Here is a 56,673-nt window from a genome sequence, read left to right as displayed (position 1 = left end):
GTAGGCGCTGCGCCCGACCTGGTCGTAGACCAGCGGGCCGTGGCGGATGACAGTGGGGCCGCCGCCGGCGCCGCGCCGGGTCAGCGCCCGCACCCGCGCTTCGAGTTCCGATAAGGCGAACGGTTTGGCCATGTAGTCGTCGGCGCCCAGGTCGAGGCCTTCGACGCGCTGCTCGACCGAATCGGCCGCGGTGAGGATCAGCACCGGCAGCAGGGAAGAGCGCGCGCGCAGGCGGCGCAGCACTTCCAGGCCCGACATCTTGGGCAGGCCCAGGTCGAGGATCAACAGGTCGAACTCCTGCGTCGAGAGGGCGGTATCGGCGTCCTGGCCGTTGCGCACGTCGTCGATCGCATAGCCGGACTGGCGCAGCGACCGCGTCAGTCCGTCGGCGAGTACGCTATCATCTTCGGCAAGCAAAATTCGCATAAGATCACCCCGTTATCGATTAGATATTCCCTCTACTCGCATTGTGTTTGATTTGGCGCAACAATGCGAGTCTTCTGCAACGTTCGGGCAAAATCGCGCTTGCCAAAACCACTGGATTTTTATACAGTAGTGACCTTGAAAAGCGTGAGGGTACCCACACCTTGGTACCTCCAAGACTGAGAGAAAATTATGGACGACAAAAAAGTAGCAGTAAACGCCTCCGAAAAAGGCAAGGCACTGGCCGCCGCCCTCGCGCAGATTGAGAAGCAGTTCGGCAAGGGTTCGGTCATGCGCATGGACGCCAACATGCCGGTAGAGGAAGTGCAGACCGTCTCGACCGGTTCGCTCGGTCTGGACATCGCCCTCGGCGTCGGCGGCTTGCCGCGCGGCCGTATCGTGGAAATCTACGGTCCGGAATCCTCGGGTAAAACCACGCTGACCCTGCAGACCATCGCACAGATGCAGAAGCTGGGCGGCACCTGCGCCTTCATCGATGCCGAGCACGCGCTCGACGTCACCTATGCGCAAAAGCTGGGCATCAAGCTCGACGAGCTGCTGATCTCGCAGCCGGACACCGGCGAACAGGCGCTCGAAATCACCGACGCCCTGGTGCGTTCGGGTTCGGTCGACCTGGTGGTCATCGACTCGGTGGCGGCACTGACCCCGCGCGCCGAAATCGAAGGCGACATGGGTGACTCGCTGCCAGGTCTGCAGGCACGTCTGATGTCGCAGGCATTGCGCAAGCTGACCGCGTCGATCAACCGTACGAACACCCTGGTCATCTTCATTAACCAAATCCGTATGAAGATCGGCGTCATGTTCGGCAGCCCGGAAACCACCACCGGCGGTAACGCGCTGAAGTTCTACGCCTCCGTGCGTATGGACATCCGCCGTACCGGTTCGATCAAGTCGGGTGACGAGGTGATCGGTAACGAAACCAAGGTCAAGGTCGTCAAGAACAAGATCGCGCCACCGTTCCGCGAAGCGCACTTCGACATCCTGTATGGAGAAGGCACCTCGCGCGAAGGCGAAATCCTCGATCTGGGCGCTGACAACAAGATCGTGGAGAAGTCCGGTTCCTGGTACAGCTATAACGGCGAACGTATCGGCCAGGGCAAGGACAACGCCCGCCTGTTCCTGAAAGACCGCCCGGCACTGGCGCGCGAAATCGAGAACAAGGTCCGTGCCGCCCTCGGCGTGCGCGAACTGCCGCCAGTGGCTGCCGATGCCGGCGTCGCTGCCGGTGACGACAAGCCGAAGTTGAAGGCTGTTTCGGAGTAATCGGGTTGGGATCGGGTGTCAGTTCGATGCTCGATCCCATCCGATGTGCTGTACCGCCATGCGTCAACCAGTCTTGAGTCTGAAAGCACGGGCCCTGCGCTTCCTCTCCATGAGGGAGCACAGCCGGCTCGAGCTCAAGCGCAAGCTGGCGCGCCATGCGGAGGAGGGCGACGACATCGAAGCCCTCCTCGATTTCTTAGAGAAGAACAACTGGCTGTCGCAGGAACGCTTTGCCGAATCGCTGATTCATCGAAAAGCTTCCCGCTACGGCAACAGCCGGGTCATGGCCGAGCTGCAAAGCCATGGTGTCAATGGCGAACAGTTGGCTGAACTGAAATCCAATCTTGCCGAGAGCGAGACCGCGCGCGCGGTCGAGGTCTGGCAACGTAAATTCGGCACCGTCGCGCAAGACGCGGCCGAGCGCAGCAAGCAGATGCGTTTTTTGATGGCACGCGGTTTTTCCAGCAGTGCCGTGCGTGCCGCCTTAAAAGGCGCACCCGAAGACGACGAGTTTTAAACGGTCGCCGCTGTCCAGTAGCCGTCTCCTACCGTATTACCCATCTATTCCCAGGCGCCAGCGTGGAGCGCCATCCGGCGATATGCGCCCGCATATTCCTCAACCCCGGATGACGCTGCACGCTGGTTTTTGTTTGCCCAGAAAGTTGTCAACATGAAAACGCCTTGTCTCCTCGTTTCCTTGGCTCTCCTTGCCGCCTGCAACCGGCAGCCGGCCGAGCCGATCGGCATCTACCGGCTCGGCACGGCGGAAAAGACGATGGTGCTCGAGGTGCGGGCCAGCGGCGATTACGTGCTCCAGATCGACGGACCCGACAGCATGACGGACGAAATCCGCGGCCGCTGGGAAGACGTACGCAAGGAAGAGGTCGATGCCACTTTTCACGGCCTCGTCTGGCGCGGTGAGCAGCCGGAGCCGGCGCGCGCCCTGTGGCCGGTGAAATTCGGCAGTGACGGCGGCATCTGCCTCGACGGCGCGGGATCGCTCTGCTTTACCAAGGACACCGAGGCCTGAACGCGGGCATCAATCCGTAAGCAACTACCCGATATCAATATTGGCAAGCTTGCCACCTTTCCCGCCAGTGCTCCCCCGCGCACGCTTTCCGACCCCATGTTGCAGTGCAACCCGCCCCGGCCTGTGCTAAACTTTCACGGTTTAAGCAGCGCCGCATGAGCGGTTGTCTCCGCAGAAGCTGTGGTGACGTGCAGGTTGCACACCGGCTGCATACATTTATTTGCCGCTCCGTCGGCACGGTTTTTATGCCTTTGTCCTCTCCCGCTCCGCGCTCCCTGCGGCATACACGCGCCATTACGGTCGAAGCGTACGCGCGCGACGATGGTCTGTGGGATCTTGACGCGCGCATCCGCGACATCAAGGCACGCGACATCGAATTGGCTTCCGGCACCCGTCCTGCGGGCTCCGCCGTGCACGACCTCAGCCTGCGCATCACCATCAACACGGATCTCGAGATCGTCGACGCCGAAGCCGCGTCCGACTCGGTGCCCTATCCGGGCTACTGCGACACCATCGGCCCGGCGTATAAAAAGCTGGTCGGCCTGTCGCTCGCCAAACACTTTCGGTTGCACCTGAAAGACCGCCTCTCGGGCGTGCTCGGCTGCACCCACCTGACCGAACTGGCGCAGGTTTTGCCCACCGCGGCAATCCAGGCCTTCGCCGATGACGCATTCGAGACACGCAGCGCCACGCCACCGGGCGAAGCTGTGCGTCCGTATGAAATCGACCGCTGCCACGCGCTGCGCGCCGACGGCCCCGCTGTGGCAAAGTATTACCCGCGCTGGGTAATCAAGGCCGTACAGGGTTGAGACCGATGTCGAAGTACTTCAATTAACCTATCTAAATCAGTAACAGAAGAAGGGAAGCCAGCATGAAAATCCATGAGTATCAGGGCAAAGAAATCCTCCGAAAGTTCGGAGTGACGGTTCCGCGCGGCATTCCGTGCATGTCGGTCGACGAGGCCGTCAAGGCAGCTGAAGAGCTGGGCGGTCCGGTCTGGGTGGTCAAGGCCCAGATCCATGCTGGCGGCCGTGGCAAAGGCGGCGGCGTGAAGGTTGCCAAGTCGATCGAGCAAGTGCGCGAATACGCGAACCAGATCATGGGCATGCAGCTCGTGACCCACCAGACCGGCCCGGAAGGCCAGAAGGTGCGCCGCCTGCTGATCGAAGAAGGCGCCGACATCAAGAAGGAACTGTACGTCTCGATGGTCACCGACCGCGTGACCCAGAAGGTCGTCCTGATGGCCTCGTCGGAAGGCGGCATGGACATCGAGGAAGTTGCACACAGCAACCCTGAGAAAATCCACTCGATCGCGATCGACCCATCGGTCGGCCTGACCGACGCCGAAGCGGACGACATCGCCACCAAGATCGGCATTCCTGCCGAATCGCTGGCCGAAGCCCGCCAGAACCTGAAGGGCCTGTACCAGGCTTACTGGGAAACCGATTCGTCGCTGGCCGAAATCAACCCGCTGATCCTGACCGGCAACGGTAAAGTCATCGCCCTCGACGCGAAGTTCAACTTCGACGCCAACGCCCTGTTCCGCCAGCCGGAAATCATGGCTTACCGCGACCTGGACGAAGAAGATCCAGCCGAAGTCGAAGCATCGAAGTTCGACCTGGCCTACATTTCGCTCGACGGCAACATCGGCTGCCTCGTGAACGGCGCCGGCCTGGCCATGGCGACCATGGACACCATCAAGCTGTTCGGCGGCGAGCCGGCCAACTTCCTGGACGTGGGCGGCGGTGCGACGGCTGAGAAAGTCACCGAAGCATTCAAGATCATGCTGAAGAACCCAGGCCTGAAAGCCATCCTGGTCAACATCTTCGGCGGCATCATGCGTTGCGATGTCATCGCCGAAGGCGTGATCACCGCATCGAAGGCCGTCTCGCTGAAAGTGCCGCTGGTCGTGCGCATGAAGGGCACCAACGAAGACCTGGGCAAGAAGATGCTGGCCGACTCCGGCCTGCCGATCATCGCCGCCGATACGATGGAAGATGCAGCCAAGGCCGTCGTCGCCGCTGCCGCTGGTAACGCCTAATTCGAAGGAATAAACAAATGTCGATCCTGATCAACAAAGATACAAAAGTCATCACCCAGGGTATCACCGGCAAGACCGGTCAGTTCCATACCCGTATGTGCCGCGACTACGCGAACGGCAAGGCTGCCTTCGTCGCAGGCGTGAACCCGAAGAAGGCCGGCGAAGACTTCGAAGGCATTCCAATCTACGCCAACGTCACCGAAGCGAAAGCCGCCACCGGCGCAACCGTGTCGGTCATCTACGTGCCGCCGGCAGGCGCAGCCGCCGCAATCTGGGAAGCCGTCGAAGCTGACCTGGACCTGGCAATCTGCATCACCGAAGGCATCCCTGTCCGTGACATGATGGCCCTGAAGGACCGCATGGCCAAGGCCGGCTCGAAGACCCTGCTGCTGGGCCCGAACTGCCCAGGCCTGATCACCCCGGACGAAATCAAGATCGGCATCATGCCAGGTCACATCCACCGCAAGGGCCGCATCGGCGTCGTTTCGCGCTCGGGCACCCTGACCTATGAAGCAGTCGGCCAGCTGACCGCACTGGGCCTGGGCCAATCGTCGGCAGTCGGCATCGGCGGCGACCCGATCAACGGCCTGAAGCACATCGACGTGATGAAGATGTTCAACGACGATCCTGATACCGACGCGGTCATCATGATCGGCGAAATCGGCGGTCCTGACGAAGCCAACGCAGCACGTTGGGTCAAGGACAACATGAAGAAGCCGGTCGTCGGCTTCATCGCCGGTGTCACCGCTCCTCCGGGCAAGCGCATGGGCCACGCCGGCGCGCTGATCTCGGGCGGCGCCGACACCGCGCAAGCCAAGCTGGACATCATGGAAGAGTGCGGCATCAAGGCCACCAAGAACCCATCGGAAATGGCACGCCTGCTGAAGGCCATGCTGTAATACCGGACTTTCTTGTGCTGAAGAGGGAAGCCTGCGGGCTTCCCTTTTTTATTGGTGCATAGAACAGCACAACAATTTTCGTCAGTCAAATTGTTGTCAGACAGAAATTGCACACTTAATGACAAAATTTGTCATACCAACTAGCTGTAATGACATCTTTTGTCGCTTTTATTGCCAATAAATTATCGATTCCGTGGGGAAATGGGCTGGCACGGCGCTTGCAATATACAAAACGTGGCACGAAGCACTACCAAAACAGACAACCCAAACCCTACCCGGAGAACCAACATGAAATCGATGAAAATTGTTAAGAAGACCCAAGCCGGCTTCACCCTGATCGAACTGATGATCGTTGTTGCCATCATCGGCATCCTGGCTGCTGTCGCCATCCCTGCCTACCAGGACTACACCGCCAAGTCGAAGTTCGGCGCCGCCCTGGCTGAAGTGTCGGCCGGTAAAGTTGGCTTCGATGCCCGCCTGAACGATGGCGACGCCATGGAAGCCGACAAGCCAGAGCTGGCCGGCCTGGCCAAGAAAGATGCCCCAACCGCCAACTGCGCTTTCGGTTCGAGCGCCACGACCCTGACCTGCAAAATCGTCGCCGGCCCTGCCAGCGTGAAAGACCAGGTCATCACCCTGACCCGCGACGCCACCACCGGCGCATGGAGCTGCGGTGCGGCGACTATTCCACAGAAGCTCATCGGCGCGACCGGTGTCTGCACCGGCAAGACCGCTGGCTAATAGCTGAACTGGCATCACCAAAACCCCGCTGCGGCGGGGTTTTTTGCTTTCCGGGCCAGGCAGACCGCTCGCACTTGGCCATGCAAAAATGCTCACCCATCTGGCATAAATTGGCAGCCACCGACAAAACTTGTCACCTGCTCAGTCGTCCAGCGACGGCTTTTGTCACTTTTATTGTTGGGTAATTATTGAACAGGGGGGAAATCGGGCTGGCACGCGGTTTGCAATAGAGAAAGCGTGGCACCAAACAATGCAACAGACCCCCTCTCTCTACCTGACCGGAGTAACACCATGAAGTCGATGAAAATTGTTAAGAAGACCCAAGCGGGTTTCACCCTGATCGAACTGATGATCGTCGTCGCGATCATCGGCATCCTGGCCGCCGTCGCCATTCCTGCTTACCAGGATTACACCGCCAAGTCGAAGTTCGGCGCGGCCCTGGCTGAAGTGTCGGCCGGTAAAGTCGGTTTCGATGCCAAGCTGAACGACGGCGAAACCATCGCCAAGCCGGAAGACGCAGGCCTGGCCGCTGCTGACAAGCCGACCGCGAACTGCACCTTCGGCGCCAGCGCCACCACCCTGACTTGCAAGATCGTCGCCGGTCCTGCCAGCGTGAAAGAAAAGACCATCACCCTGACCCGTGACGCCACCACCGGTGCATGGACCTGCGGCGCGGATGTCGCCCAGAAACTGATTGGCCCGGAAGGCGTCTGCAAAGCTTCGTAATTTCGGCCTTGCCTGACTCAAGAACCCCGCTTCGGCGGGGTTTTTGTTTTTGGCTGCGCCGCCTCAATCGTGCTCCGGCAGCCACGGTTATCGTTTCGGACTCTTCAACTTACCGGAGGATCACCGTGACAAGCACGCGCATTGTAAGGAAGAAAGAAGCAGGCTTTACCCTGGTCGAACTGATGATCGTCGTCGCCATCATCGGCATCCTGGTGACGATCGCCATCCCGGCCTACCAGGACTACATGGCGAAAGCGAAGTTCGGCGTGGCCCTGGCGGAAGTCGCGGCCGGCAAGGTCGGCATCGATACCCGCCTCAACGATGGCGAGACTGTCACCCAGCCGCAGGATATCGGCCTGGCCGCCGCCGACAAGCCGACCGCCAACTGCAAGTTCGGCGCGAGCGCGGACGCCGACGCCGCCAGCCTGAGCTGCCAGATCGTGGCCGGTCCCGTGAGCGTCAAGGACCAGACCATCACGCTCACCCGCGACAAGGACAGCGGCGCCTGGAGCTGCAGCGCGCCCACGGTTCCGCAAAAGCAGATCGGCCCGGAAGCCGTCTGCAAGGGTAAGGCCGGCTGATTGTCCAAAAAGAAAACCCCGCCGCAGCGGGGTCCTTCATATGGAATAAGGCGTGTCTCAGACGATCTTCTGCCGGTCCGCCAGCAGCGCCTCGTAGGTCATGTTCTGCAGCAGCGTGTAGTGGCCCGGGTCGAGGTCGATGAACTGCAAGCCATAGGTGTACAGGTCGGTATCGGCGGCCGTCTTGGCGACGTTGACGTTACGGATTGCCGCCCGCGTCGACACCTTGACTTCCTGGTCGTCGGGCGGCGCCTTCAGCGAGAACTGCAGCGCGATCTGCTCTTCGTCGGCCGGCAGGCGATAGGGAGACACCACCAGGGCGCCGCTTACCGACAGGTTCAGGATCGTGCAGGCCAGCGGCCTGTTATGGGTGCCGCTGCCCTGGATCTGGGCCGGCAGGTCGACCTTGACCCGCATCGCCGTGCGCAGGCTGGTGCCTTGCACCGAGGTCGGGAAGGAAACATGGACGTAGAACAGGGGCCGCGCAAACACGCGCTCGACCGTGCAGGCGAAGGAGCAGACCTTGATGCCCGAAAACACGCGGATCGTCAGGCGCTCGCCCTCGGCCAATGCGATGGGCGCACCGCTTTCCATCGGGATCTTGAGGATGATGTACTCATCCTTGATGTAGCCGATCAGGCTCGAGAAGTGCTGCACCGGCTTGACGCGGCGGTGAGTGATGAGCTGCAGGCGCGTGCCGACCTGGAGATTCATGGTCTCGAAATCGACATCCTGGGGTTTGAGCTCGTTCGCCTGTCCGGCCTGCATGTTAAGCGTACTGAAAATAAGGGCGGATGCCCGGCAAGGCGAGCATGATATCACTGCATTCGATAATCAAAAGCAATTAATTTGACGCCTGTCGTAAAAAAACCCGCCTTGCGGCGGGTCGATTTCGGGTCAAATTGCGAAAATCACTGTTTCAAATGCTGGTCGAGCCAACCGATCACCGTATGATGCCAGAGCAGAGAATTGGCCGGTTTCAGCACCCAGTGGTTTTCGTCCGGGAACACCAGCAGCTTGCTCTCGATACCCTTGCGCTGCAGGGCGGTAAAGGTAGAAAGGCCCTGGGCGGTCGGGATGCGGAAGTCGAGGTCGCCCTGGATCACCAGCATCGGCGTCTTCCACTTGTTCACGTGGTGGACCGGATTGAAGCGCTCGTGCTGCTCGGGCACGGCGAAATAGGCGCCGCCGTTTTCCCAGTCGGTGAACCATTGCTCTTCCGTCGAATAGGCCATGCCGCGCGTGTCGAACACGCCGTCGTGGTTGACGATGCACTTGAAGCCGTCGGACCAGTTACCCTCGATCCAGTTCATCATGTAGCCGCCGTAGGAAGCGCCGAGCGCGCAGCTGCGGCCACGGTCCAGCCAGGCAAACTTCTTCACGGCCGCGTCCAGCCCTTTTTGCAGGTCGACCAGCGGGGCGCCGCCCCAGTCGCCGCTGATGGCGTCGGTGAACTTCTGGCCGTAGCCGGTCGAGCCGTGGAAGTCGATGAAGACCGCCGCATAGCCGGCGCCCGCATACACCTGCGGATTCCAGCGGTAGCTCCAGGCATTGCCGAAGCTGCCCTGGGGGCCGCCATGCACCAGGAAGGCGATCGGATACTTGACGCCGGGCTGGGCGTTCCACGGCTTCATGACATAGCCGTGGACGGTGTCGCCGTTCGCGCCGGCAAACGAAAACTGTTCATACTCGCCGAAGCGCACGTCGGCCAGTTTGTCCGCATTATTGTTGGTCAGCTGTTTCGGCGTGGCGCGCAGTGTGGAACGCAGCGACGTCGAATAAAGCTGGGCCGGCGAGGACAGCGTCGCCAGCGTGTAGGCGATGGTGTCACGGCGCATGTCGAAGCCGCCGATCGAGCCCTGGCCGGTCAGCGCCGCCACCTTGCCGCCGGCGACGTCGATCGCGAACAGGCGATGCTGGCCGACATCTTCGGCGTCGACCACCAGCGTCTTGCCGTCCGCGCTCCACTGCAGGGCGCCGGCGGAGCGGTCCCAGCTTTCGGCGAGCTTGCGCTTTTTGCCGCTGGCGACATCCATCAGCATGATCTGGAAGCGGTCGGCCTCGAAACCGGGGCGCGCCATCGCCAGATAGGCGAGGGTGCGGCCGTCCGGCGAGAACACGCCCTTGGTATCCCAGGCCGGATTGTCCGCCGTCAGGTTGCGCGGCGCGGCATTGCCCGCCGCCGGCACGCTGTACAGGTCGAAGTTGGTCGACCAGGCCTCCGTTTTACCGGCAATGCGCGCCGAGAACACGATGGTCTTGCCGTCCGGGCTGAAGCGGTATTCCTCGCGGTCGCCGAAGGGCTTCGAGGGCACGTCGCCGTCGAGCGAGCCCGACAGGCTGACCGGGGCGGCGCTCACGCGGCCGCTGGCGTCCAGCGGCGCCGAGAACAGCACGGCATTGCGGCCGTCGGCCCAGGTGTCCCAGTGGCGCACGAACAGGCGGTCATACACGCGGCCGCTCGCCTTGTTCTTGGCTTGCGCTTCCATGCGGTCCCTGGTGCAGGCGAGGTCGGCGCAATCGCGGAACACGGCCAGGCTGAAGGCGATGCGCTCGCCCGTAGGCGAGACGCGGAAATTGTCGACATCGAGCGGTAAATTCGTCACCTGGACCGGCTCGCCGCCGGAGGTGGCCTGGCGCCAGACCTGGGCGCTGCCGGAGCGGGTGGACAGGAAATACACGGCGTCGCCGGCAGGCGACCACTCCGGATCGAGGCTGCTGCTGTCGTGGTTGACCAGCGCTTTCGGTGCGCTGCCAGCGCGCAGGTCAGCCATCCACAAGCTGGTGTGGCCGCGGTTCTTGTCGAGATCGGTGCGGCGCACGGTGTAGACGACGCGGCCCGCGTCGGGCGACACCGCCGGGTTGCCGACCCGTTCCAGGTTGACCAGGTCTTCCACCGTGAAGCCGCGCGGGGCGGCAAGGGCGTTGCCTGCAGCCAATGCCATCACCATCACTAACAAACGTCGTTTCATCTATTCCTCTTCAAGGTCTCTTGGGTCTTGTCGCAGGCCGCGTGGAAATGCGCCGCCAAACCCGGCAATTTAACACGGGTAAGCAGATGACAACTCGCTTCATCGAAGAGTAGACTCGATGTTGCGCCGCACAATGCGGCGGCTTGCCGATTCCGTCCACCAGGAGAACAGCATGTCAACGATGAGCGCACACCCGAGCCACACATTTCCCACCCTGCCGTTCCCACTGTTCAGGCTGTGGCCTGATGTGGTCGGCCTGTACCGGGACGCCGTACGGGCGAACACACAACAGCTGATGCTTAGCTCAGCGGGCATCATTCAGGAACACACGCTGCGCGCCTTCATCAGCGCAGCGCAAGCCTGTACCGACGCGCTGGCGAAGAACGCTTTGTCGGTCCAGCAGCAGTCGATGGAGCGCTTTGCGGATGCGAATGGCCAGGCGGTCGGTATGCTCGGCCGGGCGTTCACCCAGGCGTGGATGGGGAGTGTGCAGCAGGCGAAGTGAGGAGGCCGGCTGGCGTGGCCATGCGGGGCGCGCCAGCCGACGCAGCGCACGCGCAGATCAGCGTGTGGGGTGCTGCTGCGGCCCCTCGACGATATACAGCATCAGCTGGACCAGGAATCCCTGCATCGTCGGGTTCCAGATATCGTTATGGCCGCTCATGATGTCGGAGGTGGTACGGATGTTCATGATCGGCATGTGTGGCGGGGCAAGCATGGTGTGCTCGCCCGCGACCTGGCTGCAGTCGCCGGACGCGTCGCAGCGGGTAAGCAGGACCGGCCTGGCCGCATGCTTCCCCGTGCTGTCGGGAAGCATTGCGCGCTTGTCGTCGAAACAAAAGTATTTTGCTTCCACAACGGTCCCGAGCTTGTCCGGCATGGGCGGCACCGGCGGTCCCTGGAGGAAGCGCCTGCAGTCATCCTCGGCGCTCAGTTGATGGGTAACGTACGGTATGTAATGTCCGATCGCCGTCTCGTATAGATCGTCGGACTCGGGGTCGGCATATTTGTTCAGCGTCGAGCGGAAAAAGCGCCCCAGCGGAAAGGCGATCCGGGTCGCCCAGTCCGCCTGCGAGGTAATCAGGATCAGGTGCGGCAGCTGGTTCTGCAGGTAGCGCCGCGAGCGGGCCAGCTCGAAATGGGGGCGCACCTGCATCGCTTCGAACGCGGCATTGACCAGCACGACCATATCCCAGCGCTTGCGGCGGTTGCGCGTCTCGCCGCCGTCCTGGCTGGCGTCTTTCGGATCGTCGATGATCTGGTCCATGAGCGAATGCGATACCGAGGCGTACGTGACCGCGGCGCCGAAACTGTGGCCAACCAGGACCAGGCGCGAATTGCGGAAAAGCTCGCGCTGGTCGGCAAGCTTGCGAAACAGCTCGAACACCCCGCCGTCGCCCACCGCTTGCGCGGTCGTCTTGCGCTCCCAGAAGGTCGTCTTGCTGATTCCCGGCACGCTGACCGATTGTCCTCGCCATCCGACGTAAATCCCGAGGATGGTCCGTTTGTCGCCGTACTGGATGTCGAGCGCCTGCGCGTTCTGCATTGCCCGGTGAAACGCGATCAGGTCGTGGTCGCCATCGGATGCATTGTGTTCCCAGCCGTGCACGTAAACGACGACGATGCCGCCGGCTTCGGCCACGCGGCGGGCCGCTTCGACGGTTTCGTCCAGCTGCGCCCGGTTGAAAAGATTGCCGAAGTCGTCGTATTCGACGAAGCGCACGCAGGCGCCGCCGTTTGCGGTGTCCGGCGGCTGGTAGCAGGGCGTCCGGACATCGGGCTGCGCGGTATTCGACGCCCCGATCGCCACCGGGGCGCGCTGCACCGTGTGATAAGGCCGCAAGGGCACGCATCCGGCCAGCCAGCCTGCCACCAGCAAGAGCCAAAGCGTTGCGCGAAAACGACTGGCCGACATACCGCCTCCGCAGTGAAATCCTTATCTCTGCCGCTTCCTGTCAGACCGTCGCTACGCTGCAAAGTTGCAGAGCCGGGCGAGTGGCAAGTCATGTGCAGATCGGTCTTGCGCAGGGCTGAGCGTGACCCTATGCTATGCAGGACGGGTAAAGATAGTCAAGATCTGTTTGAAACCAATCGTTCGTCGCGCGCATGCAGAGGGACTTCCATGGACAGATCGACCGACGCGCCACCAGACCGGTTTTGCGACCTGGTCATGAAGGGCGGCCTCACCAGCGGCATCGTGTACCCGAAAGCGATCGCCTTGCTGGCTGCACGCTACCGGTTCAAGAGTATCGGCGGCACCTCCGCCGGAGCAATCGCAGCGGCCATGACTGCCGCTGCCGAACTGAACCGAAGAAAGAACAATACGCGGGCCAGTTTCGACAGCCTGGCGCAGTTGCCCGACAAACTCCAGGAACGACTGCCCGGCACAAACAAGAGCAGGCTGCTCAGCCTGTTCCAGGCACAGCCGGGCACGCGGCGCCTGTTCTTCACTCTGGTGTTCGCGCTGAACAGCCGGGGAACCTACCGGCGCATCGCTGCCGTCCTTGCCGGCTTGCTGATGGCATACTGGCCGGCAACGCTGGCCAGTATCGTCGCCGCCCTGGCCGTATTCCAGTGGGGCGCCGGCCTGCTCGGCGCCGTGCTGCTGGTGCCGCTCGCGTTGCTGCTGTCCATCGGCTTCTGGGTGTATCTCGACATCACCCGCAAGATGCCGGCGAACGGCTTCGGCCTGTGCCGGGGCCTCGGCCTGGAGGCGGGTAACCCGGCCCTCACGCCCTGGCTGCATGAGCAGATCCAGCGCGCCGCCGGACTTGGGCCGGACGTCGATCCCCTGACCTTCGGGGACTTGTGGGATGCGCCCGGATTTCCGCCGCCGTGGATCGAGAAGGCCAGCCTGGCCCAGCCGATACGTTCGATCGACCTGCAGATCTTCTCGACCAATCTCGCTCACGGACGGCCCTACATTTTCCCGCTGGCTCAGGAAGAGCAGGGTGCCACGCGCTTTCGCCAGCGCGACCGGCTCTATTTTCGTCCGGACGAACTGGTCGACTATCTTCCCGCCGACGTGCTCGCGTGGATGCGGTCCCACAGTGAGCCTTATCAGGTCGAGCCGGGGCGTGAAGAATCGGACCCGGCCGAAGCGGAGGGCCGCGCGCTCGGCCTGCGCACACTGCCGCCATCACGCGACCTGCCGGTCCTGCTCGCCGCCAGGATGAGCCTGAGCTTTCCGTTCCTGCTGTCGGCCGTGCCGCTCTGGGCCATCAATCACGATGCGCCGAAGGGGAAGCGCCATTTCGCGTGTTGCTGGTTCTCCGACGGCGGCATCAGCTCGAACTTCCCCATGCACCTGTTCGATGGGCTGGTGCCGCTGTGGCCCACATTCGGCGTCAGTCTCGAACCGAAAATCGCGGGCCGCGACGAGGTCTATCTGCCGGAGCAGTACGAGAAGGGATACGGCGAGCGGTGGAACTGTTTCGCCGAGGAATCGTCCCCCGCGTCGCGCTTCGGGGGCTTCCTGTCCGCCATCGTGCGCACCATGCAGAACTGGAACGACAATACCCTGGCACGCATGCCCGGCGTGCGCGACCGCATTGCCCGGGTCAGGCTGGAAGAAGACGAAGGCGGCATGAACTTGAATATGGATGCCGAGACGATTACGCGCGTCAGCCAGCGGGGCGAAGCTGCCGCGCAAGCCTTGCTGGCGCGTTTCGACAACGCCGCCTCGCCCGAGCGTTCCAGTGCGGGCTGGGATGAGCAGCGCTTCGTCAGGCTCAGCGTCCTGCTCAAGATGATCGAAGCCAGGATTCCCGGGGTGACGCAGGCGATCGATCCACGCAGCTCCTGGGTGACGGACTTCGATACCCTGATCGATCGCGCCATGCTGGCCCCCGAGCAGGGCGGCCCCAGTCCGGCGCCGCCCGGCTACGAGGGACCGCTGACGCAGCAGCAGGCGGACGAATTGCGGCGCGCCCTGGCAGCCCTGGCGCTGTTCGCAAGCGGCAGCAAAGGAGCCCATACCGGGTTCAAGCCGGTTCCCAGTCCGGAGCTGCGGGTCCGGCCACCGCTCTGACGTAGCGGACTCACATATCGAGGTCAGCCGTCCAGTCTCCGGATTTGCCACCGTGCTTTTCCAGCACCCGCACATTCGTCATGACCATCCCCCGGTCGACCGCCTTGCACATGTCGTAAATCGTCAGCAAACCGATCTGCACCGCGGTCAGCGCCTCCATCTCGACCCCGGTCTTGCCGCGCAGCTCCACCTGCGCGCGGCAGTGGACGCTGCTGGCGGCCTCGTCGATCTCGAAATCGACGGCGACGCGGGTCAGCGCGAGTGGGTGGCACAGGGGGATCAGGTCGCTGGTGCGCTTGGCGGCCATGATGGCGGCGATGCGGGCGATGCCGAGCACGTCGCCCTTTTTCGCGTTGCCGGACTGGATCAGGGCCAATGTTTCCGGCTGCATGCGGATGGTGCCGGCGGCGACGGCGACGCGGTGGGTCTCGTCCTTGGCGCCGACGTCGACCATGTGGGCCTGGCCGGCGCTGTCGAAATGGGTCAGGCCCTCGGGCCCGGGCGTCGGATCGGATGGAGTCATGGTGAGCTTGGTATGCTTGGGTAAGAAAGTGTTTCGGGCTGCGGCAAAGCGCCTGCGGATGGGGTTATCATAGCATCGTGAACTCGACCTCTCATCCTGCCGCCACCCGTTGGCGCCGTTCGCTGGCCGTGCTGTTCACGGCCACCGCGACCGGATTTGCTCCGGCACTGGCGCCTGCCCAATCGTTCAACAACGGCCCCGTCGCTGGTCCCGCCACTGCGCGCCTGCCGACCCTGGGCGACACCGCGCGCGCAGACCTGTCGCCGGTCGTCGAGCGCAAACTCGGCGAAGCCATCATGCGCGAGGTGCGGGGCGACCGCGATTACCTCGACGACGATGCGATCGCCGAATACCTGAATAATTTCGGCGGCGCCCTGGTCGATGCGATGCCGGGCACGCGCGGCGAAACGAACGCCGACTTCAGCTTTTTCGCCGTGCGCGACGGCGCGATCAATGCGTTCGCGCTGCCGGGCGGCTTCATCGGCGTCCACTCGGGCCTGCTGCTGGCGGCGCAGACCGAATCGGAACTGGCCTCGGTGGTGTCGCACGAGATCGGCCACGTTTCGCAGCGCCACATCGCCCGCATGCTGGGCCAGCAGCGCCAGGATGCGCTGCTGCCGATCGCCGCGCTGATCCTGGCGGCGCTGGCGGCCAAGGCCAGCCCGGATGCCGCCATGGGCGTGGTGATGGGCGGGCAGGGGCTGGCCGTGTCGCGCCAGCTCAGCTTCAGCCGCGACGCCGAACGCGAAGCCGACCGCGTCGGTTTCCAGATCATGAGCGCGGGCGGCTACGACACCTCGGGCATGGTGGCCTTCTTCAAGCGCCTGCAGGGAGCGACCAAGGTGTATGGCGAAATCCCCGCTTTTCTGAGCAGCCACCCGCTGACGAGCGAGCGCATCGTCGACATCCAGGCGCGCATCCGCGAAACGCCTTACCGGCAACGTCCCGACTCGATCGAATTCCACATCGCCAAGGCGCGCGCGCGGGTGCTGCAAGACCTGAGCACGACCGGACGGCGCGATACGCGCACGACCCTGCAATCCCAACTGGCCCAGCAGCACCGCCAGCAGCAGGCGGCGGCGCAGTACGGCCTGTCTTACCTCTCCCTGAAGGAAGGCGACCTGCCAGGTGCGCGCAGCTGGTACGACAAGGCGCGGACTACCTTGAGGCCGAAGGAGGGCACGTTCTCGGCGACGCCGCAAAGCGACGGTGGCGCCATGTTCGCCGTGCTCGACCTGGAGATCAAGCTGGCGCCCGGCCAGCCGGCGGACGTCGCCCAGCAGGCCGTCAAGGATGCCGAACAGGCCGTCTACCGCTATCCGCTGTCGCGCGCGCTGGCGCGCCAGTACGCCGATGCGATGATCAATGCCGGCAGGCTGGACGACGCCACGCGCTACCTGCGCGAGCAGGTGCGCCAGTACCGCGAGGATCCGAAACTGTACGACCTGCTGGCGAAAGCCTATTCGAAGCAGGGCAAGATCGCACTGCAGCACATGGCGCTGGCCGAATCCTATGCGCTGGCCGGAGCGCTGCCGGCGGCCGTCGACCAGCTGAATTTCGCGCGCAAGGCGAGCGACGTCTCCTTCTACGAACAGTCCGTGATCGACGCCCGCGAGCGCGAGATCAAGGCACGCCAGAAGGAAGAGAAAGAGGAAGAGAAGGAGCGGTAGGGCGGGCATGCCCGCGCGTAAACGTTGCGCCGTGTTGGCTTCGTTTCAGGACAGACCCCGCCAACACAATGCAAGCGTCACGCGCGGGCATGCCCGCCCTACGAGTTTGCGGCCGGCGCGGGCACGAAGCCGAAACGCTGCGGCAGATCCTCGCCCCTGATTCGCTCAGCGGGCACTGCTTGCCCGCGCCAGCGCAGAACCAACTCGCCATCCCCGCCTTCCAGCCAGCGCAGCAACGCCTCGTCGCCGGCCGGCTGGCCATCCAGCTCCAATGCTTCGAAGAGTTGCGCGACATCGCGGTCGTCGAGCTGGGCGACGACATCTCCCGCCTGCACGATCGCCACGCCCGCTTCCGTCAGGTACAGGCGCTCGATGTTTGCGAGCGCGGTGCCCGTCTGCAGCACCAGGCCCTGGGCCGGATCGGTGCGCGCGATATACGGCGTCGCTTCCAGGTTCACGTAGACGCGCTGCGGGCCGTTCTGGAAATACCAGCGTCCTGCGTCGTCATGCGCGTAATTGCGGTTGATGAAGCCGAGCAGCGCGGCATTGTTCAGTTTGTCGCCGGCGGTGCCCGCCTGCTGGGCCGCCTCGTCGCGCATGCGCCAGCCGCCGCGCGCATCCAGCGCCAGCCAACCGTAGCAGTGCGGCACGTTCGGCCACTTGGCCATTGCCTGTTTTACGATGTCATCCATGGGTGCCAGCTTCGCATAGTTCGTCCTTCGTTGGCGCGCAGGTCGGTTGATCGAAGAAGGAAAGAATCCGCTGCGGCAGCCAGTCGATCCTGCCAGGGAAGGGGCCGGTAGGGAAGCCGACGTGGCCGCCTTCTTCCGGGTACTCGAGCGTCACGGCTTTTGATGCGCTGCCTGGCAGATGTTCGCCCGGCAGGAAGGGATCGTTGCGGGCGTTCAGCACCAGGGTCGGCACGGTGATGTCGTGCAGGACGTGGCGCGCGCTGGCGCGGTGCCAGTAGTCGTCGGCGTCGCGGTAGCCGTGCAGCGGGGCGGTGACGACGTTGTCGAAGGCGTAGAGGTCGCGCGCGGCCAGTAAAGCCTCGCGGTCGAACAGGCCGGGGAACTGTTCCAGCTTGGCCAGGCACTTCGGCTTCAGGGTCTGCAGGAACATGCGGGTGTACAACATGTTGAAGCCGGACGAGAGCGCTTCGCCGCCGCGCGCCAGGTCGAGCGGGGCGGAGATCGCGGCCGCGGCCGCGACAAAGTCGGCTTTGCTGCCGGATTCGCCGAGCCAGCGCAATAAAGCGTTGCCGCCCAGGGAGACGCCGGCCGCATACAGCGGGCCGGGTGCACGGGCGCGCAGGCGCGCCATGATCCAGTCGATTTCCAGCGCGTCGCCGGAGTGGTAGAAGCGCGCCGTGCGGTTCGGCTCGCCCGAGCAGCCGCGGAAGTGGGGCACCGCGCCCGACCAGCCGCGTGCCTTCAAGGCCGCCATCAGGCCGCGCGCGTAATGGCTGTTCGAGGAGCCTTCCAGGCCGTGGAACAGCACGACCAGGGGCTTACCGGGTTCGCCATCGACGAAATCGACGTCGACAAAGTCCTCGCCCAGTTCTGGGTGGTGCACTTCCCAGCGCTCGCGCCGATACTGCACCGCCGGCTTGGCAATGAGCGTGGCGGGATAGATGGTTTGCAGGTGGCCGCCGGGCAGCCACCTGGGGGCGCGATAGCTCATGCGCCTTTCAACAAATCAGTGGTGCTTGAAGGCCACGCCCGGTGCCAGGCGGTAGCGGGTGCCGCAGTACGGGCATTTGGCTTCGCCCTCATGGTCGAAGTCGAGGAAGACGCGCGGGTGCGACGACCACAGCGGCATGGCCGGGTTCGGGCAGTGGGCCGGCAGATCCTTGGCCTCGAGTTCCACCACAGGCATCGTCTTGTCAGTCATTACAATTCTCCGGTACGCAAAGTTGGGCAAAGACAGGATTTTAACGGATAAGAGCGGCCGTTCGTAATGCTCGGTAGAATGGCGAACCACTTCATTTGCACGTTTCATGTCTTTCCGTCCCCGACCAGCCAGCGCCTCCCCCGTTTCACCCTGTTGCAGGACGGCGACATGAACGCGCCCGAACCCGTCCAGCACAGCTCCGCCATTGTCGAACGCCACAACCCCGAACTCTGGCGCGAAGGTTTAAAGACCGGCCTGCCGACCCTGTTCGGCATCGGCGCCTGGGGCATGGTGGTCGGTATCGCGATGGTGAAATCGGGCCTGACGACGCTCCAGGCCTGCGGTATGACCTTCCTCGTGTACGCCGGTTCCGCCCAGCTGGCCTCGCTGCCGCTGATCCTGGCGCATGCGCCGATCTGGGTCGTGTTCGCCACCGGCCTGGTGGTGAACCTGCGCTTCGTGATCTTTTCCGCCCTACTGGGGCCGCATTTCGCGCACCTGCCGTGGAAGCAGCGCCTGTTCTACGGCTATATCTCGGGCGACTTGACGGTGGCCCTGTTCCTGCAGCGCTTCCCGACCATGGCGCAGATTCCGGGCAAGCTGTCCTATTTGCAGGGACTGATGTTCCCGAACTGGCTGTCCTGGCAGGCCGGCACCCTGATCGGCATCTTCCTCGGCAGCGCGATTCCGAGCGCCTGGGGACTGGGCTTTGCCGGCACCCTGGCCATCCTCTGCATCACGGTACCCCTGATCATCAACAGCGCGGCGCTGTGCGGCGTGGTGGTGGCGGGCGTGGTCTCGGTGGCGGCTTATGGTTTCCCCTACAAGCTGGGCTTGCTGGCGGCGGTGGTCGCAGGCATGCTGGCCGCGCTGGCCGCGGAAGGTCTCATCGAAAAGCGAAAGGCGCGTCATGGCTGAATGGGAAATCTGGGCGGTCATCGTCGCGCTGGCGCTGACGACTGCGATCACGCGCAGCGGTTTCTGGCTGATCGGGCACCGGGTGTCGATCCCGCCGCGGGTGCAGGGCATGCTGCGTTATGCGCCGGCCTGCGCGCTGGCGGCCATCATCGGCCCCGACCTCGTGCTCGACAGTGGCGGCCAGGTCCATTTCGGCCTCGGCAATCCAAAGTTGCTGGCAGGCATCGCCGCGCTCGGCTTCTATGTCTGGCGCCGTAACATGCTGCAGACCATCGTCTTCGGGATGCTTGCATTCACACTGTTGCGAATTCTGCACGTGTTTTGATGCAGCGCCATAAGGTCGGTGCGGTAGAATATCGTTTTTTTACTATTTCACTGTTGAGCCGACATGGACGCCGTTCTCAGTTTCACCCGCTTGCAAGACCTGATCGATCGCGACGCGCTGAAAAACAAGCGCGTTTTCATCCGTGCCGACCTGAACGTGCCGCAGGATGACAATGGCAACATCACCGAAGACACGCGCGTCCGCGCTTCGGTGCCGGCCATCCAGGCTGCCCTGAAAGCCGGCGCCGCCGTCATGGTGACCTCGCACCTGGGCCGTCCGACCGAGGGCGAATTCAAGCCGGAAGACACGCTGGCGCCGGTGGCGAAGCGCCTGTCCGAACTGCTCGGCCAGCCGGTCGAACTGAAGCAGAACTGGGTCGACGGCGTCGACGTCGCGCCAGGCCAGGTCGTGCTGCTGGAAAACTGCCGCGTCAACAAGGGCGAAAAGAAAAACTCGGACGAGCTGGCCCAGAAGATGGCCAAGCTGTGCGACGTGTATGTGAACGACGCCTTCGGCACCGCTCACCGCGCGGAAGCGACCACCCACGGCATCGCGAAGTTTGCACCGGTTGTCGCGGCAGGTCCGTTGCTGGCCGCCGAACTCGACGCCCTCGGTAAAGCCCTGGGCCAGCCGGCGCGTCCGCTGCTGGCCATCGTCGCCGGTTCGAAGGTCTCGAGCAAGCTCTCGATCCTGCAAAGCCTGGCCGGCAAAGTCGACAACCTGGTCGTCGGCGGCGGCATCGCCAACACCTTCATGAAGGCCGTCGGCCTGAATATCGGCAAGTCCCTGGTCGAGAACGACCTGGTCGGCGAAGCGAAGTCCATCATCGACATGATGAGCGCACGCGGCGCCTCGGTGCCGATTCCGGTGGACGTGGTCTGCGCGAAAGAGTTCTCGCCGACCGCCGCTGCAACGATCAAGGACGTGGCCGATGTGGCCGACGACGACATGATCCTCGACATCGGCCCGAAGACGGCCGCCATGCTGGCCGAGCAGGTCATCAAGGCCGGCACCATCGTCTGGAACGGCCCGGTCGGCGTGTTCGAATTCGACCAGTTCGCCGAAGGCACAAAGACGCTCGCCATGGCGATCGCCAAGTCGAACGGCTTCTCGATCGCCGGCGGTGGCGACACCCTGGCTGCGATTGCCAAGTACAACATCGGCGACCAGATCGGCTACATCTCCACCGGCGGCGGCGCCTTCCTCGAGTTCCTCGAAGGGAAGACCCTGCCGGCAGTCGAGATCCTGCTGCAGCGTAACGCCAAGTAATGAGTGCCAGCGCAGCCCCGAGGCTGCGCTTCTCTTTTCAGAAACAAGGATTTCACCCCATGCGCCCTCTGTACAACGCCACCAAGATCGTTGCCACCATCGGCCCGGCCTCGACCGATTTCGATATCCTCGTCAAGATGATCCGCGCCGGCGTCGACGTCGTGCGCCTGAACTTCTCGCACGGCAAGGCCCAGGACCACATCGACCGCGCCGCGCTGGTACGCCGCGCCGCTGCCGAGTGCGGCACCGAAGTGGCGATCATGGCCGACATGCAGGGTCCGAAGATCCGCGTCGGCAAGTTTGAAGAGGGCAAGATCTTCCTGAACAATGGCGACAAGTTCATCCTCGACGCCAAGTGGGGAGAAAATGGCGAACTCGGCAACCAGGAACGCGTGGGCCTGGACTACAAGGCGCTGCCGCGCGACGTGCGTCCGGGCGACAAGCTGTTGCTGAACGACGGCCTGATCGTGCTGATCGTCGACAAGGTCGCCGGCCACGAGATCTGCACCACGGTGAAAGTGGGCGGCGAGCTGTCGAACAACAAGGGCATCAACCGCCAGGGCGGCGGCCTGACCGCGCCGGCGCTGACGGCCAAGGACATGGAAGACATCAAGACGGCGATGAGCTTCCAGGCCGACTACCTCGCGATCTCCTTCCCGAAGAGCGCGACCGACATGGAAATGGCGCGCCAGCTGGCCAACATCGCCGGCGAGCCCTATCATCACAAGCCGATGATGATCGCCAAGATCGAGCGCGCCGAAGCCATCCCCGTGCTGCAGGAAATCCTGGACGCCTCCGACGGCATCATGGTGGCGCGCGGCGACCTGGCCGTGGAAGTGGGCAACGCTGCCGTCCCGGCCCTGCAAAAGCGCATGATCCGCATGGCGCGCGCCTCGAATAAACTGGCGATTACCGCGACCCAGATGATGGAGTCGATGATCGTGAATGCCGTGCCGACCCGCGCCGAAGTGTCGGACGTCGCCAATGCCGTGCTGGACGGCACCGACGCCGTGATGACCTCGGCCGAAACGGCCTCGGGCAAGTACCCGATCGAAACCGTCGAGATGATGGCGGCGATCTGCCTGGAAGCGGAACAGTCCGAATACAACAAGCTCGACGCCGACTTCCTGAACGTGGAATTCACCCGCATCGACCAGTCGATCGCCTACGGCACCCTGTTCACCGCGCATCACCTGGCGGTCAAGGCCATCGTGGCCCTGACCGAGTCGGGCTCGACCGCGCTGTGGATGAGCCGCCATAACATCGACACCCCGATTTTTGCCCTGACCCCGTCACAAACGACGCAGCGCAAGGCCTCCCTGTATCGCAACGTGCGAGCATTCCACCTGCTGCAGGAAGGCGGCAGCCACGCCGTGCTGCGCAAGGCCGAAGAGCTCCTGATCAGCGAAGGCATGGTGCGTCCGGGCGACACCATCGTCGTGACCTGGGGCTCGCCGATGGGTGAGGCGGGCGGCACCAATGCACTGAAGATCGTGCGCGTCGGCGAGACTTATAAAGATTAAAAACGGCTTCGCGTTGTCGAAGTCCTGAGACAAGAATTTTTTTAATTGGAGTACTACCATGGCACTCGTATCTCTGCGTCAACTGCTGGACCACGCTGCTGAAAACGGCTACGGCCTGCCGGCGTTCAACGTCAACAACCTGGAACAGGTCCAGGCCATCATGGCCGCGGCCGATGCCACCGGCTCGCCGGTGATCATGCAAGCCTCGGCAGGCGCGCGCAAGTACGCCGGCGAAGCTTTCCTGCGCCACCTGATCGACGCCGCCGTCGAAGCCTACCCGCACATCCCGGTCGTCATGCACCAGGACCACGGCCAGTCGCCGGCGGTCTGCATGGCCGCGATCCGCTCGGGTTTCAGTTCCGTGATGATGGACGGTTCGCTGGAAGCCGACGGCAAGTCGGTCGCTTCGTACGAATACAACGTCGAAGTGTCGAAAGAGGTCGTGAAATTCGCGCACTCGATCGGCGTGACCGTCGAGGCGGAACTGGGCGTGCTCGGTTCGCTGGAAACGATGAAGGGCGACAAGGAAGACGGCCACGGCGCCGACGGCACCATGACCCGCGAACAGCTGCTGACCGACGTCGACCAGGCGGCCGACTTCGTCGCGCGCACCCAGTGCGACGCGCTGGCCATCGCGATCGGCACCTCGCACGGCGCCTACAAATTCACCCGCAAGCCGACCGGCGACATTCTCGCCATCGACCGCATCAAGGAAATCCACGCACGCATCCCGAACACCCACCTGGTGATGCACGGTTCCTCGTCGGTGCCGCAAGAACTGCTGGCGATGATCCGCGAATTCGGCGGCGACATGAAGGAAACCTATGGCGTGCCGGTCGAAGAGATCCAGGAAGGCATCAAGCACGGCGTTCGCAAGATCAACATCGACACCGACATCCGCCTGGCGATGACGGCCGCGATCCGCAAGTACATGTTCCAGAACCCGTCGAAGTTCGACCCGCGCGACTACCTGAAGCCGGCGCGTGAAGCGGCGATGGAAGTGTGCAAGGCACGTTACCTCTCCTTCGGCTGCGAAGGGCAGGCCGCGAAGATCAAGCCGATCCCGCTGGAAAAGATGGCCGAGCGTTACAAGGCCGGCGAACTTGCGCAAGTCGTGAAATAATCCGTATGTGTGAACGGGCTGCTGCGGCAGCCCGTGTTTCTTTATTGGCGAAGCTTTCTGCCGACTCTGTTTTCCTGATATTCCTCCCCATGAACAGCCTCTATAAAACCACGATCAAGTCCCTGCCACTGCTGGGCGTCGGTAAAGTACGCGACAACTACGCCGTCGGCGACGACAAGATCCTGATCGTCACCACCGACCGCCTGTCGGCCTTCGACGTCGTCATGAACGAGCCGATCCCGGGCAAGGGCATGGTGCTGAACCAGATGAGCGATTTCTGGTTCGAGAAGCTCGGCCACATCGTGCCGAACCACCTGACCGGCATCGCCCCGGAAAGCGTCGTGGCGCCCGACGAAGTCGAGCAGGTCCGCGGCCGCGCCGTCGTCGCCAAGCGCCTGAAGCCGATCCTGGTCGAAGCGGTCGTGCGCGGCTACATCATCGGTTCCGGCTGGAAGGACTATCAGCAAAGCGGTTCCATCTGCGGTATCGAACTGCCGCAGGGCCTGCGCCAGGCGGACAAACTGCCGCAGCCGATCTTTACTCCGGCAGCCAAGGCCGACATCGGCGAGCACGACGAGAACATCTCGTTTGCCGACATGGAGTCGCGCATTGGTCCTGAACTCGCGGCAAAGATGCGCGACGTCTCGATCGCCCTGTACACCGCCGCCTCCGAATACGCGGCCACGAAAGGCATCATCATCGCCGACACCAAGTTCGAATTCGGCCTGGATGAAAACGGCGTGCTGCACCTGATGGACGAAGTGCTGACCGCCGACTCCTCGCGCTTCTGGCCGGCCGATTCCTACGCGCCGGGCATGTCGCCGCCGTCCTTCGACAAGCAGTTCGTGCGCGACTACCTCGAAACGCTCTCCGACTGGAACAAGACCGCACCGGCACCAAGCCTGCCGCAGGACGTGATCGCCAAGACCCAGGCCAAGTACTTCGAAGCCATCGAACGCCTCACCGGCGAAAAGCTGAAGGCTGAATGATGAGCGAAGCAAAGCCTTTGGTCGGCGTCGTGATGGGTTCCTCGTCCGACTGGGACGTGATGAAGAACGCCGTCGACGTCTTGAAACAGTTCGGCGTGCCTTTCGAGGCGCAGGTGATTTCGGCGCACCGCATGCCGGACGAAATGTTCCGCTATGCCGAACAGGCGAGAAGCCGCGGCCTGCGCGCGATCATCGCCGGCGCCGGCGGCGCCGCCCACCTGCCGGGCATGATCGCGGCGAAAACCATCGTGCCCGTGCTCGGCGTGCCGGTGCCTTCGAAATACCTGCGCGGCGAAGATTCGCTGCTGTCGATCGTGCAGATGCCGAAGGGCGTGCCGGTTGCGACCTTCGCCATCGGCGAAGCGGGCGCCGCGAATGCCGCGCTGACGGCGGTCGCGCTGCTGGCCGCGAACGACGATGCGCTGGCGGCCCAGCTGGAACAGTTCCGCCTGGACCAGACCGCCGCCGCCCAGGCCATGACCTTACCTGTCTGAATGTGATGAGTGATTCGCAGTATCCAGCATTTCTTCCCAGCGCCAATCCGCCGACCTGGCTCGGCGTGATGGGCGGCGGCCAGCTCGGCCGCATGTTCGCCCATGCCGCCCAGGCCATGGGCTATAAAGTGGCCGTGCTCGAACCGGCGCAGGACTGCCCGGCCGGGCAGGTTGCCGAGCGCCTGATCAATGCCGACTACACCGACAGTATCGCCCTCGGCCAGTTGTCGGCCCTGTGCGCCGCCGTCACCACCGAGTTCGAGAACGTACCGGCCGACAGCATGAACCTGCTGGCACACGGCAGTTTCGTCGCACCCGCCGGCAGCTGCGTCTCGATCGCCCAGGACCGCGTGCTGGAAAAGCGCTTCTTCGTCGAATGCGCGGACAAGTCGGGCGTGATGCCGGCGCCGCACAAGGTGATCGCCTCGCAGGAAGACATCGACGCGATCGGCGACGAACTGCTGCCGGGCATCCTGAAAACCGTGCGCATGGGCTATGACGGCAAGGGCCAGGTGCGTGTCAAATCCCGCGACGACGTGCGCGCGGCTTTCGAGAGCATGCAGGGCGTGACCTGCCTGCTCGAAAAAATGCTGCCGCTGGCCTACGAGGTCTCGGTGCTGACGGCGCGCGGTGCGGACGGACAATCGGTCGTGTATCCGATCGCCGAGAACGTGCACCGCGACGGCATCCTGTTCACCACCACGGTGCCAGGGCCGAACGTCACGCCCGAATGCGCGCAGCGTGCGCAGGATGCGGCGCGCGCCATCGTTGCCCAGCTCGGCTATGTGGGCGTGCTGTGCATCGAGTTCTTCGTGCTGGAGGACGGCTCGCTGGTCGTCAACGAAATGGCGCCGCGGCCGCACAACAGCGGCCACTACACGATCGATGCCTGCGTCACGAGCCAGTTCGCGCAGCAGGTGCGGGCGATGGCGAGATTGCCGCTGGGCGATTGTCGTCAGCATTCGCCCGCCGTGATGCTCAACATCCTGGGCGACGTCTGGTTCGACGGAGAGACCGTGCGTGAACCGGCCTGGGACCGCGTGCTGGCGCTGCCGGGCGCCTTCCTGCACCTGTACGGCAAGGACGATCCGCGCCGCGGCCGCAAGATGGGGCACGTGACCTTCGTGGCGCCGACGCTGGCCGAGGCGCAGCAGCAGTTGCAGGCAGCCTGCGCCATCCTGGGGATCGCGGTATGAGCGAGTTCGATCAGGACGCCATCGCCGCGGCCGCGCGCGCGCTGGAAGCGGGACAGCTCGTCGCCTTCCCGACCGAGACCGTGTACGGCCTTGGTGCCGATGCGGAGAACCCGGCGGCGGTGGCCGCCATCTACGCCGCCAAGGGCCGTCCGCAGGATCACCCGGTGATCGTGCACCTGGCGCCCGAAGCGGAGCTCGCGCACTGGGCCTGCGAGATTCCACAGGAAGCGCACGCCCTGGCCGGCGCCTTCTGGCCCGGCCCGCTGACGATGATTTTAAAGCGCGCGCCGGGGATTCCGGATGCGGTCAGCGGCGGCCAGGACACGGTCGGATTGCGCTGCCCCTCGCACCCGGTGGCGATTGCACTGCTGCGCGCTTTCAAGGGCGGGCAGGGCGGCGTCGCAGCGCCGTCGGCGAATAAATTCGGCCACGTCAGCCCGACAACGGCCCAGCACGTACGCGACGAATTCGGCGCCGACGGCTCGGTGGCGCTGGTACTCGATGGCGGCGCCTCGCAAGTGGGCATCGAGTCGACCATCGTCGATTTATCTCGCCTGGCCACCCACGGGCCGGTGCTGCTGCGTCCGGGCCACGTGAGTGCGGAGGCGATCGCCGCCGTGATCGACCGGATGCCGGCCGCGCCCGACGTCGCCGCGCCGCGCGCGTCCGGCACGCTGGAATCGCATTACGCGCCGCACACGCCGGTGGCGATGCAGGACACGGCCACCCTGGTGCGGACCCTGGAGCAGATGGCGGCGGCCGGACGCAAGGTCGCCCTGATCCACTACTCCGACCTGTGGAATGCGCATGCTTCCGAGCGCCTGCCGGCCACGCCGGAAGGCTTTGCGCATGCCCTGTACGCGGCACTGCGCGCCATGGACGGGCAGGGCGCCGACGTGATCCTGGTCGAGGCCCCGCCGCAAGAGGGCGCATGGCTCGGCGTCAATGACCGCCTGCGCCGCGCGGCGCACGGCTCGACCGGCATCGTCCACGGCCTGCTCAACCACGACGCAGGCGTGTAATACCAATGGGCGGCTCCGATCCGGAGCCGCTTCCTTCCGGCAGCCTTTCCGTGCGCCGTTGCAATTTCCCATCTTGCAGTTACCTTTTGAGATATTACAAAAGGCAATGCTTGATATAATCGCGCCAGCTTGCCAGCCCTTCCGTTTGTGTTGTCCTTGGTTGACACCATGACAATCAATATTTCTATACAAGTCGGGAGAACACTGGCATATTAGTTTGGGATGCGAATAGCACGGGCGTTCGTTTCACAGAAAAAAATCTTATCCTCTTAGGAGACACAATGCGTCAAATGAATTTCGCGCTCGCGCTGCTGACCGCAGCTGCGCTGGCTGCATGCGGCGGCACCGGTAGCAGCGGTGGCGATCAAACGCACAAGGTTACGTTCACCCAGCAAGTGACCTTCGGCGACAGCCTGTCGGACGTCGGCAGCTACAACGTCGGCGCCATCACGGCAGCCGGCGGTGGCAAGTTCACCATCAACGGCGACAGCACCAGCACCAACCCGGCACTGACCGGCCTGAACTGGACCGAAGTCCTGGCCGCGGAACTGCGCCTGCCGAAGCCATGCGCCGCCCAGACCGGCCTGCAGGGCCTTGATAACGCGAATCCGGCGCTCGACTTCAACGTCCCGATCGTCAACAATTCGAACTGCTTCAACTACGCACAGGGCGGCGCCCGCGTGACCAATCCGATCGGCCCGGGCAACCGCGCCGTCAAGCCGGAACTGGGCGAAATGACCGTGCCGGTCGTGACCCAGGTCGCGAACCACCTGGCCAAGACCGGCGGCAAGTTCAGCGGTACCGAACTGGTCACCATCATGGCCGGCGGTAACGACGTCCTGATGCAGCTGGGCGCCCTGAGCGCCGGCGCCACCGCGGCCGGTACCCGTGCCGGCGCAGCCGCCTTCCCGGCCCTGCTGATCGGCGGCCTCGTCGCCACCGTGCCGGCCGCCAACCAGGCGACCGCACAGACCAACATCACCACGGCCGTGCAAACCACCGCAGCCGGTGGCGGCACCCAGACCCAGATCGCGACCGCCGCCGTGACGGCCGCCGCCCAGCTGGGCGCACCGCTGGCCGCCGCGCAAGCTGCCGCCGCCAAGGCCGGTGTCGACGCGCAAGCGGCAGGCACCGCGGCCGGCAACCAGTACGCCGCGACCGAAGGTCCGAAGCTGGTCGCCGAACTGGGCAAGGCCGGCGCCGAACTGGCCGCCATCGTCAACACCCAGATCCTGGACAAGGGCGCGAAGTACATCGTCGTCAACAACCTGCCGGACGTCGCCAGCACCCCGTCGGGCAAGGCGCAATCGGCCGCGACCCAGCAGCTGATCATGGCAATGGTCGACGCCTTCAACAACCAGCTGAAGGCCAACCTGCGCAACGATCCTGCGATCGCCTACGTCGACCTGTTCACCGTCAGCAAAGACCAGGTGGCCAACCCGGCCATCTACGGCCTGACCAACACGGCGCTGAAGGCCTGCACGACCGAATCGTCGCTGACCTGCACCATCAAGACCACCTCGGCGCCGGACGTGAGCCACTACATGTTCGCCGACGACATCCACCCGACTCCGTACGAGTACTGGCTGGTGACCCGCTACGTCCTGAAGGACATGGCGGTCAAGGGCTGGCTGTAATCGATAAAAAATAGCGCGGTCACACCGGCCTGCAGGCAGGCCGGTGTGACTGGTTGCAAAGAATCCAGGAGAAATGATGAAAGTACGTTTCAATAGCGTCCTCAAGACGCTGGTCGCAGCAAGCGCGCTGGTCTGCGCTGCAAGCGCCTCGGCCCAGTCGGCCGGCCAGTGGACCGCCAAGTTCGGCTTCAACCAGCTGACCCCGAAAGTCGAGAGCGGCGACCTGAGCGCGCCGGCCCTGCCGAACACCAAGGCGGCCGTCGACCGCGACATCCAGCCGGTCGTGATCATCGCCTACGGCATCACCGACAACATCTCGCTCGAAGGCGCGCTGGGCACGCCGTACAAGCACTCGATCAAGGGCGCAGGCTCGATCGCCGGCATCGGCGAGATCGGCACCGTCGAAGCGCTGCCGCCGACCCTGTTCGCGCAGTACCGCTTCTTCTCGCCGACCGCGACCTTCCGTCCGTTCGTCGGCATCGGCGCGACCTACGCCTACTTCATGAAGGAAACCGGTTCGGGCAAGATGACAGCCCTGACCAATCCGGGCGGCGCACCGACCACCTTCAACATCGACAACAAGTTCACCTACACGGCGCAAGTCGGCGTGGCAATGAACATCAACGAGCGCTGGTTCACCGACGTGACCGTCAACAAGAGCCGCCTGCGCACCGACGTGCACTTCTCGACCGGCCAGAACCAGCACATGAAGCTGGACCCGGTTGCCGTGGTCGTGGCTGTCGGCTACAAGTTTTAATTAGTCGCTACGGCGCAAAAACCGGCAGGGCGTACGCCCTTGCCGGTTTTTTTTCGTCCTCATCCATAAGCTTTGCTGATGCGAGCGCATCAGTTATGAGTAAAGCTAATGCAGGCTGGAGGCGTAGCGCGCGAAGTGCTCGCCGCTCAGCGCGCGTTCATACAAATATCCCTGATAGACGAAGCAGCCGGCCTGCGACAGCCATTCGCGCTGGCCCTGGGTCTCGACACCCTCGGCGATCACCTGCAGGCCCAGGCTGCCGCCCAGCGCGATGATGGAGCGCACGATCGAGGCGTCGTTGCGGTCGGTGAGCACGTCGCGCATGAAGGAATAATCGATTTTCAGCTGGTCGAGCGGCAGTTTGCGCAGGTAGGCCAGTGAGGAGTAGCCGGTGCCGAAGTCGTCCAGCGAGAAGGTGATGCCGAGGCGGCGCAGGGTTTCCATGGTCTCGACCGTGTGCGCGAAATCGGTCACCACCAGGGTTTCGGTCAGCTCGAATTTCAGGCCGTGCGGATCAACGCCGGTGGCGGCCAGGATTTCCTGGGTCATGGCGACGAAATCTGGCTCGACGAACTGGCGCGCGCTGACGTTCACCGACAGCGACAAATGGCGCGTGGCCGGATTGCGCTGCCACGAGGCCAGCTCGAGGCAGGCCGTGGCCAGCACCCAGCGCCCGATGTCGACGATCAGGCTGGTCTCCTCGGCCTGCTTGATGAAATCGGTCGGATACAGGATGTCGCCGTTCGGCTGGCGCCAGCGCAAGAGCGCCTCCGCCCCGATCACGCGGCTGTCGCCATCGAGCTGGGGCTGGTAGTTGAGCATGAATTCATGGTTGCGCAGGGCGCGCCGCAGCCCGCTTTCCAGTTCCGAGCGCGCGGTCCACTTGGCCTGCATGTCGGGATCGAAGAAGCGGAAGGTGTTGCGTCCGGCCGCCTTGGCCTGGTACATCGCCGTGTCGGCCTGCTTCAGGGCCGACTCCACCGTGTCGGTGGCGCCGCTGATCATGGTGACGCCAACGCTGGTCGAAACCGCGTACATGAAATCGGCCAGCTGGAAGGGCGCACGCATCGCGGCGACGACCTTTGCGGCCACCGTCTCGGCATGGTGCGCGGCCGTTTCCAGGTCGTCGTCGTCCGGCTGGACCAGGATCACGAATTCGTCGCCGCCGAGGCGCGCCACCATGTCGGCTTCGCGCACGCTGTGCTCGAGGCGGCGCGCCACCGCCTGCAGCAGCATGTCGCCGGCGGCATGGCCGTGGGTGTCGTTCAGCGTCTTGAAATTGTCGAGGTCGAGGAACATCAGGGACCCGATCTTGCGCGAGCGGGCGCTGCCCAACAAGGCGCGCCGCAGGTGGTCGAGCAGGCTGGCACGGTTCGGCAGCTCGGTCAATGCATCGAAATAGGCCAGGCGGTGGATGCGCGCCTCGTTGCTCTTGCGCTCGCTGATGTCGGTGCTGATCACGAGGATCTTTTGCGGGATGCCCGATGCCGGATCGGCCGGCACGACGGTCCAGCGCGAGTCGGCGTGCAGGCTGCTGCCGTCGCGCCGGCGCTGCGACAATTCGCCCGCCCACTCGCCTTCGATGAGCGCGGCTTGATAGGCTTCGCTGTAGGCCGCGTGGTCGTCGCACAGCAGGTCCGCCATGCGCTGGCCTTCGGCTTCCTGCGCTTCCCAGCCATAGAGGCGCTCGGCGCCCTTGTTCCAGTAGGTGATGCGCGAACCCATGTCGATCACGAAGATCGCGTCGCGCGCCTTGTCCAGCAGCGAGGCCTGTTCCAGCGCCAGCATGTCGGCGCGGCGCAGCACGGTGATGTCGGCAATAAAACCTTCCAGCGCTTCCACGTTGCCGTGCTCGTCGAACACGGCCGAGCCCTGTTCCCAGGCCCAGCGCAGCTTGCCGGAGGCGTTCGTGATGCGGTAGCTCAGCTGGAAAGGGCGGCGTTCGCGGATCGCCGCATTGGTGTCGTCGGCCACCTGGGCGCGGTCGTCGGGGTGGATCAGGCTCGCAAACGACATCGCGTCCTCGCCGATGAAGGCGGAGGCCGGATAACCGGTGAGCTTCTCGACCCCGGCGGAGAGGAACATCATGGTCCAGGTCGAATCGTTCAGGCAACGATAGACCATGCCCGGCAGGTTACTCAACAATAAGTCGAGCGACAACGCAGAGGCGTCGTGGGACCGCAAATTCGTCGAAACTGGATGGCCAGATGTGTGCATGTTCCGTGTGTTTGAGATAGGTGGAACACTTGCTGGGCTGTGCTTGATTTAGCACACATGGTAACGCGAAATTTGCGTCGATTCGTTACCCGATCAGGCCTTTCTTGTATTTGTTGTCACTCGGATGCACATTTTTAACGTTTCGATCCAGCCCGGGTAACAATCCGGGCTGGATGGCCGAAAACGGCTCAGAACGCGGCAATACCCGTCTGCGCGCGCCCCAGGATCAGCGCGTGGATGTCGTGCGTCCCCTCATAGGTATTCACGACTTCGAGGTTGACCATGTGACGGATGATGCCGAACTCGTCCGAGATACCGTTACCGCCGAGCATGTCACGCGCCGTACGGGCCACGTCCAGCGCCTTGCCGCAGGAATTACGCTTCATCATCGAGGTGATTTCCACCGCCGCGGTACCCTCGTCCTTCATGCGGCCAAGGCGCAGGCAGCCCTGCAGGCCGAGCGTGATTTCGGTCTGCATGTCGGCCAGCTTCTTCTGCACCAACTGGTTCGCGGCGAGTGGCTTGCCGAACTGCTTGCGGTCCAGCGTGTACTGGCGTGCGGTATGCCAGCAGGCTTCCGCCGCACCCAGCGCGCCCCAGGCGATGCCATAGCGTGCCGAGTTCAGGCAGGTGAACGGACCTTTCAAGCCGCGCACGTCCGGGAAGGCGTTTTCTTCAGGGCAGAACACGTTGTCCATGACGATCTCGCCGGTGACGGAGGCACGCAGGCCGAACTTGCCGTGGATCGCGGGGGCGCTCAGGCCTTCCCAGCCTTTTTCCAGCACAAAGCCGCGGATCGCGCCTTCGTCATCCTTGGCCCAGACGACAAACACGTCTGCCACCGGCGAATTCGTGATCCACATTTTCGAGCCGGTCAGCGCGTAGCCGCCCTCGACTTTACGCGCGCGGGTGACCATCGAACCCGGATCCGAACCGTGGTTCGGTTCGGTCAAACCAAAACAGCCGATCCATTCGCCGGTGGCCAGCTTCGGCAGGTATTTCTGCTTGGTCGCCTCATTGCCGAACTCGTAGATCGGCACCATCACCAGCGAGGACTGCACGCTCATCATCGAGCGGTAGCCGGAGTCGACGCGCTCGACTTCGCGCGCGATCAGGCCGTAGGCCACGTAGTTCAGGCCCGGGCCGCCGTATTGTTCAGGGATGGTCGGGCCGAGCAGGCCCAGTTCGCCCATTTCGCGGAAGATCGAGGTGTCCATCTGCTCGTGGCGGAAAGCCTCGAGGATGCGCGGCTGCAGCTTGTCCTGGCAGTAGGCCGCGGCGGCGTCGCGGATCATGCGTTCGTCGTCGGTCAGCTGGCTGTTCAGCAGCAGCGGATCGTCCCAATGAAAGGCGGCCTTGCGTGGCGAATCGGAATGGGTCATGGCGGTCCTGGTCTCAGTCGGTTCTTGTTGGAGGCGGCGCTACAGTCGGCCGCAGGGGCGCAGCCATTATAGAAAGGACATGACAGGCCATCTTTTCATTCTGCGACAGCCATTTTCATATTTACCGCGGCCTCGCTACTGCGTGAACGACACCGTTCCCGCCAGGCCCGCCTCGCGCAGGCGCGACATGTCGCGCGTGGGAGCGTTGCCGAAATGGCGCGCGTACTCGCGGCTGAACTGGGAGGCGCTGACATAGCCCACGCGCTGGCAGGCCAGGCCGGCATCCATGCCTGTCGAGAGCATCAGGCGGCGTGCTTCCTGCAGGCGCAGGGTTTTCTGGAATTGCAGCGGACTCATCGAGGTGAGCAGCTTGAAGCGCTCATGCAGCGAGGAAGGACTCATGTGCGCCAGCGCCGCCATGTCCTCGATCCGCAGCGGCTGGTCGAAATGGCTGCGGATCCAGCTCACCACCTTGCCGACGCGGTGCGTCTCGACGCGCCCGATCTGCGCCAGCCGCGCGCCGAAAGGGCCGCGCAGCAGGCGCAGCACGATCTCGTCGACGGTCAGGGGCGCCAGCAGGGCCGCGTCGTCCGGTTGCCCGGCCAGCGCCATCAGGCGCGTCGCGGCGTCGACGATGGCCTCGCTGGCCTGGGCCACGTGCACCGCGCGGCCCTCGCGCTGCGGTGGTACGCCTTTCGGGTAGGCCATCAGGATCAGCTCGGCCATGCGCTCGGCATCGAAGTCGAGGCGGAACGACAGATAGGGGCTGGCCGGGCTGGCCTGGCGGATCATCGCCGCGATCGGCAGGTCGAGCGAGAAGATCAGCATGCGCGAGGGATCGTAGTCGTAGGACTCGTCGCCCAGCATGACGGTCTTGGCGCCTTGGGCGACGATGCACAGGGCCGGCCGATGCAGGCCATGCACCAGTTCGAGGCTGTCGTTCGAGGCGCGCACCGCATGCACGCCCGGAATGCAGGTGGCGAACGAGCCGTCATGGGGGGCGTGCGTGGCCAGCAGGCCCGCCAGGCGTGCCAGGCCGGGCATGGCGGCACCGATCGGCGCTGAGGGAAGGGATGTGTTCATGGCAGTCGGCTCCGACTCGAATATAGCATCCCCATTCTCCTTCAGGCCGGGTGATCGGTCGACACCGACAAGGCGCGCCATTCCTCCAGTGCCGCCTGGCGCCCGGCGAGCGAGGCCGCTTCCATGGCGACGGCATCGCTGCCGGCCAGCAGCTGGCGCGGCGGCGTTTCCATCGCCGCCAGACGGACGATGGCCTGGGCCAGCCGGGCCGGGTCGCCCAGCTGCTTGCCGCGATACGGCGCATACGCATCTTCGATCGTCCCGTGCGCGGCGTAGTCCTCGATCGTCGCGCCGGCATAGCGCACCGAGCTGTCATCGAGGAATTCGGTACGGAAGAAGCCGGGTTCGACGGCCGTGACGTGGATGCCGAATTTTTCCACTTCCAGGGCCAGCGATGCCGTCAAACCTTCGATCGCATACTTGGTGGCGCAGTAGACCGAGGCGCCATTGAAGCCGACCAGGCCCGCGATCGAACTGATGTTGATGACGTGGCCAGCGCGCTGGCGGCGCATGGCGGGCAGGGTGGCGCGCAACATGTGCATGACGCCGAAGACGTTGACGCCGAACTGGCGCTCGACATCGGCCGCCGCGACTTCCTCGAAATTGCCCATTTGTCCGTAGGCCGCGTTATTGACGAGCACGTCGATGCGGCCGAAACGGTCAATGGCGGCCTGCACTGCGCGCCCGGCCTGGGCTGCATCGGCGATGTCGAGCTGGACCGTGGCCAGCCGCTCGCGGTCGCTGCCGCCGAAGGCCTCGTCGAGCTGCGCCAGCTTGCGGCCCGTGGCGACGACACGGTCGCCCCTGGCCAGCGCCACACGGGCGATGTGTGCGCCGATGCCGCGGCCGGCGCCGGTGATGAACCAGACTTTACTCATGATGTGCTCTCCAGTGATGTCACACGGGTGCGTGACGATGGAGAGCATGGTAGGGCGGCGGTCGACGCCGGACTTGCCTGAAACTCCAGGAATCTGGCGCGATCCTCGGCTCAGCCGGTCGAGGTCGTGCCGAAGCGCCCGCCATGGAACAGCAATCCGGCCTGCGGCTGCACGGCGCAGTCCTCGACTTCGCCCACGAAGATCACGTGGTCGCCTTCCGGATAGCGGCTGCGGTTATGGCATTCGAACCAGGCCGCCACGCCTTTTAAAATCGGCAGGCCGGTGCGCGAGAGTTCGTAGTCGACGCCGTCGAAGGGCTTGTCGGTGCGGCGCGAGAAACGCATGGCCAGCTCTTCCTGGCCGGCGGAGAGGATGTTGATGACGTAATGCGAGTTGCCGCTGAAGACAGGCAAACTGTTGGCGCGCGCGCCCAGGCTCCACAGCACCAGCGGTGGATCGAGCGAGACGGAATTGAAGGAACTGGCGGTCAATCCGCGAAAGCTGCCGTCGGCAAGCCGCGTCGTGATCACGGTCACGCCGGTGGCGAATTGCGACAGTGCCTGGCGAAAATGCGCCGAGTCGAAACCGCGCTCGGTGGCGCGGGGAGAGCGTGTGTTCATCGGACCCTTGAAAAGTTGCATGCTCATTATGCCACCGCCGACGGCGCGCCGTCGCCACGGGCGCACTCGGCCGCACCTTGTCTGCCGTCTCGCCAGCAGTAACTGCCGCTTTGCGTTAGCATCGGAACATACAGGACAACAGGCGAGGCATGCGATGAGCGAGCAAGGAAGGACCGAGGTAGCGATTCTTGGCGGCGGATGTTTTTGGTGCGTCGAGGCCGTGTACCTCGAAGTGCGCGGAGTGACGCGCGTCGAGTCGGGCTACATGGGCGGCCATGTCGTGAACCCGACCTATGAACAGGTCTGCGGCGCCGGCACCGGCCACGCGGAAGTGGTGCGGCTCGAATTCGATCCGGGCGTCATCAGCTACCGCGACATCCTGCAGATCTTCTTCACCATCCACGATCCGACTACCCAGGACCGCCAGGGCAACGACGTCGGTCCGCAGTACCGCTCGGTGATCTTCTTCGAGAACCCCGAGCAGGAAGCGACCGCACGCCAGGTGATGGCGGAAATGGCCTCGGTCTGGGACGCGCCGATCGTGACCCAGCTGCTGCCGAGCGAGACCTGGTACAAGGCCGAGGAATATCACCAGAATTACTATGCCCAGCATCCGATGCAGGGCTATTGCGCCTTTGTCGTCGCGCCGAAGGTGGCGAAGTTTCGCAAGACCTTTTCGCATTGGATGAAGTGACGTAGGGTGGGCGCCCCGTGCCCACCAAACGATCCGCAAACGTGTCGCATGCTTCTGGTGGGCACGGGGCGCCCACCCTACGGCTTATGGATACATGTACCGCCGCGACCAGGGGATCTGCGCCGGATCTTCGCCCGCCTTCGCCCCGACGATCTGGTACAGGCTGATCCAGTCGTGGGCGAAGGCGTAGGCGCAGCCGGCGAGGTACACGTGCCAGATGCGTTGCCGCCTGGCGTCGGTCAGCTGGCCGATCGTATCGAAGCGGTTCTCGAAATTCTCGGTCCATAGCGTACAGGTGCGCGCGTAGTGGCGGCGCAGGTTTTCGACGTCGCGCACTTCCAGGCCGCCCTGCTGCATCGCCTTGATCACCGCCGACAGGTGGGCCAGCTCGCCCTGCGGGAACACGTACTGGTCGATGAATTCGCCGCCGCCATAGGGCGTGGAGCGGTTGGCGACGTCGGTGGTGGTGATCCCGTGGTTCATCACCACGCCGCCCGGCGCCAGCAGGCTGTCGATCTTCGCAAAGTATTCCGGCAGGTGTTGCACCCCCACGTGCTCGAACATGCCGACGCTGGTGATGCGGTCGAACTGGCCGCTGAGATCGCGGTAATCCTGCAGCCGGATCTCCACCTGTTTATCCAGCCCCGCCTGCGCCACCCGCTCGCGCGCCAGCGCCGCCTGGTTCTCCGACAGGGTGATGCCGACGCAGCGCGCGCCGAAGTGCTGCGCCGCGCGGATGGCGAGCGCGCCCCAGCCGCAGCCGATGTCGAGCAGGCTCTGTCCCGGACGTACATCGATCTTGCGCAGGATGTGGTCGATCTTTTTCACCTGAGCGCTCGCCAGATCCTCGGTGCCGTCCTCGAAATAGGCGCAGGAATACACCATGTTCGGGTCGAGCCAGGCGGCGTAGAAATCGTTGGAGACGTCGTAGTGGTAGCGGATCGCCTCGGCATCCTTCTGGCGCGTGTGCGGCGACAGCAGGCGCAGGGGAATGGCGCCAAGGAGATTGGAACGTCTGTCCGGCTTGCCCTTGGCGGCCGCCAGTTCGCTGCCGATGCGGATCATGTCGGCGGCGCGGCCGCGGATCTCGAGCGCGCCTTCGACATAGGCGCGGCCCAGGTTGTACAGGGTGGGGGAGAGCAGGTAGCGCAGGCTCGACGGCCTGGGGACGCGGATGGTGACGCGCGGCGGATCGGACGAGAGGTCGACGTGTTCTCCGTTCCAGAGTTCCACGCGCAAGGGCAGCGACAGTTTGCTGCGCACGCCTGTGCTCCAGGCGCTGAGCTTCATTTCGGTGAACACGGTTTCCTCCAGCCGGTGGGACACCGGCCCTGCGGACGGCGTCGAACCCGTCCCGCCATACTGGAGGACAGGTCTTACGGTTGCAAACGCTGCCGTGCCCAGCTTCCGTCTTCCTGCCGCTCGTACACGATGCGGTCATGGAAACGCGACCGGCGCCCCTGCCAGAACTCGATGCGCTCGGGCACCAGGCGGAAGCCGCCCCAGTTGTCTGGGCGCGCCGGTGCGTCGCCGGCTGTCGCGGCGACCGCTTCGTAGTTCCGTTCCAGGGCCGCACGGTTCTCGATCGGCGCGCTTTGCTGGGAAGCAATCGCCGACAGGCGGCTCTTCAACGGCCTGCTGTGGAAATACTTATCGCTTTCTTCGGCCGAGGTCGTTTCGACCCGGCCTTCGATGCGAACCTGGCGTTCAAGCTCGCTCCAGAAGAATAGCAGCGCTGCATAAGGATTGGCGCGCAATTCCTGAGCTTTGCGGCTGTCGTAGTTGGTGTACCAGGTAAAGCCACGCTCGTCGAACTGTTTGACGAGCACGATGCGCGAGCTCGGCCGGCCATTCGAGTCGACGGTAGCCACGTTCATCGCGTTCGGCTCGTTGACCTGCGCTTTCAGGGCTTGCTCGAACCAGCGCGTGAACTGCAGCATCGGGTCGTCCAGCACGTCGTCCTCGTTCAGGCTGGCCTGGCCGTAATCCTTGCGCAAATCGGCGACGGCATCGCCGATCGACGGTGCCGGCGCATCCTCGCCGATTCCGCGGCGGCGCTGCATCGCCGTGCCCAGCTGCGTCATCTGTTCTGGCGTGAACAGGCGCATGGCCATCGGCGCCATCGTGCTTTCCTCGCGCTCCATGTGCGCCGTGTAGCGCTGGACGAAGCGCTGTACGTTGGTGCTCGACAGGACGTTGGCGCTGCCGTCGGCGATCGCCGTCAGCTGCTCGTGCAGGTCTTGCCAGAGCGCATCCATCTCCTTGTGGTCCTGCAGGATGATCGGCGCCAACGCCTGCAGCGTGGCCGCGTCCTCGCCCTGGGCGACGGCGCGCAGCATCGGAATCAGGTCTTGCTCCTCGTCATCGTGGTGCAGGTGGGCCGCCTTCTCGAAATACTTCAGCACGGCGCCGGCGGCCTGGCGCGCCTGCTCGTCGGCGCCGTGCTCGGGCAGGTGCGACAGCAGGCGCTCGAGCGTAGCCAGCTGCTTGCGGATGCGGCCGTGGCAATGCTTGAGCACGGCGATCGGCTGGTCGAAACCGGGCGCAGTGTCAGGAAGGAAATCGTTCATGTGCGTATTTTTGACAGAGGGAAGTTTTTTGATTGACAGAGCGTTATTTTAGTGCGGATGCGAAAGATCGGTCCGGTAAAATGTCCGGATGAACTCGATCGACACCTCCTTCACTCAAGCGCCGCAAGGCGACGATATCGACTTTGCACGCCGCTTCGGCGGCATTGGCCGCCTCTACGGCGAGCGTGCACTGGAACGTTTTAGAACGGCGCACGTTTGCGTGATCGGCGTCGGCGGCGTCGGCTCCTGGATCGTCGAGGCCCTGGCGCGCAGCGCGATCGGCGAACTGACTCTGATCGACCTCGACAACGTGGCCGAATCGAACATCAACCGCCAGATCCAGGCCCTCACCGATACCATCGGCCAGCCGAAGATCGAAGCGCTGCGTGACCGTATCGCCCAGATCAATCCCTACTGCAAGGTCAACCTGGTCGAGGATTTTATCGAAGTGGACAACATCGTCCAGATGATCGGCGGCAAGGGGTTCGATTACGTGGTGGATGCCATCGACAGCGTCAAGGCCAAGGCGGCCCTGATCGCGTATTGCCGCGATAACGCGATTCCGCTGCTGACCAGCGGCGGCGCCGGCGGCCAGCTCGACCCGACGAAAATCGAGGTGCGCGACCTGGCCCGTACCGAGCAGGAACCGTTGCTGAAAAAGGTGCGCAAGGTCCTGCGTGCCCAGTACGGTTTTTCGCGCGGCGAAAAGCAGAAATACCATATCGACGCCGTGTTCTCGATGGAGCCGCTGCGCTATCCCGAGCTTGATGCTGCCTGCGAGATCGAGTCCAGCATCACCGGCCTGAATTGCGCCGGCTTCGGTTCGAGCATGGTGGTGACGGCCAGCTTCGGCATGATCGCCGCGGCCCACATCCTGCGCAAGCTGGCCGAGGCGGCGAATGCCGCCGCTCTGCCCGCGGCCCAGCCGGAGCTCGCCGACGCCTGAGCCGCCGCTGTGCATCATGGTCCGGGCTTGCTATCATGGGATATCGATTGAAATCCTGTCATTGAAAGAGTCCTCATGATGCGTCGTACCACTTTCCTGGCCATGCTGTTCGCGGCCGCCGCAGTCAACGCCCAGCAATCCAACCAAACCCCGGTGACGCCGGCGAACGCGCCCTCCACGCCGACCGCCGCCGATCAGGCCGCCACCGCCGTGCGCCAGCAGGGCGTGCAGAGCGCGGCCGACCAGGCCGCCGACACCTCGCAGCAGGCCGCCGGCCAGGCCGCCACGACCACCACCGACACCGGCGCCGCCGCTGCGGCCGCTGCCGCTGCCGCCCAACCGGTACCGCCGGCCCCGACGGGCCCGCAGCTCGAAATCATCGACCGCGTGGTCGGCAAGGGCCGCGAAGCCAGTGCCGGCAGCCTGGTGCGCGTCAACTACACCGGCTGGTTCCACAAGCCCCTGTCCGCCACCGGCAAGGGCAAGAAATTCGATTCCTCGCTCGACGCGGGCCGCGATCCGCTCGAGTTCCGTCTCGGCACCGGCGTGGTGATCAAGGGCTGGGACCAGGGCGTGGCCGGCATGAAGGTCGGCGGCAAGCGCACCCTGATCATTCCGAGCCAGCTCGCCTACGGCAAGCGCGGCGCACCGGGCGGCATGATTCCGCCGGACACGGACCTCATCTTCGACGTGGAACTGCTCGGCGTTAAATAAACTTCGATACTAGGGAGAACGGCAATGCGTATCGCGAACGATGTCACTGAACTGATCGGTAACACCCCTCTCGTCAGGATCCGCAAGCTGTCTCCCGGCGGCGCGGAGATCCTTGCCAAGCTCGAGTTCTACAATCCGGCGCACAGCGTCAAGGACCGCATCGGCCTGGCAATGATCGAGGCGGCGGAAAAAGCCGGCCGGATCGGCCCCGACACCGTCATCGTCGAGCCGACCAGCGGCAATACCGGCATCGCCCTGGCCATGGTCTGCGCGGCGCGCGGCTACCGCTGCAAGCTGGTCATGCCCGAGACCATGAGCAACGAGCGGCGCATGCTGCTGCGCGCCTATGGCGCCGAACTGGTGCTCACGCCCGGCTCGGAGGGCATGCTGGGCGCGATCCGCCGCGCCGAAGAAATCGTCGCCGGCGACCCGCGCGCCTTCATGCCCCAGCAGTTCAACAATCCCGCCAATCCGGAAGTACATCGCCGCACTACGGCCGAGGAAATCTGGCGCGACACCGACGGTAAGGTCGACATCGTCGTCGCCGGCGTCGGCACCGGCGGCACCATCACCGGCGTGGGCGAAGTCATCAAGGAGCGCAAGCCCGGCTTCCAGGCCATCGCCGTCGAGCCGGAAGCTTCGCCCATGCTGTCGAAAGGCACCAAGGGTCCGCACCCGATCCAGGGCATCGGCGCCGGCTTCGTGCCGGAAGTGCTGAATACCGGCATCTATGACGAGATCATCACCGTCAGCAACGAGAACGCCTTCGAGACGGCCCGCGCCGCCGCGCGCGAAGAGGGTTTACTGGTCGGGATTTCATCGGGCGCGGCCTTGTGGGCGGCGATGCAGGTGGCGCAGCGGCCGGAAAATGCGGGGAAGCTGATCGTGACGATCATTCCGTCGTTTGGGGAGCGGTATTTGAGTACCGCCTTGTTCGCCAACCTGGCTGGTTGATTATTGATGGTGGGCACGGGGCGCTCACCCTACGTGATTGATAGCCGTAGGGTGGGCGCCCCGTGCCCACCAAGACGTGATTACGCCACCAGCGCGCAGCGGTGCTGCGACGTGCCTTCCTCCACCTGCAGCGTGCAATGCCCGATCGAGAAATCGTGGCGCAGCTTCGCTACGATGTCGTCGATCACCCGGTCTCCCGGATACCCACCCGGCATCACCAGGTGCGCCGTCAGCGCCGTTTCCGTCGTGCTCATCGCCCAGATGTGCAGGTCGTGTACACCGGTCACGCCCGGCTGCTGCGCCAGGAAGCGGTCGATCGCGACCGCATCGACGTTCTCGGGCACGGCCGCCATCACCAGGCGCAGCGATTCGCGCAGCAGCGACCAGGTGCCGTACACGATCACCAGCACGATCACCAGGCTGACCGCCGGGTCGAGCCAGGTCCAGCCGGTGCCCATGATGACCAGGCCCGACACCACCACGCCCAGCGAGATCGCCGCGTCGGCCGCCATGTGCAGGTAGGCGCCACGGATGTTCAGGTCGCCCTTGCTGCCGGCCATGAAGAGCCAGGCCGAGAAGCCGTTGATGACCACCCCGATGGCGGCCACGATCGACACCGTCACACCCTCGACCGGCATGGGTGCCGTCAGGCGGTGCAGGGCTTCCCAGGCGATCGCTCCGCAGGCCAGCAGCAGCAATATCGCGTTCGCCAGCGCGGCCAGGATCGAGGAGCTTCGCAGGCCATAGGTATAGCGCGCGTTCGGTGCGCGCTTGGCCAGCGCGGCCGCACCCCAGGCCAGCACCAGGCCCAGCACGTCGGACAGGTTGTGGCCGGCGTCGGCCATCAGCGCCGTCGAGTTGGCGATGAAACCGTAGATGAATTCGATGGCGACGAACAGGGTGTTGACGCCGATCGCCAGCGCGAAGGCGCGTCCGTGGCCGGGCTCCGGCATGTGATGGTGGTGGCCGTGACCGTGGCCGTGGTGGTGGTCGTGATGGTGGTGGTCGTGGCTCATGCTGCGTCCATTGCGTTGAGGGGTTCTGCGATGTGCTCGAACATGGTGGCGAGCAGGGTGCTGATGTGGGCGTCGGCCGCCGAATAAAACACCTGCTTGCCCTGGCGCTCGGCCTTGAGGATGCGCGCCGCGCGCAGCAGGCGCAGGTGATGGCTGACCAGCGAACTCGAGAGCGCGTGCGCGGCGGCGATGTCGCCTACCGAGGTCGGCTGGCCAAGGCAGGCCAGCACGATGCGCAGGCGGGTTGCATCACCCAGCAGGTGGAACAGGTCCGCCAGCTGGGCGATGGCGTGATCGGGGTGGTCGAGTTTGCTCATCGTTAACATGTGAATAGTTGTTCACATGTTAGAGCAAGTCCGGCTTTCCGGCAAGCCGGCGCCTCAACACACGGCTAGGTGACACCATTTTTCTTGTCGGAAAAGTACTACAAGCACGCTTCCAATTGAACGGGGGTTAACCTGCAGCGCGACATATAATTGTTCTTGTATTAAGAAATGGAACGGCTTTGGCTTGCAACGCGTGCAACAAGAATATATCCAACGCTCAGCATGCCCGGCCGTCGTTCTGGTCCGCAAACGCAGATGCGGCCACGCGCGAAGTCCCTCCAGGAACACCCCAATCTACAGTTAGGATATAGACACATGAACAAGAAAATCGCCATTGTCGGCGCTGGATTTTCCGGAGCTGTGATTGCCAACCAGCTGGCACAAGCCGGCTACACCGTCGAAGTCTTTGAAGCACGCTCCCACGTCGCAGGTAACTGCCACTCCGAACGCGATGCCGAAACCGGCGTCATGCTGCACGTCTACGGTCCGCACATCTTCCACACCGACAACGAGCGCGCCTGGGAATTCGTGAACCGCTACGCCGAGTTCAAGCCTTACGTGAACCGCGTCAAGGCCATCACCAGGAACCAGGTCTTCACGCTGCCGATCAACCTGCTCACCATCAACCAGTTCTTCAACAAGACCATGGGTCCGGCCGAGGCGGAGGAATTCCTGGCGTCGCTGGGCGACAAGTCGATCGTCGACCCGCAGACCTTCGAAGAGCAGGCGCTGCGCTTCGTCGGCCGCGAACTGTATGAGGCCTTCTTCAAGACCTATACCGTCAAACAATGGGGCCTGCAGCCGAGCGAACTGCCGGCCAGCATCCTGAAACGCCTGCCGGTGCGCTTCAACTACGACGACAATTACTTCAGCCACAAGTACCAGGGCATGCCGGCCGAGGGCTATACGGCGCTGGTCGAGAACATCATCAATGTGCCGGGCGTGACCGTGCACCTGAACACTCGCTTCGATCCGGACCTGAAGTCCGAGTACGAACACGTCTTCTACAGCGGCCCGATCGACGCCTGGTTCAAGCACGCCGAAGGCCGTCTGCCTTACCGCACGCTCGACTTCGAAACCTTCCGCGCCACCGGCGACTACCAGGGCAACGCCGTCATCAACTACTGCGACGACGCCAAGCCTTATACCCGCATCACCGAACACAAACACTTCTCGCCGTGGGAAAAGCACGAGAAGACGATCTGCTACAAGGAATACAGCCGCCAGTGCGAAGAGAAGGACATCCCGTACTACCCGATCCGCCTGGCGCGCGACAAGAAGCAGCTCGAGCTCTACGTGAACCTGGCGAAGAAGGAGCCGAACGTGACCTTCGTCGGCCGTCTGGGGACCTATCGCTACCTGGATATGGACGTAACGATCAACGAGGCGCTGATCACGGCGGATAAATTCCTGGAAGCGGCGCGCGACAAGTCGCAGATGCCGGCGTTCGTGATCGATCCGTTGGGCTAATCGGTCGTAGGGTGGGCGCCCCGTGCCCACCATAACGACGAGTAGTGGAAGAGTATGCGGTTGGTGGGCACGGGGCGCCCACCCTACGTCACGGCAGCTGGCCCATCAGGATGAGCGACACCGGCTTGCCCGTCTCCGGATGCACGGGTTCGCGCATCTCCACCAAACGCAGGCCGTTCTCGACGAACAGCGCCACCCAGCTCGCCACGGTACGGAAATACCAGGGCGGCGCATCCTGGAAATCGCTGCTGAAGCCGGCCCAGCTGCCCTCTCTCCAGCCATCGACATAGGGCGCGTCGCCGCAAGCCATCAAGGGGTGCACGGTCTGCACGATCAGCGTGCCACCGGGGCGCAAATAGGTCGGCGCCGCGCGCAGCAAGTTCGCCGTCGCCTCTTCCCCGATCAGCGAGAAATTGCAGACGGCGACATCGACCGCCAGTTGCAGGCCGCCTGCCGCAATCTCCTCGTAGGACATCACCCGGAACGCGCCGCCACCCGACACCCGCGCCGCCTCGACCAGGCCGGCAATCGCATCGACCCCCATCATCTCCACTTCCGGCAGGGCGCGGATCAGCCAGCCTTCGCCGCAGCCGAGATCGACACCGGTACGCGGCGTACAGGAACGTACGGCCTCGACGATCGCGGCATCCGTCACCAGCGCGCGGCTGGCAATTTCTCGGCCGCGCACGGCGGCAACCCAGGGGTCGGTATTGCGCGACCAGGCATCGACGATGCGCTCGTCCGTCAGCTTGTTCATGGCTTGAGTTGTCCTTCGCGCAGTTGACCCTCACTATCGCGCACTTCGACCGGCCCCAGTTTCAGCTTGTCGAGCTGCGGCGCGATCTTCTTGCGCTCGCCGACCGCGACCACCAGCAGGCGCTGCGGATCGAGGTAGCGCTTCGCCGCAGCCTGGACCTCAAGCGCGGTGACGGCTTCCAGGCGCGCCGGCAGCTGTTTGTAGTAATCGAGCGGCAGGTCGAACACAAAGGCTTCGGCCAGGCTGGCGCCGATGTCGCTGTTGGTCTCGAAGTGATTTGGCAGCGACAGCAGCTGCGCATTGCGCGCGCCGGCCAGCTCTTCCGCGCCGAGCGGCTTGTCCGCCATCGCCTGGGCTTCGCGCAGCAGTTCCGACACCGAAGCACCCGTCACGTTCGCGCGCACGCTGCCGGCGATGATGAAGGGACCCGGGGTGCGGTCGTACCGGAAACCCGAATACACGCCATAGGTGTAGCCCTTGTCTTCACGCAGGTTCTGGTTGATGCGGCTGGTGAACAGGCCGCCAAAGGCCGCGTTCATGACTTCCAGCGCCGGGAACTGCGGCGTCTTGCGCTGCGCGCCCAGCATGGTCAGACGCAGCGCCGTCTGGCCCGCGCCCGGCTGGTCGACCAGCACCACACGCGCCTTGGTCGTCTCCGGGGTGCCGGGAGCGAGCTGCGGCACCGGGGCGCTCTTCCAGCTGCGGAAGTGGGCGTCGGCCAGGGCCTTCAGTTCGCTGCGCGAGATGTCGCCCGAGACCACCAGCGCCGCATTGCCCGGCACGTAGTGGCGGCGCCAGAAGCCTTCCAGGTCCTCGCGCGTGACGGCGCGGATCGCCGGCTCGGTGCCCAGCTGGCCGTATCCGTAGGGGTGGCGCGGGCCGTACAGGGCGCCGGCGGCGGCCAGGGCGGCAATCGTCTCCGGATCGTCGCGCTGCTGCATCAGGTCGCCCAGGCGGCTGGCGCGCTGGCGCTCGACTTCGGCGGTCGGGAAGGCCGGATGCTGGACCACGTCGGCCAGCACGCCGAGTGCCGCGCCGAAGTTGGCGCGCAGCGCCAGCAGCGAGACGCTCGAGGCGCCGGTGCTGCTGCCGGTGTCCAGAAAGGCGCCGAGCTGCGCGATCTCGTCGGCGATGCGCGGCGCGCTGCGCGTGGCGGTGCCCTCGGTCAGCATCTGCGCCGTGAAGCCGGCCAGGCCGGGCAGGGTGACCGGATTCGCATCCGACCCGCTGCGCACCACCAGGTCGGCCGACACCAGCGGCAGCGCCGGGTTGTAGTGGTGGATGACGGTCAGGCCGTTCTCGAGCTTGAAGGCTTCGCCCTGCGGCAGGTTCATCTTCGGCGTCGGTCCCGCCTTCGGCATCTGGGCGCGCCAGGCTTCAGCTTCGTTGATGCCGCCGGGGATACCCTTGGTGCGCGTCTTGGCCGGCTTCGGGGCCGGCGGGTCGGGCGGCAGCTCGGGGATGCCCGGCACGCCGGCCACCACCACGCGCGATTTTTTCTGCAGCCAGGTGCGTGCGGCGCGCTGGACGTCGGCGGCCGTAATCTTGCGCAGCTGCGCCACGTCCTGGGCCAGGTAGCCGGGGTCCCCGGTGTACTGGTTGTAGTGGTTCAGCTGGTCCGCCAGGCCGTCGCCGCCCAGTTTTTCGAGCGAGCTGACGATCGCCGTCTCGATCTGGTTACGGGCGCGCGCCACTTCCTGTTCGGTGGGACCGTGGTCGCGCAGGGCGGCCAGTTCCGCGTCGATCGCTTCCTCGATCTCGGCCGGCGTGTGGCCGGTGCGCGCCGTGACCTCGATCAGGAAGGTCGATGCCAGCGCGCGCGAGTCCTGGTCGGCATCGACGTCCTGGGCGATCTGGCGTCCGTAGACCAGCGATTTATACAGGCGGCTCGATTTGCCGCCGGCCAGGATCTGGGCCGCCACCGCCAGCTCGGCATCATCCGGCTGGTAAGCGGGCGGCGTCAGCCAGCCCATGTAGACGCGCGGCAGCTCGACCCGGTCCGGCACCACCAGCCGCTTTTCGCTCGTGATCGACGGCGTCACGACTTTCGGGCGCACCACGGCCGGGCCGCGGCGCAGGCTGCCGAAATACTTCGCCACCAGGGCGCGGGTTTTCACCTTGTCGATGTCGCCGGCGATCACGATGCTGGCGTTGTTGGGGCCGTAGTAGCGGGTGAAGAAATCGCGCACGTCTTCGAGCTTGGCGTTCTGGATGTCGGTGTGCGAACCGATTACCGAAGCCCGGTACGGATGGTCCTGCGGGAACAGGGCGTGGTTCAGCGCTTCCTCGACGATGCCGTAGGGTTCGTTTTCGACCGTGTCGCGCCGCTCGTTGCGCACCACGTCCTGCTGGTTGGTCAGCGACTTCTGGTCCAGCACGTCGAGCAGGTAGCCCATGCGGTCGGCATGCACCCACAGCGCCAGCTCGAGCTGGTTCGAGGGCACGGTGTCGTAGTAATTGGTGCGGTCGTAGTCGGTACTGCCGTTGCTGTCGCTGGCGCCGGCGCCTTCCATCAGGCGGTCGGCCAGCCCGCGCGGCAAGTGCTTGCTGCCGGCGAACATCATGTGCTCGAACAGGTGGGCGAAGCCGGTCAGTCCCGGCGCCTCGTTGGCCGGGCCGACGTGGTACCAGACATTCACGGCCACCAGCGGCAGCCGCTTGTCCTCGACCAGGATCACCTGCAGGCCGTTGGGCAGGACGTACTTGTCGAAGGCGATGTTCGGGATGCCGGGCAACTGCGTCGTCGACGGGGTGCCCGCGCTTGCGGTGCCGCCTGCGCCGCCTTGCGCGCCGGCGCCGTTCAGGGCGGCCATCAGCAGCGATGCGGCAACGAGTGGGCGGGCTTTCATGTGGTGCTCCAGAAGAAGTGGGTCATGCAAAAATCAGTGGCAGGCAGCGCCGCCGCGGTCGGGCTTTGATGCGTTCGGTAGCTGAGGTGGGGTCGCTTCCAGGAATTCCCAGTCATAGCGTCCCGGCGCCAGGCGCAGGCGCAGTACGCCGCTGCGGCTGGCATCGCGCGTCTCGCTGTGTGCCTTGGGGATCAGGAAGGGCGTCGGATAGGCGCCGCCGGTACCGACCACGAACTGGCGCAGGCCGCGCGGATCGCTTTGCCCATCCGCGTTTTGCGGCGCGAAGCGCTCGTAGTCGTGATCATGGCCGGACAAGACCAGCTCCGCTCCGGCCTCCTGCAACAGCACCCAGGCCGCGCGCATGACGGGCACGCTGCCGTGGCCGCCCGAACTGTACAGGGGATGGTGCCAGAATGCCAGCGTGCAGGGCGCGCTGCCCTCCCGGGCCTCGGTTGCATCACGCGCCAGTTCCGTCTTCAGCCAGGCCAGCTGGGCCGCCTGGGCTTCTCCGGCCAGGTTGCTGTCGAGCGAATAGATGCGCCAGGCGCCGAGTTGCAAGCGATAGTAGCCGCGCCCGGCGCGCGCGCCGAAATAGGCGAAGTAGGGCGCCGCGCCTTTGCTGTAGTACTCGTGGTTGCCGGGCGCGGGCCAGGTGCGGTCCTTGAAGCGGCCCCAGGTGGGGTCATAGCAGCGCGCGAATTCGGCCTGCGTGCCGCGCGGGTAGGTGTGGTCGCCCAGCGTGAAGACGAGGGCCTGCGGGTCGCTTGCCAGGCCGGCCGCCACCACGGCGGCCGTGTCGGCCGCGCCCGACCAGCGCGGGTCGGGGTGGGTACAGCGGGCGATGTCGCCGACGGCGTACACGGTCTGGATGTCAGGCCCGGCGGGCGTGGGAGCGTCGGGCGTGGGAGCGTCGGGCGTGGGGCCGTCGGGCGTGATACAGGCCGCCAGCGTGCAGGCGAACAGCGCCGCCGCGGCGCGCCGGCCCCCCACTATTCGATAAAACGCAACAGCCCGCGCAGCGCGTGCGCCACGGTCTGTTCGCGCACGGCCTGGCGGTCGCCCTGGAACACGAGGCGCTCCGTAAACGTGGTGTCGCCGCGCGCCCAGCCGAAACAGACCGTGCCGACCGGTTTGCCCGGCACCGCACCGGTCGGGCCGGCGATACCGGTGGTGGAGACGGCGACGTCGGCATTGCTGTTGGCGAGCGCCCCTTCGGCCATCGCGCCCGCCACTTCCTCGCTCACCGACCCGAACTGGGCGATCAGCGCGGCCGAGACGTCCAGCAGCTCGGTTTTCGAGGCATTCGAATAGGTCACGAAGCCGCATTCGAACCAGCCGGTCGAGCCGGCGATCTCGGTGACGGCCTGCGACACGCCGCCGCCGGTACAGGATTCGGCGGTAGCCAGTACCAGGCGCCTGGCTTGCAGCGCCATGCCCACTTTCGTTGCAAGATCGATCAAATCGTTCGTCACGTGCAGCTCCTCCAGGTGGCGCCGGACTCGGCCGGCGGCGGCGACAGCGGGTGGTCGCGCGTGGATTCATTCTAGCGCGGCCCGGCCCCGACCGGTGTGGCAAACTTGCATGCGATGGCCGTGCCTGCCGACGAAGCTACCCAAATGCGACGTCCGGGGGTAAAGTATGTATGTCCCGAAAAAATGTCCCGTGCGACACGGCGGCAATCCGGACTGTTATCCTGCATCGCGGCGCTTAACGCCGCGTTTCTTTTTTTCAACAGACATGTTTATGCCGCATGCATCGTCCACGTGCTGCCGGGTAGGGCCGGTCCGATCGTGATGGCCTTCGCCGTCCGGGTCATGCGTTCGGCCCCGCTCGTCCTCCTTGCCCTGTGTTTTGCCGGCGCCGCCAGCGCGCAGCCGCCTCGTCCTGAAGCCGCGGTGAAGGAAGTCCAGGTCAAGGCCGCCTATCTGTACAAGTTCGCCGGTTTCGTCGACTGGCCCGCCAGCGCTTTTTCCCGCCCCGACAGTCCGCTCGTGATCGGCGTGGCCGGCAACGACGAGCTGGCCGGCCAGCTCGAGCAGGTGGTGGTGAACCGCAGCGTCGGCGGCCATCCGCTGGCCGTGCGCCGCCTGCGCCGCGGCGATGCGCCCGCCGGCCTGCATGTGCTGTATGTCGGTAGCGCCGGCGCCGAGCCCGGCGCATGGAGCGAGCTGCTGGCCGCCGCGCGCGGCCTGCCGCTGCTGACCGTCGGCGACGCCGTCGATCCGGCGAACAATATGATCCGCTTCATCATGGTCGACCAGCACCTGCGCTTCGAGGTCGCCCTCGGCCAGGTGGCGCCGAGCGGCCTCAAAATCAGCGCGCGCCTGCTGGCCGCGGCCCTGCGCGTGACGGGGGCGTCATGAACAGCTCCTCGATCCGCAAGAAGCTGGTGCGGGTGGTAATGGCCACCACCTTCGCCGCGCTGCTGGTGTCGGTCGGCCTGATCATCGCCTACGACCTGCGTAATTACCAGCGTTCCCTGGTCAACGACCTGTCGACCCAGGCCGAACTGGTCGGCCACATGACCTCGGCCGCGCTGGCCTTCGACGATCCGCGCCTGGCCGGCGAGAACCTGGCCCTGCTGCGGACCCGCCCGGCCGTGGATGCGGCCGCGATCTTCGACGAGAACGGGCGCCTGTTCGCTTCCTACGCGGCGCGCGGCACAGGCGGCACTGCGGGCAACTTCCCGGCGCGGCCGGAAAGCGCCGGCGTACGCAGCGACAGCGAGCACGTGGCGCTGTTCCGCCCGATCGTGGAAAACGGCGAGACCATCGGCACCGTCTGGCTGCGCGCCGAGAACCGGATGCTGGCGCGCACCTTCGATTATCTCGCCATCGCGCTTGGCGTGATGCTGCTGGCAATGGGTACGGCCTATCTGCTGATGCGGCGCATGGGCCGTGTCATCACGGTGCCGATCCTGGCGGTGACCGAGATCGCGCGCGACGTGGTCGCCACGCGCGACTATTCGCGCCGCGCGCCGCGCCTGGGCAACGACGAGGCGGCGGAACTGGCCGACTCCTTCAATGCGATGCTGACCGAGATCGAGCAGCGCACGCGCGAGCTGGAAGACTCGAACGGAGAAATCGTGCGCGAGGCCCAGGAGCGCTCGCGCGCCCAGCAGGAAGTGATGCGCCTGAACGAGCAGCTCGAACACCGGGTCGACGAGCGCACCATGCAGCTGGCGCTGGCGAACGCCGAACTGGCCAACGCGATCGACGAGGCGCGCAAGGCCAACCAGGCCAAGTCCGCCTTCCTGTCCTCGATGAGCCACGAGCTGCGCACCCCGCTCAACGCGATCCTCGGCTTCGCCCAGATCCTCACCTCCGAGTCGCTGCCGACTACCGACACCCAGAAGAAGGAATTCGCCAGCCACATCCTGAAGTCGGGGCGTCATTTGCTTACCCTGATCAACGAGATCCTCGACCTGGCGAAGGTCGAATCGGGCACGATCACGCTGTCGATGGAACCGGTGGCACTCGGCGAGATCCTGGCCGAATGCCAGACCATGATCGAGCCGCTGGCGGCGGCGCGCGGTATCCGCGTGCTGTTCCCGCAGCAGGTGGATGCGGTGCTGGCCGCCGACCGGACGCGCCTGAAGCAGGTGCTGCTCAATCTCCTGTCGAACGCGATCAAGTACAACCGCGAGTCCGGCGCCGTGGTGCTCGGCTGCCAGCAGCTCAGCCCCGAGCGCCTGCGCATCTCGGTGCAGGACACCGGCATGGGCTTGCGCCCCGACCAGCTCGACAGCCTGTTCCAGCCCTTCAACCGCCTGGGCCAGGAAGCGGGCGCGCAGGAAGGCACCGGCATCGGCCTGGTGGTGACGCGGCGCCTGGTCGAACTGATGAACGGGACCATCGAGGTCACCAGCAGCCCGGGCGTGGGCAGCGTGTTTACGATCGAACTGGGCACGACCTCGCCGCAGGCCGCGCAGGCCGGCGCTTTCGACACGGCAGCAAAGGCGCCCGCCGCCGACGAGCAGGGCGCGCCGCACCTGCTGCTCTACGTCGAGGACAATCCGGCCAACCTGAAGCTGGTCGAAGAGATCGTGCGCTTCCGGCCCGACCTGCGCCTGATGGCCGCCGGCGACGGACCGCTCGGCTTGTCGCTGGCGCGCGCGCACCACCCCGAGATCATCCTGATGGACCTGAACCTGCCCGGCATGAGCGGACTGGAAGTGCTGGCGCAATTGCAGCGCGAGCCGGGCATGCGCGACATCCCCGTGATCGCGCTGACGGCGAATGCCATGCCGCGCGATATCGAGCGCGGGATCGCGGCCGGCTTCACCCGTTATCTCACGAAACCGATCGACATCGACAAGTTCAACGAGGCGATCGACCTCACGCTGGCGCAGCTGCGTACTCGGAAAGGGACAGCGTCATGATCACGCAGGCCGAAGTGCGGCGCGCGCGCATCCTGGTGGTGGACGACCAGCCGGTCAACGTCCAGCTGCTGGAATACCTGCTGAAGACCACCGGCTACGAGAACGTGCACAGCACGAGCGACCCGCGCCAGGTGGTGTCGCTGCACCTGAAGCACCGCTTCGACCTGATCATCCTCGACCTGCACATGCCGCACATGGACGGCTTCCAGGTGATGGAGGCCTTGAAACCGCTGGAGAGCGAATCCTGGCTGCCGGTGCTGGTGGTGACGGCCGAGCCGGACAAGAAGCTGGCGGCGCTGGAAGCGGGCGCGCGCGACTTCATCGGCAAGCCGCTCGACACGGTCGAGGTCATGACGCGTATCCGCAACCTGCTGGAGGTGCGCCTGATGCACCGCGAGTCGCGCGAGTACGGGGCACGCCTGGAACGCACCGTGCGCGAGCGCACCGCGGCGCTGGGACGCTTCCGCAGCGCCATGGACGCCACCACCGACGGCATCTTCCTGATCGACGCGGCCAGCCTGGCGCTGGTGGACGTGAGCGACGGCGCCTGCCGCATGCTCGGCTTTTCGCGCGAGGCGCTGCTGCGCATCGATCCGGTGGCGCTGGGCCTGACGACGAAGGCCCAGCTCGAGCGCCACCTGGCCACCAACGGCGCGGCGCACGAAGCCGACATCAACGAGACCGAACTGCTGCGCGCCGGCGGAGAGGGCGCGGTGCCGGTCGAGATCAGCTGGCAGTGGCAGGAGGCGGGGACCAGTAAACTCCTGATCGCGGTGGCGCGCGACATCTCCGAGCGGCGCCTGGCGCAGCAGCGCCTGAAGCACCTGGCCAGTTTCGATGCGCTGACCGGCCTGCCGAACCGCACGCTGTTCTTCCAGAACCTGCGCGAGACGATCGAGCTGGCGCAAGATAAAGCCTGGCGCGTGGCGGTGCTGTTCATTACGCTCGACCGTTTCAAGATCGTCAACGATTCATTAGGGCCGGCGCTGGGCGACGAGCTGCTGCGCCAGTTCAGCGACCGCCTGGTGCGCGTGCGCGAGCAGCGCGGTTCGGTCGGGCGCCTGGGCGGCGACGAATTCGCCGTCATCCTGAGCATGACGCGCGAGCAGCAGGACGAGGCGGCGCACCTGGCCAACGAGATCCGCGAAGCGCTGCGTTCTCCTTTCGACCTGAACGGCCAGCAGGCCGTGCTGACGGCCAGTATCGGCATCGCCATGTATCCGGACGACGCGACCGAGCCGCAGACCCTGGTGAAATACGCCGACACGGCGATGGTGCGCGCCAAGGAAGCGGGGCGCGACGGCTACCGCTTCTTCACGGCCGGCATGAACGTGCAGGTGCTGGCCCGGCTCGACCTCGAGGTGGCCCTGCGCGGCGCGCTCGAAGGTGAGCAGTTCGTGCTGCACTACCAGCCCAAGCTCGCGCTCTCGACGGGACGCGTGTGCGGCGTCGAGGCGCTGCTGCGCTGGCACCGCCCGGGCCACGGCCTGGTGTATCCGGCCGAATTCGTGCCGGTGCTGGAAGAGACGGGGATGGTGGTGCGCATCGGCGAGTGGATCATCATGGAGGCCTGCCGCCAGATCGCCGAGTGGCACGAGCAGGGCGTGCGCGACGTGCGGGTGGCGGTGAACGTGTCGAGCCGCCAGTTCGTCGAGGGCGACCTGGAAGGCGTGGTGCGCGCGGCGATCGAACGCCACGCTATCGATCCCTCCATGCTGGAGCTGGAGCTGACCGAGAGCGCGCTGATGACGAATGCCGAACGCACCATCGAGGTGCTGGAGCGGCTCAAGCAGCTGGGCATCCGCATTGCGATCGACGACTTCGGCACCGGCTACTCGAGCCTGGCCTATTTAAAACGCTTCCCGATCGACAAGCTCAAAATCGACATCGCGTTCGTGCGCGACATCGTCACCAATCCGGACGACGCGGCCATTGCGCTCGCCATCATCAGCATGGCGCACAGCCTGCACATGCAGGTGATCGCGGAAGGTGTCGAGACGCGCGCCCAGATGGCCTTCCTGCGCCGCCACCGCTGCGACGAGATCCAGGGTTTTCATTTTTCGCGCGCGCTGTCGGCAAGCCAGCTGGCCCAGCTGGTGCGCGAGAACCGCGAGACGCCGAACCGCCCGACCTCGGACGACAGCAACGTGCAGACGATTTTGGTGGTGGACGACGACGTCGACACCCTCAGCGCGCTGCATCGCCTGCTACGGCGCGACAACTACCGCGTGCTGACGGCGGCGACGCCCACCGAGGCCTTCGAGCTGCTGGCCCTGTACCACGTACAGGTCGTGATGTGCGACCAGCGCATGCCGGTCATGAGCGGCACCGAGTTCCTGAGCAAGGTGAAGGAGATGTACCCGGACACGATGCGCATCATCCTGTCCGGCTATACGGGCGTGCAGACCGTGCTCGAATCGATCAACCGCGGGTCGATCTACAAGTTTTATACGAAGCCGTGGAACGACGCCGAGCTGCGCGACAACGTGAGATTAGCGTTCCGGCATTACTGGATGGAGCACGGGCCCTACGACGACCGCAAGGTGCCTAGGACGGGGTAATGGCACGGGATGGTGGGCACGGGGCGCCCACCCTACGAAACGGAATGACGGGCACGGGGCGCCCGATGAATCCGTAGGGTGGGCGCCCTGTGCCCACCATGCGCCGAACAATCACTCGCCGCTGAAGTGATCCCACCCCTGCACATCCATTTCCAAAGGCTTGCCCGCCGCATCCACGAAGCGCAGGCCCGGCTGCGCCTCGATCGTGCCGACCCGCGTGACGGGCGTGCCCGTGGCCGCCGCGACGGCCGCCACCTGCGCGCGCCCTGCTGCGGGTGCGGTGAAGCACAGTTCGTAGTCGTCGCCGCCGGCCAGGGTAAAGCGGCGGCGCAGCGCCAGCGACTGGCGCGCCAGCGCTGGGCCGGCCGGCAGCGCATCGACATCCAGCGTGGCGCCGACTTTCGAGGCGTCCAGGATGTGCGCCAGGTCGCCGACCAGGCCATCGGAGATGTCGAGCGCCGCGTGCGCCAGCGGCAGGACGGACAAGGCACGTCCGAGTTCGACCCGCGGACTCGGCAGGTGCATACGCGGCGCGGCCAGCGCCAGGTCCTCGGGCGAGAGCGCGATCTCCTTCCAGTAGGCGGCCAGCGCCAGGCGCGCGTCGCCCAGGGTGCCCGAGATCCAGATGTCGTGCCCGGCGCGGGCGCAATCGCGGCGCAGGGCGTGGCCGGGCGCGATCTCACCGAAGACGGTGATGCAGACCGCCAGCGGTCCGCGCGTCGTGTCGCCGCCGATCAGTTCGCAGTCGTAGCGGTCGGCCAGCGCGAACATCCCGTTTGAAAAGGCTTCCAGCCACTCGGGGTCGGCGCCGGGCAGCGAAAGCGCGAGCGTGAAGGCGACCGGCTTGGCGCCCATCGCGGCCAGGTCGGACAGGTTCACGGCCAGGCATTTATGGCCCAGCATGCGCGGATCGGCGCCGGCGAAGAAATGGCGGCCTTCGATCAGGAGGTCGGTGGAGATTGCGGTCTGCATGCCGGGCGTGGGGGCGAGCAGGGCGCAGTCGTCGCCGATGCCGAGGACGGCGTGCCCTTTGCGGGCACGGCGGAAGTATTGTTTGATGAGGTCGAATTCGGAAAGCATGGAAGCATTTTACCGGGGCAGCAAGCCGCAGGCCCGCATGCGCTGCTGTCCTGGGCTCGGAGAGCCCAGGCTACGCTTCGGTTGAATTATCGGGTTTGCTGATGGGAGC

Annotated in this window: 53 protein-coding genes (1 of these 53 only partly in view); 31 read left to right on the top strand and 22 right to left on the bottom strand. The window is 64.8% G+C overall.

Features of this window, described 5'->3' with window-relative positions; all coding sequences use genetic code 11:
• A protein-coding gene (locus tag C2862_RS15165; protein ID WP_136220970.1) for a response regulator transcription factor crosses the window boundary here: on the bottom strand, positions 1 to 426 show its 5' portion. 285 nt of this gene lie to the left of the window's left edge; the window shows 426 of its 711 coding nt (coding positions 1–426); it begins with the start codon at positions 424 to 426; the stop codon falls past the left edge of the window.
• Between the two features lie 189 nt (positions 427 to 615).
• Between C2862_RS15165 and recA the strand changes: the two genes are divergently transcribed.
• The 9 genes from recA to C2862_RS25755 all read left to right on the top strand — a co-directional run bounded on the left by recA (position 616) and on the right by C2862_RS25755 (position 7,725).
• Complete coding sequence (gene recA, locus C2862_RS15160; RefSeq protein ID WP_136220969.1) at positions 616 to 1,707, top strand: recombinase RecA; 1,092 nt, start codon at positions 616 to 618, stop codon at positions 1,705 to 1,707.
• Between the two features lie 58 nt (positions 1,708 to 1,765).
• Positions 1,766 to 2,224, top strand: coding sequence for a recombination regulator RecX (gene recX / locus C2862_RS15155; RefSeq protein WP_136220968.1), 459 nt, complete (start codon positions 1,766 to 1,768; stop codon positions 2,222 to 2,224).
• A gap of 153 nt (positions 2,225 to 2,377) precedes the next feature.
• Complete coding sequence (locus tag C2862_RS15150; protein WP_136220967.1) at positions 2,378 to 2,737, top strand: hypothetical protein; 360 nt, start codon at positions 2,378 to 2,380, stop codon at positions 2,735 to 2,737.
• 245 nt (positions 2,738 to 2,982) lie between these two features.
• Positions 2,983 to 3,546: a DUF2889 domain-containing protein gene (locus C2862_RS15145; protein WP_136220966.1), complete on the top strand. Its 564-nt coding sequence runs from the start codon at positions 2,983 to 2,985 to the stop codon at positions 3,544 to 3,546.
• Between the two features lie 62 nt (positions 3,547 to 3,608).
• A complete protein-coding gene (gene sucC, locus C2862_RS15140; RefSeq protein ID WP_136220965.1) occupies positions 3,609 to 4,778 on the top strand; it encodes an ADP-forming succinate--CoA ligase subunit beta in 1,170 nt (389 codons plus the stop codon).
• Positions 4,779 to 4,795: 17 nt separating this feature from the next.
• Positions 4,796 to 5,677 carry a succinate--CoA ligase subunit alpha gene (gene sucD, locus C2862_RS15135; protein ID WP_136220964.1) on the top strand — a complete coding sequence of 294 codons (882 nt, stop codon included), beginning with the start codon at positions 4,796 to 4,798 and terminating at the stop codon, positions 5,675 to 5,677.
• A 288-nt stretch (positions 5,678 to 5,965) separates the two neighbouring features.
• Positions 5,966 to 6,418: a pilin gene (locus C2862_RS15130; RefSeq protein WP_210735999.1), complete on the top strand. Its 453-nt coding sequence runs from the start codon at positions 5,966 to 5,968 to the stop codon at positions 6,416 to 6,418.
• A gap of 291 nt (positions 6,419 to 6,709) precedes the next feature.
• A complete protein-coding gene (locus C2862_RS15125) occupies positions 6,710 to 7,144 on the top strand; it encodes a pilin (protein WP_307723549.1) in 435 nt (144 codons plus the stop codon).
• A 125-nt stretch (positions 7,145 to 7,269) separates the two neighbouring features.
• Complete coding sequence (locus tag C2862_RS25755; RefSeq protein WP_307723548.1) at positions 7,270 to 7,725, top strand: pilin; 456 nt, start codon at positions 7,270 to 7,272, stop codon at positions 7,723 to 7,725.
• A gap of 57 nt (positions 7,726 to 7,782) precedes the next feature.
• On the opposite strand, the gene C2862_RS15115 is transcribed toward C2862_RS25755, so the two are convergent.
• Together C2862_RS15115 and C2862_RS15110 are read right to left on the bottom strand one after the other, a co-directional pair.
• Positions 7,783 to 8,493, bottom strand: a complete 711-nt coding sequence (locus tag C2862_RS15115; RefSeq protein ID WP_136220962.1) for a flagellar brake protein — start codon at positions 8,491 to 8,493, stop codon at positions 7,783 to 7,785.
• A 143-nt stretch (positions 8,494 to 8,636) separates the two neighbouring features.
• Complete coding sequence (locus tag C2862_RS15110) at positions 8,637 to 10,697, bottom strand: S9 family peptidase (RefSeq protein ID WP_136220961.1); 2,061 nt, start codon at positions 10,695 to 10,697, stop codon at positions 8,637 to 8,639.
• A 172-nt stretch (positions 10,698 to 10,869) separates the two neighbouring features.
• Here C2862_RS15110 and C2862_RS15105 point away from each other — a divergent pair, with 172 nt between their 5' ends.
• Positions 10,870 to 11,202: a hypothetical protein gene (locus C2862_RS15105; protein ID WP_136220960.1), complete on the top strand. Its 333-nt coding sequence runs from the start codon at positions 10,870 to 10,872 to the stop codon at positions 11,200 to 11,202.
• A 57-nt stretch (positions 11,203 to 11,259) separates the two neighbouring features.
• On the opposite strand, the gene C2862_RS25270 is transcribed toward C2862_RS15105, so the two are convergent.
• Positions 11,260 to 12,612 carry a hypothetical protein gene (locus C2862_RS25270; protein WP_168710072.1) on the bottom strand — a complete coding sequence of 451 codons (1,353 nt, stop codon included), beginning with the start codon at positions 12,610 to 12,612 and terminating at the stop codon, positions 11,260 to 11,262.
• A 207-nt stretch (positions 12,613 to 12,819) separates the two neighbouring features.
• Here C2862_RS25270 and C2862_RS15095 point away from each other — a divergent pair, with 207 nt between their 5' ends.
• Positions 12,820 to 14,727: a patatin-like phospholipase family protein gene (locus C2862_RS15095; protein WP_168710071.1), complete on the top strand. Its 1,908-nt coding sequence runs from the start codon at positions 12,820 to 12,822 to the stop codon at positions 14,725 to 14,727.
• Positions 14,728 to 14,737: 10 nt separating this feature from the next.
• Here C2862_RS15095 and moaC read toward each other — a convergent pair whose 3' ends face one another.
• Positions 14,738 to 15,250 carry a cyclic pyranopterin monophosphate synthase MoaC gene (moaC, locus tag C2862_RS15090; RefSeq protein WP_136220957.1) on the bottom strand — a complete coding sequence of 171 codons (513 nt, stop codon included), beginning with the start codon at positions 15,248 to 15,250 and terminating at the stop codon, positions 14,738 to 14,740.
• Positions 15,251 to 15,327: 77 nt separating this feature from the next.
• On the opposite strand from moaC, the gene C2862_RS15085 reads away from it, so the two are divergent.
• Positions 15,328 to 16,920, top strand: coding sequence for a M48 family metalloprotease (locus C2862_RS15085; RefSeq protein WP_307723547.1), 1,593 nt, complete (start codon positions 15,328 to 15,330; stop codon positions 16,918 to 16,920).
• A gap of 98 nt (positions 16,921 to 17,018) precedes the next feature.
• Here C2862_RS15085 and C2862_RS15080 read toward each other — a convergent pair whose 3' ends face one another.
• Genes C2862_RS15080 through C2862_RS15070 form a run of 3 tightly spaced genes read right to left on the bottom strand, consistent with a single transcriptional unit; the run spans position 17,019 to position 18,813 of the window.
• A complete protein-coding gene (locus C2862_RS15080) occupies positions 17,019 to 17,612 on the bottom strand; it encodes a DUF2946 family protein (protein ID WP_136220956.1) in 594 nt (197 codons plus the stop codon).
• Positions 17,605 to 18,603: a YheT family hydrolase gene (locus C2862_RS15075; protein ID WP_136220955.1), complete on the bottom strand. Its 999-nt coding sequence runs from the start codon at positions 18,601 to 18,603 to the stop codon at positions 17,605 to 17,607. Before C2862_RS15075 ends, C2862_RS15080 begins: the two co-directional genes overlap by 8 nt.
• A 15-nt stretch (positions 18,604 to 18,618) precedes the next feature.
• Positions 18,619 to 18,813, bottom strand: coding sequence for a zinc-finger domain-containing protein (locus tag C2862_RS15070; protein ID WP_136220954.1), 195 nt, complete (start codon positions 18,811 to 18,813; stop codon positions 18,619 to 18,621).
• 168 nt (positions 18,814 to 18,981) lie between these two features.
• On the opposite strand from C2862_RS15070, the gene C2862_RS15065 reads away from it, so the two are divergent.
• The 11 genes from C2862_RS15065 (at position 18,982) to C2862_RS15015 (ending at position 30,066) form a co-directional block, all read left to right on the top strand.
• Positions 18,982 to 19,731: an AzlC family ABC transporter permease gene (locus C2862_RS15065; RefSeq protein WP_136220953.1), complete on the top strand. Its 750-nt coding sequence runs from the start codon at positions 18,982 to 18,984 to the stop codon at positions 19,729 to 19,731.
• Positions 19,724 to 20,056 (top strand): AzlD domain-containing protein, encoded by a 333-nt coding sequence (locus tag C2862_RS15060; RefSeq protein ID WP_136220952.1) that lies wholly within the window; start codon positions 19,724 to 19,726, stop codon positions 20,054 to 20,056. The genes C2862_RS15065 and C2862_RS15060 overlap by 8 nt, the downstream gene beginning before the upstream one ends.
• 63 nt (positions 20,057 to 20,119) lie before the next feature.
• A complete protein-coding gene (locus tag C2862_RS15055) occupies positions 20,120 to 21,325 on the top strand; it encodes a phosphoglycerate kinase (RefSeq protein ID WP_136220951.1) in 1,206 nt (401 codons plus the stop codon).
• A gap of 68 nt (positions 21,326 to 21,393) precedes the next feature.
• Complete coding sequence (gene pyk, locus C2862_RS15050) at positions 21,394 to 22,848, top strand: pyruvate kinase (RefSeq protein ID WP_136221018.1); 1,455 nt, start codon at positions 21,394 to 21,396, stop codon at positions 22,846 to 22,848.
• 58 nt (positions 22,849 to 22,906) lie between these two features.
• Entirely contained in the window at positions 22,907 to 23,971 is a 1,065-nt protein-coding gene (gene fba / locus C2862_RS15045; RefSeq protein ID WP_136220950.1) for a class II fructose-bisphosphate aldolase, read from the top strand.
• Between the two features lie 89 nt (positions 23,972 to 24,060).
• On the top strand, positions 24,061 to 24,960 hold the full coding sequence (locus C2862_RS15040) for a phosphoribosylaminoimidazolesuccinocarboxamide synthase (protein ID WP_136220949.1): 900 nt from the start codon (positions 24,061 to 24,063) through the stop codon (positions 24,958 to 24,960).
• Positions 24,957 to 25,454 carry a 5-(carboxyamino)imidazole ribonucleotide mutase gene (gene purE / locus C2862_RS15035; protein ID WP_136220948.1) on the top strand — a complete coding sequence of 166 codons (498 nt, stop codon included), beginning with the start codon at positions 24,957 to 24,959 and terminating at the stop codon, positions 25,452 to 25,454. Before C2862_RS15040 ends, purE begins: the two co-directional genes overlap by 4 nt.
• A gap of 5 nt (positions 25,455 to 25,459) precedes the next feature.
• On the top strand, positions 25,460 to 26,650 hold the full coding sequence (locus C2862_RS15030; protein WP_136220947.1) for a 5-(carboxyamino)imidazole ribonucleotide synthase: 1,191 nt from the start codon (positions 25,460 to 25,462) through the stop codon (positions 26,648 to 26,650).
• Entirely contained in the window at positions 26,647 to 27,672 is a 1,026-nt protein-coding gene (locus tag C2862_RS15025; RefSeq protein ID WP_136220946.1) for an L-threonylcarbamoyladenylate synthase, read from the top strand. The genes C2862_RS15030 and C2862_RS15025 overlap by 4 nt, the downstream gene beginning before the upstream one ends.
• Positions 27,673 to 27,953: 281 nt before the next feature.
• Positions 27,954 to 29,309, top strand: a complete 1,356-nt coding sequence (locus C2862_RS15020; protein WP_136220945.1) for an SGNH/GDSL hydrolase family protein — start codon at positions 27,954 to 27,956, stop codon at positions 29,307 to 29,309.
• Positions 29,310 to 29,385: 76 nt separating this feature from the next.
• Positions 29,386 to 30,066 (top strand): OmpW family protein, encoded by a 681-nt coding sequence (locus C2862_RS15015; protein ID WP_136220944.1) that lies wholly within the window; start codon positions 29,386 to 29,388, stop codon positions 30,064 to 30,066.
• 105 nt (positions 30,067 to 30,171) lie between these two features.
• On the opposite strand, the gene C2862_RS15010 is transcribed toward C2862_RS15015, so the two are convergent.
• The 5 genes from C2862_RS15010 to C2862_RS14990 form a co-directional block, all read right to left on the bottom strand.
• The gene (locus C2862_RS15010) at positions 30,172 to 32,208 is read right to left on the bottom strand and encodes a bifunctional diguanylate cyclase/phosphodiesterase (protein WP_229467448.1); all 2,037 of its coding nucleotides are present in this window, start codon (positions 32,206 to 32,208) and stop codon (positions 30,172 to 30,174) included.
• 263 nt (positions 32,209 to 32,471) lie between these two features.
• A complete protein-coding gene (locus C2862_RS15005) occupies positions 32,472 to 33,665 on the bottom strand; it encodes an acyl-CoA dehydrogenase (protein ID WP_136220942.1) in 1,194 nt (397 codons plus the stop codon).
• 135 nt (positions 33,666 to 33,800) lie between these two features.
• Entirely contained in the window at positions 33,801 to 34,748 is a 948-nt protein-coding gene (locus C2862_RS15000; protein WP_136220941.1) for an AraC family transcriptional regulator, read from the bottom strand.
• Between the two features lie 41 nt (positions 34,749 to 34,789).
• A complete protein-coding gene (locus C2862_RS14995) occupies positions 34,790 to 35,626 on the bottom strand; it encodes an SDR family NAD(P)-dependent oxidoreductase (protein WP_136220940.1) in 837 nt (278 codons plus the stop codon).
• A 110-nt stretch (positions 35,627 to 35,736) separates the two neighbouring features.
• On the bottom strand, positions 35,737 to 36,246 hold the full coding sequence (locus C2862_RS14990) for a flavin reductase family protein (RefSeq protein WP_136220939.1): 510 nt from the start codon (positions 36,244 to 36,246) through the stop codon (positions 35,737 to 35,739).
• A 154-nt stretch (positions 36,247 to 36,400) separates the two neighbouring features.
• On the opposite strand from C2862_RS14990, the gene msrA reads away from it, so the two are divergent.
• On the top strand, positions 36,401 to 36,940 hold the full coding sequence (gene msrA / locus C2862_RS14985; protein ID WP_136220938.1) for a peptide-methionine (S)-S-oxide reductase MsrA: 540 nt from the start codon (positions 36,401 to 36,403) through the stop codon (positions 36,938 to 36,940).
• A gap of 84 nt (positions 36,941 to 37,024) precedes the next feature.
• On the opposite strand, the gene C2862_RS14980 is transcribed toward msrA, so the two are convergent.
• Positions 37,025 to 38,242, bottom strand: coding sequence for a cyclopropane-fatty-acyl-phospholipid synthase family protein (locus tag C2862_RS14980; protein WP_136221017.1), 1,218 nt, complete (start codon positions 38,240 to 38,242; stop codon positions 37,025 to 37,027).
• A 74-nt stretch (positions 38,243 to 38,316) separates the two neighbouring features.
• Positions 38,317 to 39,510: a pyridoxamine 5'-phosphate oxidase gene (gene pdxH, locus C2862_RS14975; protein ID WP_136220937.1), complete on the bottom strand. Its 1,194-nt coding sequence runs from the start codon at positions 39,508 to 39,510 to the stop codon at positions 38,317 to 38,319.
• An 88-nt stretch (positions 39,511 to 39,598) separates the two neighbouring features.
• On the opposite strand from pdxH, the gene tcdA reads away from it, so the two are divergent.
• The 3 genes from tcdA to cysK all read left to right on the top strand — a co-directional run bounded on the left by tcdA (position 39,599) and on the right by cysK (position 42,124).
• Entirely contained in the window at positions 39,599 to 40,456 is an 858-nt protein-coding gene (gene tcdA, locus C2862_RS14970; RefSeq protein WP_136220936.1) for a tRNA cyclic N6-threonylcarbamoyladenosine(37) synthase TcdA, read from the top strand.
• Positions 40,457 to 40,531: 75 nt separating this feature from the next.
• A complete protein-coding gene (locus tag C2862_RS14965) occupies positions 40,532 to 41,170 on the top strand; it encodes an FKBP-type peptidyl-prolyl cis-trans isomerase (protein ID WP_307723546.1) in 639 nt (212 codons plus the stop codon).
• A 24-nt stretch (positions 41,171 to 41,194) separates the two neighbouring features.
• Complete coding sequence (gene cysK, locus C2862_RS14960) at positions 41,195 to 42,124, top strand: cysteine synthase A (protein ID WP_136220935.1); 930 nt, start codon at positions 41,195 to 41,197, stop codon at positions 42,122 to 42,124.
• 80 nt (positions 42,125 to 42,204) lie between these two features.
• Here cysK and C2862_RS14955 read toward each other — a convergent pair whose 3' ends face one another.
• Positions 42,205 to 43,140 carry a cation diffusion facilitator family transporter gene (locus C2862_RS14955; protein ID WP_136220934.1) on the bottom strand — a complete coding sequence of 312 codons (936 nt, stop codon included), beginning with the start codon at positions 43,138 to 43,140 and terminating at the stop codon, positions 42,205 to 42,207.
• Entirely contained in the window at positions 43,137 to 43,466 is a 330-nt protein-coding gene (locus C2862_RS14950) for a helix-turn-helix transcriptional regulator (RefSeq protein ID WP_136220933.1), read from the bottom strand. Before C2862_RS14950 ends, C2862_RS14955 begins: the two co-directional genes overlap by 4 nt.
• A 315-nt stretch (positions 43,467 to 43,781) precedes the next feature.
• Here C2862_RS14950 and glf point away from each other — a divergent pair, with 315 nt between their 5' ends.
• The gene (glf, locus tag C2862_RS14945) at positions 43,782 to 44,936 is read left to right on the top strand and encodes a UDP-galactopyranose mutase (RefSeq protein WP_136220932.1); all 1,155 of its coding nucleotides are present in this window, start codon (positions 43,782 to 43,784) and stop codon (positions 44,934 to 44,936) included.
• Between the two features lie 88 nt (positions 44,937 to 45,024).
• Here glf and C2862_RS14940 read toward each other — a convergent pair whose 3' ends face one another.
• The 4 genes from C2862_RS14940 to C2862_RS14925 are packed head-to-tail and all read right to left on the bottom strand — an operon-like array spanning position 45,025 to position 50,014.
• Positions 45,025 to 45,693, bottom strand: a complete 669-nt coding sequence (locus C2862_RS14940) for a bifunctional 2-polyprenyl-6-hydroxyphenol methylase/3-demethylubiquinol 3-O-methyltransferase UbiG (RefSeq protein ID WP_136220931.1) — start codon at positions 45,691 to 45,693, stop codon at positions 45,025 to 45,027.
• Positions 45,690 to 48,542: a pitrilysin family protein gene (locus C2862_RS14935; protein ID WP_136220930.1), complete on the bottom strand. Its 2,853-nt coding sequence runs from the start codon at positions 48,540 to 48,542 to the stop codon at positions 45,690 to 45,692. Before C2862_RS14935 ends, C2862_RS14940 begins: the two co-directional genes overlap by 4 nt.
• Before the next feature lie 33 nt (positions 48,543 to 48,575).
• On the bottom strand, positions 48,576 to 49,532 hold the full coding sequence (locus C2862_RS14930; protein WP_229467447.1) for a metallophosphoesterase: 957 nt from the start codon (positions 49,530 to 49,532) through the stop codon (positions 48,576 to 48,578).
• Positions 49,532 to 50,014 carry a CinA family protein gene (locus tag C2862_RS14925; protein WP_136220929.1) on the bottom strand — a complete coding sequence of 161 codons (483 nt, stop codon included), beginning with the start codon at positions 50,012 to 50,014 and terminating at the stop codon, positions 49,532 to 49,534. The genes C2862_RS14930 and C2862_RS14925 overlap by 1 nt, the downstream gene beginning before the upstream one ends.
• A gap of 291 nt (positions 50,015 to 50,305) precedes the next feature.
• On the opposite strand from C2862_RS14925, the gene C2862_RS14920 reads away from it, so the two are divergent.
• The 3 genes from C2862_RS14920 to C2862_RS14910 are packed head-to-tail and all read left to right on the top strand — an operon-like array spanning position 50,306 to position 55,484.
• A complete protein-coding gene (locus C2862_RS14920; protein ID WP_168710070.1) occupies positions 50,306 to 50,905 on the top strand; it encodes a YfiR family protein in 600 nt (199 codons plus the stop codon).
• Positions 50,902 to 52,923 carry an ATP-binding protein gene (locus tag C2862_RS14915; RefSeq protein ID WP_136220927.1) on the top strand — a complete coding sequence of 674 codons (2,022 nt, stop codon included), beginning with the start codon at positions 50,902 to 50,904 and terminating at the stop codon, positions 52,921 to 52,923. Before C2862_RS14920 ends, C2862_RS14915 begins: the two co-directional genes overlap by 4 nt.
• Positions 52,920 to 55,484: an EAL domain-containing protein gene (locus tag C2862_RS14910; RefSeq protein ID WP_136220926.1), complete on the top strand. Its 2,565-nt coding sequence runs from the start codon at positions 52,920 to 52,922 to the stop codon at positions 55,482 to 55,484. The genes C2862_RS14915 and C2862_RS14910 overlap by 4 nt, the downstream gene beginning before the upstream one ends.
• 111 nt (positions 55,485 to 55,595) lie before the next feature.
• Here the strand turns inward: C2862_RS14910 and thiL are convergent, their stop codons facing one another.
• Positions 55,596 to 56,564: a thiamine-phosphate kinase gene (gene thiL / locus C2862_RS14905; protein WP_136220925.1), complete on the bottom strand. Its 969-nt coding sequence runs from the start codon at positions 56,562 to 56,564 to the stop codon at positions 55,596 to 55,598.
• Positions 56,565 to 56,673: the final 109 nt, after the last annotated feature.

The sequence above is a fragment of the Massilia sp. Mn16-1_5 genome (genome assembly GCF_004798585.1).
GTDB lineage: Bacteria > Pseudomonadota > Gammaproteobacteria > Burkholderiales > Burkholderiaceae_D > Telluria.
The sequence above is the reverse complement of the archived record's forward strand: the minus strand, read 5'-3'. Positions and strand labels throughout refer to the sequence as shown.

Coding starts and splice junctions, on each gene's coding strand:
- recA (WP_136220969.1), top strand. CDS start 616: ATGGACGACAAAAAAGTAGCAGTAAACGCCTCCGAAAAAGGCAAGGCA.
- recX (WP_136220968.1), top strand. CDS start 1,766: ATGCGTCAACCAGTCTTGAGTCTGAAAGCACGGGCCCTGCGCTTCCTC.
- C2862_RS15150 (WP_136220967.1), top strand. CDS start 2,378: ATGAAAACGCCTTGTCTCCTCGTTTCCTTGGCTCTCCTTGCCGCCTGC.
- C2862_RS15145 (WP_136220966.1), top strand. CDS start 2,983: ATGCCTTTGTCCTCTCCCGCTCCGCGCTCCCTGCGGCATACACGCGCC.
- sucC (WP_136220965.1), top strand. CDS start 3,609: ATGAAAATCCATGAGTATCAGGGCAAAGAAATCCTCCGAAAGTTCGGA.
- sucD (WP_136220964.1), top strand. CDS start 4,796: ATGTCGATCCTGATCAACAAAGATACAAAAGTCATCACCCAGGGTATC.
- C2862_RS15130 (WP_210735999.1), top strand. CDS start 5,966: ATGAAATCGATGAAAATTGTTAAGAAGACCCAAGCCGGCTTCACCCTG.
- C2862_RS15125 (WP_307723549.1), top strand. CDS start 6,710: ATGAAGTCGATGAAAATTGTTAAGAAGACCCAAGCGGGTTTCACCCTG.
- C2862_RS15115 (WP_136220962.1), bottom strand. CDS start 8,493: ATGCAGGCCGGACAGGCGAACGAGCTCAAACCCCAGGATGTCGATTTC.
- C2862_RS15110 (WP_136220961.1), bottom strand. CDS start 10,697: ATGAAACGACGTTTGTTAGTGATGGTGATGGCATTGGCTGCAGGCAAC.
- C2862_RS15105 (WP_136220960.1), top strand. CDS start 10,870: ATGTCAACGATGAGCGCACACCCGAGCCACACATTTCCCACCCTGCCG.
- C2862_RS25270 (WP_168710072.1), bottom strand. CDS start 12,612: ATGTCGGCCAGTCGTTTTCGCGCAACGCTTTGGCTCTTGCTGGTGGCA.
- C2862_RS15095 (WP_168710071.1), top strand. CDS start 12,820: ATGGACAGATCGACCGACGCGCCACCAGACCGGTTTTGCGACCTGGTC.
- moaC (WP_136220957.1), bottom strand. CDS start 15,250: ATGACTCCATCCGATCCGACGCCCGGGCCCGAGGGCCTGACCCATTTC.
- C2862_RS15080 (WP_136220956.1), bottom strand. CDS start 17,612: ATGGATGACATCGTAAAACAGGCAATGGCCAAGTGGCCGAACGTGCCG.
- C2862_RS15075 (WP_136220955.1), bottom strand. CDS start 18,603: ATGAGCTATCGCGCCCCCAGGTGGCTGCCCGGCGGCCACCTGCAAACC.
- C2862_RS15070 (WP_136220954.1), bottom strand. CDS start 18,813: ATGACTGACAAGACGATGCCTGTGGTGGAACTCGAGGCCAAGGATCTG.
- C2862_RS15065 (WP_136220953.1), top strand. CDS start 18,982: ATGAACGCGCCCGAACCCGTCCAGCACAGCTCCGCCATTGTCGAACGC.
- C2862_RS15060 (WP_136220952.1), top strand. CDS start 19,724: ATGGCTGAATGGGAAATCTGGGCGGTCATCGTCGCGCTGGCGCTGACG.
- C2862_RS15055 (WP_136220951.1), top strand. CDS start 20,120: ATGGACGCCGTTCTCAGTTTCACCCGCTTGCAAGACCTGATCGATCGC.
- fba (WP_136220950.1), top strand. CDS start 22,907: ATGGCACTCGTATCTCTGCGTCAACTGCTGGACCACGCTGCTGAAAAC.
- C2862_RS15040 (WP_136220949.1), top strand. CDS start 24,061: ATGAACAGCCTCTATAAAACCACGATCAAGTCCCTGCCACTGCTGGGC.
- purE (WP_136220948.1), top strand. CDS start 24,957: ATGATGAGCGAAGCAAAGCCTTTGGTCGGCGTCGTGATGGGTTCCTCG.
- C2862_RS15030 (WP_136220947.1), top strand. CDS start 25,460: ATGAGTGATTCGCAGTATCCAGCATTTCTTCCCAGCGCCAATCCGCCG.
- C2862_RS15025 (WP_136220946.1), top strand. CDS start 26,647: ATGAGCGAGTTCGATCAGGACGCCATCGCCGCGGCCGCGCGCGCGCTG.
- C2862_RS15020 (WP_136220945.1), top strand. CDS start 27,954: ATGCGTCAAATGAATTTCGCGCTCGCGCTGCTGACCGCAGCTGCGCTG.
- C2862_RS15015 (WP_136220944.1), top strand. CDS start 29,386: ATGAAAGTACGTTTCAATAGCGTCCTCAAGACGCTGGTCGCAGCAAGC.
- C2862_RS15005 (WP_136220942.1), bottom strand. CDS start 33,665: ATGACCCATTCCGATTCGCCACGCAAGGCCGCCTTTCATTGGGACGAT.
- C2862_RS15000 (WP_136220941.1), bottom strand. CDS start 34,748: ATGAACACATCCCTTCCCTCAGCGCCGATCGGTGCCGCCATGCCCGGC.
- C2862_RS14995 (WP_136220940.1), bottom strand. CDS start 35,626: ATGAGTAAAGTCTGGTTCATCACCGGCGCCGGCCGCGGCATCGGCGCA.
- C2862_RS14990 (WP_136220939.1), bottom strand. CDS start 36,246: ATGAACACACGCTCTCCCCGCGCCACCGAGCGCGGTTTCGACTCGGCG.
- msrA (WP_136220938.1), top strand. CDS start 36,401: ATGAGCGAGCAAGGAAGGACCGAGGTAGCGATTCTTGGCGGCGGATGT.
- pdxH (WP_136220937.1), bottom strand. CDS start 39,510: ATGAACGATTTCCTTCCTGACACTGCGCCCGGTTTCGACCAGCCGATC.
- tcdA (WP_136220936.1), top strand. CDS start 39,599: ATGAACTCGATCGACACCTCCTTCACTCAAGCGCCGCAAGGCGACGAT.
- C2862_RS14965 (WP_307723546.1), top strand. CDS start 40,532: ATGATGCGTCGTACCACTTTCCTGGCCATGCTGTTCGCGGCCGCCGCA.
- cysK (WP_136220935.1), top strand. CDS start 41,195: ATGCGTATCGCGAACGATGTCACTGAACTGATCGGTAACACCCCTCTC.
- C2862_RS14955 (WP_136220934.1), bottom strand. CDS start 43,140: ATGAGCCACGACCACCACCATCACGACCACCACCACGGCCACGGTCAC.
- C2862_RS14950 (WP_136220933.1), bottom strand. CDS start 43,466: ATGTTAACGATGAGCAAACTCGACCACCCCGATCACGCCATCGCCCAG.
- glf (WP_136220932.1), top strand. CDS start 43,782: ATGAACAAGAAAATCGCCATTGTCGGCGCTGGATTTTCCGGAGCTGTG.
- C2862_RS14940 (WP_136220931.1), bottom strand. CDS start 45,693: ATGAACAAGCTGACGGACGAGCGCATCGTCGATGCCTGGTCGCGCAAT.
- C2862_RS14935 (WP_136220930.1), bottom strand. CDS start 48,542: ATGAAAGCCCGCCCACTCGTTGCCGCATCGCTGCTGATGGCCGCCCTG.
- C2862_RS14915 (WP_136220927.1), top strand. CDS start 50,902: ATGAACAGCTCCTCGATCCGCAAGAAGCTGGTGCGGGTGGTAATGGCC.
- C2862_RS14910 (WP_136220926.1), top strand. CDS start 52,920: ATGATCACGCAGGCCGAAGTGCGGCGCGCGCGCATCCTGGTGGTGGAC.
- thiL (WP_136220925.1), bottom strand. CDS start 56,564: ATGCTTTCCGAATTCGACCTCATCAAACAATACTTCCGCCGTGCCCGC.